General features: G+C 71.8%; 47 protein-coding genes and 1 pseudogene (2 of these 48 running past the window's edge). 23 read left to right on the forward strand and 25 right to left on the reverse strand.

The features are described 5' to 3' along the window. The 3 genes in view from NYF13_RS29450 to NYF13_RS29460 are tightly spaced (each overlapping or abutting the next) and all read left to right on the forward strand, a layout consistent with a single transcriptional unit that may run on beyond the window. Positions 1–528, forward strand: partial view of a branched-chain amino acid ABC transporter permease gene (locus NYF13_RS29450; RefSeq protein WP_315661154.1) — the end only. The gene continues 612 nt to the left of window position 1, outside the view; the window shows 528 of its 1,140 coding nt (coding positions 613–1,140); its start codon lies off the left edge, out of view; the stop codon is at positions 526–528. Next, positions 525–1,454 carry an ABC transporter ATP-binding protein gene (locus NYF13_RS29455; RefSeq protein WP_315661155.1) on the forward strand — a complete coding sequence of 310 codons (930 nt, stop codon included), beginning with the start codon at positions 525–527 and terminating at the stop codon, positions 1,452–1,454. Before NYF13_RS29450 ends, NYF13_RS29455 begins: the two co-directional genes overlap by 4 nt. Then, complete coding sequence (locus tag NYF13_RS29460) at positions 1,441–2,154, forward strand: ABC transporter ATP-binding protein (RefSeq protein ID WP_315661156.1); 714 nt, start codon at positions 1,441–1,443, stop codon at positions 2,152–2,154. The genes NYF13_RS29455 and NYF13_RS29460 overlap by 14 nt, the downstream gene beginning before the upstream one ends. Positions 2,155–2,245: 91 nt before the next feature. On the opposite strand, the gene NYF13_RS29465 is transcribed toward NYF13_RS29460, so the two are convergent. Continuing rightward, positions 2,246–2,686, reverse strand: a complete 441-nt coding sequence (locus tag NYF13_RS29465) for a hotdog fold thioesterase (RefSeq protein WP_315661157.1) — start codon at positions 2,684–2,686, stop codon at positions 2,246–2,248. Between the two features lie 62 nt (positions 2,687–2,748). Here NYF13_RS29465 and polA point away from each other — a divergent pair, with 62 nt between their 5' ends. Continuing rightward, a complete protein-coding gene (gene polA, locus NYF13_RS29470; protein WP_315661158.1) occupies positions 2,749–5,499 on the forward strand; it encodes a DNA polymerase I in 2,751 nt (916 codons plus the stop codon). A gap of 158 nt (positions 5,500–5,657) precedes the next feature. Here the strand turns inward: polA and NYF13_RS29475 are convergent, their stop codons facing one another. Together NYF13_RS29475 and NYF13_RS29480 are read right to left on the reverse strand one after the other, a co-directional pair. Beyond that, positions 5,658–6,116: an SRPBCC domain-containing protein gene (locus NYF13_RS29475; RefSeq protein WP_315661159.1), complete on the reverse strand. Its 459-nt coding sequence runs from the start codon at positions 6,114–6,116 to the stop codon at positions 5,658–5,660. After that, positions 6,113–6,472 (reverse strand): metalloregulator ArsR/SmtB family transcription factor, encoded by a 360-nt coding sequence (locus tag NYF13_RS29480; protein ID WP_315661161.1) that lies wholly within the window; start codon positions 6,470–6,472, stop codon positions 6,113–6,115. The genes NYF13_RS29475 and NYF13_RS29480 overlap by 4 nt, the downstream gene beginning before the upstream one ends. Positions 6,473–7,005: 533 nt before the next feature. On the opposite strand from NYF13_RS29480, the gene NYF13_RS29485 reads away from it, so the two are divergent. Beyond that, on the forward strand, positions 7,006–8,571 hold the full coding sequence (locus tag NYF13_RS29485) for an LCP family protein (RefSeq protein WP_315661162.1): 1,566 nt from the start codon (positions 7,006–7,008) through the stop codon (positions 8,569–8,571). Between the two features lie 321 nt (positions 8,572–8,892). On the opposite strand, the gene NYF13_RS29490 is transcribed toward NYF13_RS29485, so the two are convergent. The 5 genes from NYF13_RS29490 to NYF13_RS29510 form a co-directional block, all read right to left on the reverse strand. Continuing rightward, on the reverse strand, positions 8,893–9,465 hold the full coding sequence (locus tag NYF13_RS29490; protein WP_315661163.1) for a TetR/AcrR family transcriptional regulator: 573 nt from the start codon (positions 9,463–9,465) through the stop codon (positions 8,893–8,895). A gap of 11 nt (positions 9,466–9,476) precedes the next feature. Beyond that, the gene (locus tag NYF13_RS29495) at positions 9,477–11,372 is read right to left on the reverse strand and encodes a YhgE/Pip domain-containing protein (protein WP_315661272.1); all 1,896 of its coding nucleotides are present in this window, start codon (positions 11,370–11,372) and stop codon (positions 9,477–9,479) included. Between the two features lie 29 nt (positions 11,373–11,401). Further along, positions 11,402–12,121: an ABC transporter ATP-binding protein gene (locus tag NYF13_RS29500; RefSeq protein WP_315661164.1), complete on the reverse strand. Its 720-nt coding sequence runs from the start codon at positions 12,119–12,121 to the stop codon at positions 11,402–11,404. Between the two features lie 107 nt (positions 12,122–12,228). Beyond that, positions 12,229–13,134: a GNAT family N-acetyltransferase gene (locus NYF13_RS29505; RefSeq protein WP_315661165.1), complete on the reverse strand. Its 906-nt coding sequence runs from the start codon at positions 13,132–13,134 to the stop codon at positions 12,229–12,231. 22 nt (positions 13,135–13,156) lie between these two features. Continuing rightward, on the reverse strand, positions 13,157–14,029 hold the full coding sequence (locus tag NYF13_RS29510) for a class I SAM-dependent methyltransferase (RefSeq protein WP_315661167.1): 873 nt from the start codon (positions 14,027–14,029) through the stop codon (positions 13,157–13,159). 311 nt (positions 14,030–14,340) lie between these two features. On the opposite strand from NYF13_RS29510, the gene rpsA reads away from it, so the two are divergent. Further along, entirely contained in the window at positions 14,341–15,855 is a 1,515-nt protein-coding gene (gene rpsA / locus NYF13_RS29515) for a 30S ribosomal protein S1 (RefSeq protein WP_315661168.1), read from the forward strand. A 176-nt stretch (positions 15,856–16,031) separates the two neighbouring features. Here the strand turns inward: rpsA and NYF13_RS29520 are convergent, their stop codons facing one another. Next, positions 16,032–16,667 carry a TetR/AcrR family transcriptional regulator gene (locus NYF13_RS29520; protein ID WP_315661169.1) on the reverse strand — a complete coding sequence of 212 codons (636 nt, stop codon included), beginning with the start codon at positions 16,665–16,667 and terminating at the stop codon, positions 16,032–16,034. Between the two features lie 408 nt (positions 16,668–17,075). Next, positions 17,076–17,291 carry a hypothetical protein gene (locus NYF13_RS29525; protein ID WP_315661171.1) on the reverse strand — a complete coding sequence of 72 codons (216 nt, stop codon included), beginning with the start codon at positions 17,289–17,291 and terminating at the stop codon, positions 17,076–17,078. A gap of 216 nt (positions 17,292–17,507) precedes the next feature. Between NYF13_RS29525 and coaE the strand changes: the two genes are divergently transcribed. Next, on the forward strand, positions 17,508–18,695 hold the full coding sequence (gene coaE, locus NYF13_RS29530; RefSeq protein ID WP_315661172.1) for a dephospho-CoA kinase: 1,188 nt from the start codon (positions 17,508–17,510) through the stop codon (positions 18,693–18,695). A 172-nt stretch (positions 18,696–18,867) separates the two neighbouring features. Then, positions 18,868–20,073, forward strand: a pseudogene (gene thrS, locus NYF13_RS29535) (threonine--tRNA ligase); the annotation flags it as partial. Between the two features lie 94 nt (positions 20,074–20,167). On the opposite strand, the gene NYF13_RS29540 reads toward thrS, so the two are convergent. Next, positions 20,168–20,686: a DUF402 domain-containing protein gene (locus tag NYF13_RS29540; protein ID WP_315661173.1), complete on the reverse strand. Its 519-nt coding sequence runs from the start codon at positions 20,684–20,686 to the stop codon at positions 20,168–20,170. 242 nt (positions 20,687–20,928) lie between these two features. Here NYF13_RS29540 and uvrB point away from each other — a divergent pair, with 242 nt between their 5' ends. After that, complete coding sequence (gene uvrB / locus NYF13_RS29545; protein WP_315661175.1) at positions 20,929–23,088, forward strand: excinuclease ABC subunit UvrB; 2,160 nt, start codon at positions 20,929–20,931, stop codon at positions 23,086–23,088. A gap of 1,058 nt (positions 23,089–24,146) precedes the next feature. Here the strand turns inward: uvrB and NYF13_RS29550 are convergent. The 4 genes from NYF13_RS29550 to NYF13_RS29565 form a co-directional block, all read right to left on the reverse strand. Beyond that, positions 24,147–25,550, reverse strand: coding sequence for a S28 family serine protease (locus NYF13_RS29550; protein ID WP_315661176.1), 1,404 nt, complete (start codon positions 25,548–25,550; stop codon positions 24,147–24,149). Between the two features lie 96 nt (positions 25,551–25,646). Then, positions 25,647–26,402 carry an enoyl-CoA hydratase/isomerase family protein gene (locus tag NYF13_RS29555; protein ID WP_315661177.1) on the reverse strand — a complete coding sequence of 252 codons (756 nt, stop codon included), beginning with the start codon at positions 26,400–26,402 and terminating at the stop codon, positions 25,647–25,649. Between the two features lie 61 nt (positions 26,403–26,463). After that, positions 26,464–27,402, reverse strand: a complete 939-nt coding sequence (locus NYF13_RS29560; RefSeq protein ID WP_315661178.1) for an ABC transporter permease subunit — start codon at positions 27,400–27,402, stop codon at positions 26,464–26,466. Then, positions 27,399–30,260: an alpha/beta fold hydrolase gene (locus NYF13_RS29565; RefSeq protein ID WP_315661179.1), complete on the reverse strand. Its 2,862-nt coding sequence runs from the start codon at positions 30,258–30,260 to the stop codon at positions 27,399–27,401. Before NYF13_RS29565 ends, NYF13_RS29560 begins: the two co-directional genes overlap by 4 nt. Before the next feature lie 310 nt (positions 30,261–30,570). Here NYF13_RS29565 and NYF13_RS29570 point away from each other — a divergent pair, with 310 nt between their 5' ends. Next, on the forward strand, positions 30,571–31,536 hold the full coding sequence (locus NYF13_RS29570; protein WP_315661180.1) for a TerC family protein: 966 nt from the start codon (positions 30,571–30,573) through the stop codon (positions 31,534–31,536). Between the two features lie 38 nt (positions 31,537–31,574). Continuing rightward, positions 31,575–33,512 (forward strand): S9 family peptidase, encoded by a 1,938-nt coding sequence (locus NYF13_RS29575; protein ID WP_315661181.1) that lies wholly within the window; start codon positions 31,575–31,577, stop codon positions 33,510–33,512. Positions 33,513–33,594: 82 nt separating this feature from the next. On the opposite strand, the gene NYF13_RS29580 is transcribed toward NYF13_RS29575, so the two are convergent. From NYF13_RS29580 to NYF13_RS29590, 3 genes are all read right to left on the reverse strand, one after another. Next, entirely contained in the window at positions 33,595–34,251 is a 657-nt protein-coding gene (locus NYF13_RS29580) for an RES family NAD+ phosphorylase (protein WP_315661182.1), read from the reverse strand. Between the two features lie 50 nt (positions 34,252–34,301). Then, positions 34,302–34,883 carry a DNA-binding protein gene (locus NYF13_RS29585; protein ID WP_315661183.1) on the reverse strand — a complete coding sequence of 194 codons (582 nt, stop codon included), beginning with the start codon at positions 34,881–34,883 and terminating at the stop codon, positions 34,302–34,304. Positions 34,884–35,180: 297 nt separating this feature from the next. Beyond that, the gene (locus NYF13_RS29590; protein WP_315661184.1) at positions 35,181–36,200 is read right to left on the reverse strand and encodes a LacI family DNA-binding transcriptional regulator; all 1,020 of its coding nucleotides are present in this window, start codon (positions 36,198–36,200) and stop codon (positions 35,181–35,183) included. Positions 36,201–36,294: 94 nt separating this feature from the next. Here NYF13_RS29590 and NYF13_RS29595 point away from each other — a divergent pair, with 94 nt between their 5' ends. Continuing rightward, positions 36,295–37,788, forward strand: coding sequence for an FGGY family carbohydrate kinase (locus tag NYF13_RS29595; RefSeq protein WP_315661185.1), 1,494 nt, complete (start codon positions 36,295–36,297; stop codon positions 37,786–37,788). Here NYF13_RS29595 and NYF13_RS29600 read toward each other — a convergent pair. Continuing rightward, positions 37,776–38,573 carry a helix-turn-helix domain-containing protein gene (locus tag NYF13_RS29600; protein ID WP_315661186.1) on the reverse strand — a complete coding sequence of 266 codons (798 nt, stop codon included), beginning with the start codon at positions 38,571–38,573 and terminating at the stop codon, positions 37,776–37,778. The genes NYF13_RS29595 and NYF13_RS29600 overlap by 13 nt on opposite strands. Positions 38,574–38,601: 28 nt before the next feature. Here NYF13_RS29600 and NYF13_RS29605 point away from each other — a divergent pair, with 28 nt between their 5' ends. The 3 genes from NYF13_RS29605 (at position 38,602) to NYF13_RS29615 (ending at position 40,530) form a co-directional block, all read left to right on the forward strand. Further along, the gene (locus NYF13_RS29605; RefSeq protein WP_315661187.1) at positions 38,602–39,000 is read left to right on the forward strand and encodes an NUDIX domain-containing protein; all 399 of its coding nucleotides are present in this window, start codon (positions 38,602–38,604) and stop codon (positions 38,998–39,000) included. Positions 39,001–39,229: 229 nt separating this feature from the next. Then, complete coding sequence (locus tag NYF13_RS29610) at positions 39,230–39,721, forward strand: MmpS family transport accessory protein (RefSeq protein WP_315661188.1); 492 nt, start codon at positions 39,230–39,232, stop codon at positions 39,719–39,721. Positions 39,722–39,771: 50 nt separating this feature from the next. Beyond that, complete coding sequence (locus tag NYF13_RS29615; RefSeq protein WP_315661189.1) at positions 39,772–40,530, forward strand: ABC transporter permease; 759 nt, start codon at positions 39,772–39,774, stop codon at positions 40,528–40,530. Here NYF13_RS29615 and NYF13_RS29620 read toward each other — a convergent pair. After that, positions 40,527–41,213 (reverse strand): histidine phosphatase family protein, encoded by a 687-nt coding sequence (locus NYF13_RS29620; protein WP_315661190.1) that lies wholly within the window; start codon positions 41,211–41,213, stop codon positions 40,527–40,529. The genes NYF13_RS29615 and NYF13_RS29620 overlap by 4 nt on opposite strands. Before the next feature lie 136 nt (positions 41,214–41,349). Here NYF13_RS29620 and NYF13_RS29625 point away from each other — a divergent pair, with 136 nt between their 5' ends. Then, positions 41,350–41,565 carry a hypothetical protein gene (locus NYF13_RS29625; protein WP_315661191.1) on the forward strand — a complete coding sequence of 72 codons (216 nt, stop codon included), beginning with the start codon at positions 41,350–41,352 and terminating at the stop codon, positions 41,563–41,565. Positions 41,566–41,592: 27 nt separating this feature from the next. On the opposite strand, the gene NYF13_RS29630 is transcribed toward NYF13_RS29625, so the two are convergent. Continuing rightward, a complete protein-coding gene (locus NYF13_RS29630; RefSeq protein ID WP_315661192.1) occupies positions 41,593–43,470 on the reverse strand; it encodes a Na+/H+ antiporter in 1,878 nt (625 codons plus the stop codon). Between the two features lie 81 nt (positions 43,471–43,551). Here NYF13_RS29630 and NYF13_RS29635 point away from each other — a divergent pair, with 81 nt between their 5' ends. Beyond that, positions 43,552–44,967, forward strand: coding sequence for a carboxylesterase family protein (locus NYF13_RS29635; protein WP_315661193.1), 1,416 nt, complete (start codon positions 43,552–43,554; stop codon positions 44,965–44,967). A gap of 81 nt (positions 44,968–45,048) precedes the next feature. Here the strand turns inward: NYF13_RS29635 and NYF13_RS29640 are convergent, their stop codons facing one another. Beyond that, positions 45,049–45,429, reverse strand: a complete 381-nt coding sequence (locus tag NYF13_RS29640) for a YchJ family protein (RefSeq protein ID WP_315661194.1) — start codon at positions 45,427–45,429, stop codon at positions 45,049–45,051. 731 nt (positions 45,430–46,160) lie between these two features. Beyond that, positions 46,161–46,640: a ribonuclease HI gene (rnhA, locus tag NYF13_RS29645; RefSeq protein WP_315661196.1), complete on the reverse strand. Its 480-nt coding sequence runs from the start codon at positions 46,638–46,640 to the stop codon at positions 46,161–46,163. A gap of 177 nt (positions 46,641–46,817) precedes the next feature. On the opposite strand from rnhA, the gene NYF13_RS29650 reads away from it, so the two are divergent. From NYF13_RS29650 to NYF13_RS29670, 5 genes are all read left to right on the forward strand, one after another. Further along, on the forward strand, positions 46,818–47,615 hold the full coding sequence (locus NYF13_RS29650) for a DUF1684 domain-containing protein (RefSeq protein WP_315661197.1): 798 nt from the start codon (positions 46,818–46,820) through the stop codon (positions 47,613–47,615). 316 nt (positions 47,616–47,931) lie between these two features. After that, on the forward strand, positions 47,932–48,462 hold the full coding sequence (locus NYF13_RS29655) for a DUF4365 domain-containing protein (protein ID WP_315661198.1): 531 nt from the start codon (positions 47,932–47,934) through the stop codon (positions 48,460–48,462). Continuing rightward, positions 48,452–49,528: a hypothetical protein gene (locus tag NYF13_RS29660; RefSeq protein WP_315661199.1), complete on the forward strand. Its 1,077-nt coding sequence runs from the start codon at positions 48,452–48,454 to the stop codon at positions 49,526–49,528. The genes NYF13_RS29655 and NYF13_RS29660 overlap by 11 nt, the downstream gene beginning before the upstream one ends. Beyond that, positions 49,528–50,223: a hypothetical protein gene (locus NYF13_RS29665; RefSeq protein WP_315661200.1), complete on the forward strand. Its 696-nt coding sequence runs from the start codon at positions 49,528–49,530 to the stop codon at positions 50,221–50,223. Before NYF13_RS29660 ends, NYF13_RS29665 begins: the two co-directional genes overlap by 1 nt. Continuing rightward, complete coding sequence (locus tag NYF13_RS29670) at positions 50,223–53,360, forward strand: ATP-binding protein (RefSeq protein ID WP_315661202.1); 3,138 nt, start codon at positions 50,223–50,225, stop codon at positions 53,358–53,360. The genes NYF13_RS29665 and NYF13_RS29670 overlap by 1 nt, the downstream gene beginning before the upstream one ends. Before the next feature lie 42 nt (positions 53,361–53,402). Here NYF13_RS29670 and NYF13_RS29675 read toward each other — a convergent pair whose 3' ends face one another. Both NYF13_RS29675 and NYF13_RS29680 read right to left on the reverse strand, forming a co-directional pair. Next, entirely contained in the window at positions 53,403–54,476 is a 1,074-nt protein-coding gene (locus NYF13_RS29675; protein WP_315661203.1) for a beta family protein, read from the reverse strand. Positions 54,477–54,685: 209 nt separating this feature from the next. Next, positions 54,686–55,363 carry an MBL fold metallo-hydrolase gene (locus NYF13_RS29680; protein WP_315661204.1) on the reverse strand — a complete coding sequence of 226 codons (678 nt, stop codon included), beginning with the start codon at positions 55,361–55,363 and terminating at the stop codon, positions 54,686–54,688. Between the two features lie 447 nt (positions 55,364–55,810). Here NYF13_RS29680 and uvrA point away from each other — a divergent pair, with 447 nt between their 5' ends. Continuing rightward, positions 55,811–57,671, forward strand: the 5' portion of a protein-coding gene (uvrA, locus tag NYF13_RS29685; protein WP_315661206.1) for an excinuclease ABC subunit UvrA. 1,001 nt of this gene lie beyond the right edge of the window; only the first 1,861 of its 2,862 coding nucleotides appear in the window; its start codon is at positions 55,811–55,813; its stop codon lies beyond the right edge, outside the window.

Raw genomic sequence — 57,671 nt, forward strand, 5'->3', positions numbered from 1 at the left:
ATCATCATCATCATCCTGTTCGTGGTCGGGAACCTGGAGCGCAGCCGCGTCGGCCGCGCCTGGGTGGCGATCCGGGACGACGAGGACGCGGCCGAGATCATGGGCGTGCCGACGTTCAAGTTCAAGATCTGGGCGTTCGTCAGCGGCGCGGGGATCGGCGGCCTCTCCGGGGCGCTCTACGCCGGGCAGCTCGGTTTCGTGAACAACCAGAAGTTCGACGTCGTCACCTCGATGCTGTTCCTGGCCGCGGTGATCCTCGGCGGCGCGGGCAACAAGGTCGGCGTCCTGCTGGGGGCCGTGGTGGTGGCGTACGTGCCGCTGCGGTTCCAGGCGATCGCCGAGTACAAGTACCTGATCTTCGGCGTCGCGCTCATCGTGCTGATGATCTTTCGCCCCCAGGGCCTGCTGGGCGCGCGGCAGCGCCTGCTCGCCTACGGCCGGTACGCCTACCAACGGCTGCTCGGCAAGGGGGAGCAGATCAGCAGCGACGGCTCACTGGTCGCGGAGAACCCGGGAGAGAAAGCATGACCGCCCCTGGCAACGGCACCGGTCCGGAGGTCCCGGCCGAGGGTGGCCTCGTGGCCGAGGTCGCCCGGATGGACGCCGCGGAGCTGGCCGAGCACGAGGCCGAAGTGGCCGAGGTCGTCGCACCGGACCGTGACATCGACGTCGCGGTGGGGGAGACCCTGCTGCGCGTCGACGACGTGACGGTGCGCTTCGGCGGGCTCGTGGCGCTGGACTCGGTCTCCTTCGCCATCCGGCGCGGGGAGATCCTCGGCCTGATCGGGCCGAACGGCGCGGGCAAGACCACCTGCTTCAACGCGATGACCGGCGTCTACCGGCCCAGCTCGGGCCAGGTGCTGCTGGAGGACAAGCCGCTGGGCAAGGCCTCCCGGCACGGCATCACCCAGCTCGGCATCAGCCGGACCTTCCAGAACATCCGGCTCTTCAGCGAGATGACGGCGCTGGAGAACGTGGTCGTCGGCACCGACGCGCGGCACCGGACGAGCCTGATGGGCGCGCTGTTCCGCTCCCCGCGCCACCACCGCGAGGAGAAGCAGGCGATCGACAAGGCCATGGCGCTGCTGGAGTTCGTCGGCATCGCCGACCGGGCCGCGGACAAGGCGAAGAACCTGCCCTACGGCTACCAGCGGCGCCTGGAGATCGCGCGGGCGCTGGCCACCGAGCCGAAGCTGCTCTGCCTCGACGAGCCGGCCGCCGGGTTCAACCCGGCGGAGAAGGAAGAGCTCATGGGGCTGATCCGGACCATCCGCGACGACGGCTACACCGTGCTGCTGATCGAGCACGACATGAAGCTCGTGATGGGCGTGACCGACCGGATCGTGGTGCTGGAGTTCGGCAAGAAGATCGCCGAAGGGGTGCCGTCCGAGATCCGGGAGAACCCCGCCGTGATCGCCGCCTACCTGGGAGTGCCCGACGATGACGTTGCTTGAGCTGTCCGATGTGTCCGTCCACTATGGCCGGATCCAGGCCGTGTCCGGGCTGTCCATCACGGTCGACGAGGGCGAGATCGTCACGCTGATCGGGGCGAACGGGGCCGGCAAGTCCACCACCATGCGGGCGATCTCCGGCGTCCGGCCGATCTCCCACGGCGCGATCCGCTTCGACGGCGAGGACATCTCCCGGCTGCGCGGCGACCTGCGGGTGGTCCGCGGGATCTCGCAGTCGCCCGAGGGCCGGGGGATCTTCCCCGGCATGACGGTGCTGGAGAACCTCGACATGGGCGCCTACGCCCGCAAGGACCGGAAGAACCTGCAGCCGGACTTCGACCGCGTCTTCGAGCTGTTCCCGCGGCTGGCCGAGCGCAAGAGCCAGGTCGGCGGCACGATGTCCGGCGGGGAGCAGCAGATGCTGGCCATCGGCCGCGCCCTGATGGCGAAGCCGCGGCTGCTGCTGCTGGACGAGCCGTCGATGGGGCTCGCGCCGCAGTTCATCCAGCAGATCTTCCGGATCATCACGGAGATCAACCGGCAGGGCACCACGGTGCTGCTGGTGGAGCAGAACGCGCAGCAGGCGCTTTCGCGGGCCCACCGGGCGTACGTGCTCGAGACCGGCCGGATCACCAAGACCGGCACCGGCCAGGAACTGCTGGCCGACACGAGCATCAAGGAGGCCTACCTCGGCGTCGGCTGAGCCCGGCCACCGCACCACCACCCACCACCACCGAGGCCCCCTCGCCCCGCGTCTGACGCGGGGCGAGGGGGCCTCGGTGGTGTCCGGTCGCTCAGGCGCCCGGCGGCTGGTCCCGCACGACGCAGGTGAGCCGGGCGGTGCAGGTGCGCCGGCCCTGGTCGTCGGTCAGCACGATGTCGGCGGTGATCGTGCCGCGGCCGACGTGCAGCGGGGTGGCGACCCCGGTGACCCGGCCCGAGCGGACCGCCCGGTGGTGGGTGCAGGACAGCTCCAGGCCCATCGCGGCCCGGCCCGGGCCCGCGTTCAGGGCGGCGAGGATCGAGCCGAGCGCCTCGGCCATCGTCGCGTTCGCACCGCCGTGCAGCAGCCCGTACGGCTGCAGGTTGCCTTCGACCGGCATGGTCGCGACCACCCGTTCCGGGGCCACCTCGATCAGCTTCAGCCCGATCTTGTCGTTCAGTTGCTGATCGGCGACCGCGGGGTCGATTCCCGCGAAGTCTTCCAGCCTGACGCCGCCGTCCTGCTCGGTCACGCGCTGCTCCTCAACCTATGCGACCCGTAAGAGTGTCGGACCCTCACCTTAGACTCGCTCCCGTGAGCCCGAGTGAGAACCGAACCGTAGCCAACGCCACACCGCCGAAGGGCGCCGCCGGCCCGGCCGAGCGGCCCCGACTGCTGCTCATCGACGGCCATTCCATGGCCTACCGCGCCTTCTTCGCGCTGCCCGCGGAGAACTTCAAGACCAAGACCGGCCAGGTCACGAACGCGGTGTTCGGGTTCACCTCGATGCTGATCAACCTGCTGCGCGACGAGACGCCGAGCCACCTCGCGGTGGCCTTCGACCTTTCGCGCCAGACCTTCCGGTCGGAGACGTTCGCCGACTACAAGGCCAACCGCAGCAGCACGCCGGACGAGTTCCGCGGCCAGGTGGACCTGGTCAAGGAGGTGCTCGGGGTACTGGGCATCCCGTCGCTGACGAAGGAGAACTTCGAGGCCGACGACATCATCGCCACCCTCACCACCCAGGCCGTCGCCGGCGACTTCGACGTGCTGGTCTGCACCGGCGACCGCGACGCGCTCCAGCTGGTGAACGAGCACGTCACCGTGCTGTACCCGAAGCGCGGGGTGTCGGACCTGGTCCGCTTCACCCCCGAGGCGGTGGAGGAGAAGTACGGCCTCACCCCGCGGCAGTACCCGGACTTCGCGGCGCTGCGGGGCGACCCGTCGGACAACCTGCCGGGCATCCCCGGGGTGGGGGAGAAGACCGCGGCCAAGTGGATCCGCCAGTTCGGCTCGCTCGACGAGCTGATCGACCGGATCGACGAGGTCAAGGGCAAGGTCGGCGACGCGCTGCGCGAGCACCTGTCCTCGGTCACGCTGAACCGGCAGCTCACCGAGCTGGTCCGCGACGTCGAGCTGGACCGCGCGCCGGAATCGCTGGAGCTGCAGCCGTGGGACCGCGACGCGGTGCACCGGCTGTTCGACGAGCTGGAGTTCCGCGTGCTGCGCGACCGGCTCTTCGCCACGCTGAGCAGCGCCGAGCCCGAGGCCGAGGAGGGCTTCGAGGTCTCCGGCTCGGCCCTCGCGCCCGGCGGCCTCGGCGAGTGGCTCACCGCCCACGCCGGCGCGGGCGAGCCGGTGGCCCTGTCCTTCCGCTCGACCGGCACCTCGGTCCGCGCCGACCTGCGTGCGGTCGCCTTCGCGGCACCGGACGGCGAGGGCGCGTACGTCGACGTCACCACCATGGACGAGGCGGACGACCGCGCGCTGTCGGTCTGGCTCGCCGACGCCGGCGTGCGCAAGATCGGCCACGACCTGAAGGTCCCGCTGCACGCCGTGCGGGCCCGCGGCTGGACGCTGGCCGGGCTGGTGCTCGACACCGCGCTGGCCGCGTACCTGGTGCGGCCCGGCCAGCGCACCTTCGAGCTGGACGACCTGGCGCTGCGCTACCTGCACCGTGAGCTGCGGTCCGAGTCGGGCGAGGGCGACGGCCAGCTCTCGCTGCTCGACGGCGGGGCCGACGAGCTGGAGCAGAAGGAGATCGCCGAGGAGCTGGTCAAGGCCCGCGCGATCTTCGAGCTGGCCGCCGCGCTCGGCCGGGAGCTCGAGGAGCTGGGCGGCTCGAAGCTGCTGGCCGAGCTGGAGCTGCCGCTGCTCGAGGTGATCACCCAGCTCGAAGCCGCGGGCATCGCGGTGGACATCGAGCAGCTCACCGAGCTGGAGGCGCACTACCTGAGCCGGGTCACGCAGGCCGCCGACGAGGCGTACCAGGTGATCGGCAAGCAGATCAACCTCGGCTCGCCCAAGCAGTTGCAGGTGGTGCTGTTCGACGAGCTGGGCATGCCGAAGACCAAGCGCACCAAGACCGGGTACACCACCGACGCCGAGGCGCTGCAGAGCCTGTTCGAGAAGACCGAGCACCCGTTCCTGCAGCACATGCTGGAGCACCGCGACGCCACCCGGCTGCGCACCACGGTCGAGGGCCTGATCAAGTCGGTCGCCGACGACGGGCGCATCCACACCACGCTGCAGCAGACCATCGCGGCCACCGGCCGGCTGTCCTCGGTGGAGCCGAACCTGCAGAACATCCCGGTCCGCACCGAGGAGGGCCGCCGCATCCGCGACGCGTTCGTGGTCGGCGAGGGCTACGCGGAGCTGATGACCGCGGACTACAGCCAGATCGAGATGCGCATCATGGCGCACCTGTCGAAGGACGAGGGCCTGATCGAGGCCTTCAACAGTGGTGAGGACCTGCACACGTTCGTCGCTTCGCGGGCGTTCTCGGTGCCGGCCGAGGAGATCACGGCGGAGCAGCGCTACCGGGTGAAGGCCATGTCGTACGGCCTCGCGTACGGGCTCTCGGCGTACGGGCTTTCGCAGCAGCTGCGGATTTCCACCGAAGACGCCAAATCCCAGATGGAGGCGTACTTCTCCCGCTTCGGCGGGGTGCGCGACTACCTGCAGTCGGTGGTCGGCGAGGCGGCGAAGAGCGGGTACACCGAGACGATCTTCGGCCGCCGCCGTTACCTGCCGGACCTCAACAGCGACAACCGCCAGCGCCGCGAGATGGCCGAGCGGATGGCGCTGAACGCGCCGATCCAGGGCAGTGCCGCCGACATCATCAAGGTCGCGATGCTGAACGTGCACCGGGCACTGGAAAGCGCGGAGCTGCGCAGCCGCGTTCTCCTGCAGGTGCACGACGAGCTGGTGCTGGAGATCGCCGAGGGCGAGCGCACGGAGGTCGAGAAGCTGGTCCGCGAGGGCATGGGCTCGGCCTACGAGCTGGCCGTGCCGCTGGAGATTTCGATCGGCTACGGCCGCTCGTGGAACGAGGCCGCCCACTGACCGCCGTTTCGCGCGGCCCGGGCCACCCGCCGACCCGGCGGCCAGGAACAGGACGGCCGGCCTCCGCGGGCTGTACGCCGCGGCGAGCCCGGTCGTCCTGGCGCAGCCACCTCGGTGAAACATCCTGACCCTTCCGGGGGAGGTCGTGATCCCGAGCGCTACGCCGCCTCTTCCAGACGGTCGAAGCCGGCGTCCATCCCCGTTCCCATTCCGGAGGCGTAGGCGGCGTCCCGGGCTTCGGGCGATGAGTAGGTGATGGTGCCGGTCATGACGGTGCGGTCGCCCCTCGCTTCGAAGGTGATCTCGTGACGGGTGGGCGGAAGGTCGAGGTCGCTCATCTGCTCGGTCGTGACCAAGCGGTGCGGCTCCTCGGCCACCTGCACGTCGCCGCGGATTTCCAGGCGCCCCTGCGGGTACTGCCAGACCCATCGGTACGTGCCGCCCGGGCGGATGTCCATTTCGCACACCTCGAAGAGGGTGCCGGGGTGCGGGCCGGTCATCCACGTCCGGACGACGTCCGGCGTCGTGTAGGCCGCCCAAATCCTCTTCGGCGAGGCGTCGAACGCCCGGGTGTAGCGGATGCGCGTCTCGTCGGGAAGGCTGAACTCGGTTTTCACGGTGCTTCTCCTGGTTCTTCGTGGAGTTCTTCGCGGGGTCGTTCGACGATGGCGGCGAGACGATCGAGGCGGGCGTCGACCTGTTCCTCGAACTGGGACACGTAGACCGCCGCCCGCACGAGCGAGTCGATCGCGAGGACGCCGTAGAGGCGGGTTCCGTCCCGGTGCCGGCTGATCAGCCCCGCCGCCTCCAGCACCTTGAGGTGCTTGGACACGGTCGGCTGGCTCAGGGAAACGCCGGCGGCGAGGTCCCCGGCGGTGAGGGGGCCGTCGCGCAGTCTCCTGAGCACGGCCCGGCGCGTGCGGTCCGACAGCGCCATGAAGATCCGGTCGAGCCGGTCCTCGTCGGGTTCCATCGTCCCGTCTCCTATATCGCCGTTCGGCTATTTAGCCTCATGGCTAAATATACGGATCGGACGGGCGGTGTCAACCACCTCGGATCGAGGTCCGAGCGTGAAGTCTCTTGTGGACAGTGACCGGAGGTCGTCCCGCGTGGGGTGATTTCACCCGTTCACCCGCCCACCCGGCGGTACCGGGCCCGTCGACGCACCACCTAGCGTCGTATGCGCAGGTGTCGATCGAACGGAGGGTCTGAAGATGATCACACGGCTGTTCAAGGTCGTCATGCGGCACGGCTGCTGCTCCGCGTGCACCGGCAAGGGCTGCGGCTGCTGCGCCAACTGCCACTGACCCGGCCCGTGGGGCGTTGGCCGGGGTGGTGACACGCCGGCCGGCGTCCGGGTGGCCCGCTCCGGTCCGGGTGTCCGTTTTTCCGCTGTGGTCCCGATTCTGCGGGCCCGCCGAGCCGAGGTCGCGGCTGGGGGCAACCTCGCCGGGGCCGAGACGTCCGAACCTGCGTAGGTGGTGTCACCAAGGTGAGGGGTCTCTTGTGGAGCGTCGTGGTGGGGACCGGGCCGCCCCCGCGCAGCGGCGGGGGAAGCGGGGGGCCCGCCGCACGGCCGCCGCGGTGGCCGGGGTGGCCTCGCTGCTGGTGCTGGGCCTGACCGGCTACGGCTGGACGCAGTACCACAGCCTGCTGGCCGGGTTGCACACCTCCGGCGCGCTCGGCGGCGACACCAGATCGGCCAACGGGGACACCAACATCCTCATCATGGGCCTGGACACCCGGCTCGACGAAAACGGCAACGCGCTGCCGAAGGAGATCTACGACGCGCTGCACGCCGGGGACGAGCAGAACGGCGGCAACAACGCCAACGTCCTGATGCTGCTGCACGTGCCGGGCGACGGCAGCAAGGCCACCTCGCTGTCCATCCCCCGCGACGACTACGTCGACCTCCCCGGCTGCCCGGACGGGCAGTGCCGGGGCAAGATCAAGCAGGCCTACGGACTGGCGTTCGACCAGAAGGCCAAGCAACTGGTCAACCAGGGCGGCGACCGGAGCCAGCGCGAGCAGCAGGAGCGCGAGGCCGGCCGCAAGGCCGAGATCGACACCGTGCGGCAGTTCCTCGGCGGGGTGCCGGTCGACCACTTCGCCGAGGTCACCCTGGTCGCGTTCTTCCAGATCGCGCAGGTGGTGCAGCCGATCACGGTCTGCGTCGACGAAAACACCGAGGACTCCTACTCGGGCGCCGACTTCCACCAGGGCCGCCAGCAGATCGACGCCGAGCAGGCGGTGGCCTTCGTGCGGCAGCGCCGCGACAACGTGCACCCGCAGCTGAACTTCACCGACCTGGACCGCGAGGCCCGGCAGCAGGCCTTCATCTCCTCCCTGGCCTACCAGCTCAAACAGGGCGGCGCGTTCACCGACCCGGGCCAGTTGCAGGGCATCCTGGACGTCGCGAAGCAGAACACGGCCGTGGACAGCGGGCTGGACCTGATCGCCTTCGCCGGGCAGGCGGCGAACCTGACCGGCGGCAACATCACCTTCGTCACGCTCCCGATCGTCAAGTTCGGCAAGGACCCCTCGGGCGAGGACGTCAACCTCGTCGACGTCGGCCAGGTGCAGGCGGTGGTCCGGCAGCTGATCGGCGGGACCGCGCCCGCTCCCGGACCGTCCCCGTCCCCGAGTGCCGGGGGCACCACCCCGCCGACCGTGGATGTGGTCAACAGCACCAGCCGCGCCGGGCTCGCGGCGACCGTCTCGCACGCGCTGGCCGCGAAGGGCTACACCGCGGGCACCCTCGGCACGGAGACCCACCGCTCGGCCAAGACGGTGGTCTACTACGGCAGCGGGGGTTCCGCGCCGGCCTCGGCGGTGGCGAAGCTGCTCGGCGGCGTCACCACCGAACACGACTCCACGGTGCCGGCCGGGCACGTCCGGGTGGTCATCGGCACCGCGTTCACCCTGCCGACGACGCTGACCGCGGCCGGCGGGGCTTCCCCCGGCGGTTCGCCGGCCCCGTCCGCCTCCGGTGCTCCCGAGGCTCCCGGCCCCACCGGCTCCTCCGCCCCGCCCAGCGGCCTGTCCGGCGGCGGGATCCCCTGCGTCAAGTAGCACGCCGCGGCTCGCGTCCGCGCCGGCGGAGCAGCCGTCCCGCAGCCCGGTCGCGGGAGCCACCCCCGTACCCAGCCGGCGGGGCCGCGGCTCGATCACCACCCTGCTCCGGCAACGGCACCAGCTGCGGCTGATCACCCGCCTGACGAAACGCATGGGCAGACGATGCCCGTCGACAGCGAGATGGATCTTGGTACTCAGCCCGTTGTCGCGGCGGTAGCAACGGCTCGACCACTGCCCACGCCTTGTCCGTCAACTCACCGCGATCAACCACCCGGTCCGACTGCCGTAGGCCCAGCTCAACCACTCACAGGACAGGTCCTAGGCGCGGCCGAGCCCGCGGACCAGCACCATCACCGCTTCGCGGACCTCGTCGCGGGTGCGGGCGGGCTGGAAGACCTGCCAGTCCAGCGCCACCACCAGCATGGTGCCGAACAGCCCGGCCGCGGCGGTCGGGATGGCGACCCCCGCGGGCAGCCGCCCGGCCTCGTCCAGGCGCTGGAGCTGGCCCTTGACGATCGAGATGAGCTCTTCGCGCAGCAGCGCCAGCGTGTCGTGCCACTGGCCCGGCATCCGCCACAGCTCGCTGACCAGGATCTGCGAAAACCCCGGGTACTCGGCGATGAAGGCCAGGGTCACGTCGATCTGGGCTTCGAGCACCGTCAGCGGGTCGGCGTCGGAGACCGCCGCCCGCAGCCGCCCGGCCGCCAGGTCGACGCCGTAGCGCAGCAGGCCGTCGATCAGCCCGTCCTTGGACCCGAAGTTGTAGTACACGGTGCCCTTGGCCACCCCGGCCTCGGTGGCGATGTCGTCCACGGTCAGCCCCACCAGGCCCCGGCTGGCCGAGAGCCGCAGGGTGGCCTCGAAGAGCTTCTGCTTGGTCGTCTCCCTCACGGCGGCGGGCGCTACAGGCTCAGCTCGGGCTTGAGCGCCGAGACCGACCACACGCGGTGCTTGCGCGCGGCCAGGGTGGACAGCAGGATCCCGCCGACCAGGTAGGCGGCCAGCACCCCGACGTCGCCGAGGATCTGCACGGACGCGCCGGTGTAGAGCAGGTGCCGGAAGCCGTCGATGGCGTAGCCCATGGGCAGCACGATGTGCAGCGGGTAGAGCGCGTCCGGGATGGTCTGCCAGGGGAACGTGCCGCCCGCGCTGACCAGTTGCAGCACCAGCAGCACCAGCCCGAGGAACTTGCCCACGGCGCCGAAGAACGCGTTGAGCGCGTGCACCACCGAGGTGAAGGCCAGCGAGACCAGGATGGCGAAACCGATGGCGCCCAGTGGATGCGCGATGTGGATGCCGACCAGCCAGGTCACCGCGGCGAACAGCACGACCACCTGCGCGATGCCCAGCACGGCCGAGGACAGCCAGCCGCCCAGCGCCACCCGCAGCGGCGACGCGCCCGCGGTCAGCGCCCGGGTGGACAGCGGCCGGATCAGCAGGAACAGCACGAACGCGCCGATCCAGGTGGCCAGCGAGATGAAGAACGGGGCCAGTCCGGCGCCGTAGGTGCCCGCGGAGGCGACGCCGTTGGAGGTCACCGCCACCGGGTCGGCGATGGTGTTCGCGGTGGCCGTGCGGGTCGGGTCGTCCGGGTTCGGGATCTGCTGGAGCCCGGCCGCGAGCCCGTCGCGCAGCTGGGTGGCCCCGGTGGCGAGCTGGTCGGTGCCGGTGACGGCGGTCTTCTCCCCGTCGTTCAGCTTGGCCGCGCCGTCGCGCAGCTGGTTCGCGCCGTCGGAAGCCTTCGCGATGCCGCTGGTCAGCTGCGGGGAGGCCGAGGCCAGCTGCTGCGCCCCGTCGGACACCTGGCGCGCGCCGCTCGCCAGCTTGGCCAGATCACCGTTCGCGGCCTGGATCTTGGTGTTGGCCTGGTCGACGGGGGAGCGCAGCTCGTCCGCCCGGTCCAGGATCTCGTTCACCTGCGCGTCGCTCAGCCCGGCGTCGTGCAGGTCGGTGCTCAGCTGGGTGCGGTAGCTGTCGAGCTTGCCCTGGATGTCGGAGGACGCGGTGGCGGCCAGCGAGGCGGCATCGGCCACCTTCTGGTTGCCGTCGGCGACCTGCCCGGCGCCGGAAGCGAGCTTGCGGGTCTGGGCCGGTAGCTGCTCGGTGCTCGACTTCAGCGTGTCCAGCCCGGTGGCCAGGGTGGCGGACCCGGTGGCGAGCTGGCCGGCGCCTTCGGCGAGCTGGTGCTGCCCGGTCTGCAGTTTCGCGGCGCCGTCGGCGAGCTGCCGCGCCCCGTTCGCCGCCTCGGAGACCTTGCCGTAGATGGTGGAGAACCCGACCAGGAACCGGTCGGCGGCCTCGCTGCCCACCTTCTCCGCGATGGTCTTGCGCACCTGGTCGGCCACCTGCTTGGCGATGGTGCCGGCCAGGTAGTTGTTGGAGTCGTTGGTGGCGAGCGTGATCGTGGCCTGCTGCGGGGTGAAGTTGCCCGAAGACAGCAGCGCGGTGGAGAAGTCGCGCGGGATGCCGATGGCGAACGAGTACTTGTCGTCGCGCACGCCGTCTCGAGCGTCCTTTTCGGACACCTCGTGCCACTGGAAGGTGCCGGACTTCGTCAGCTCGTCGGTGACCTCACGGCCGATGTTGCGCTCCGCGCCGGTGGAGTCCTTGGCCCCGGCGTCGCTGGTGTAGACGGCGGCGGGCAGCTTGTCGAGGCGGCCGTAGGGATCGTAGTTGGCGTAGAGGTAGAACGACGCGTACAGCAGCGGCACGAGCACGAGCGCGGCCATGGCCAGCTTCGGCAGGGTGCCCGCGGACAGCCGGCGCAGCTCGTTGAGCGCGATGCGGAAGGCGTTCAGCCCGCCGGCGCGCTTGTCGTCGGGGGAGGTCATGCTTCGCTGTCTCCTTCGGAGCCGGCCGCTTCGGTGCTGCTTGCCGGAACGCCGTCGGCTCGGGGGCCGTCCGTTTCGGCGGGCACGAGCAGCCGTACCGGTTCGGGCTGGTCGGCCGACCCGATGCGGGCCGCCGGGTAGGGGAGGGTCGACGACGGGGTGGTCGCGGCCAGCACGACCACGGCCAGTCCGCGCCGGGCGTGCTCTTCGGCGACCGCGGTCCACGAGGCGACCTCGCTGGTGTGGCGGTCGGGTGCGTCGAGCACGAGCATGCGCACGCCCCGGCGCTCGGCGGCCAGCGCGGCCAGCAGCCTGGTGCGCAACGCGGGTTCGAGGTTCTCGAAGCGGCTGCCGGCGAACGGTGCGGCGTCGTGCGCGGAGAGCCAGCGCGCGACGTCCTCCTTGCCGGCCGGGCGGTGGGCCAGCGCCAGCTCTTCCCCGGCGACCACCTTCAGCGGGAGCGCTTCGTCGGGCTCGCTCACACCCGGGGCGTCGACGACCGCCACCAGCTCGCGCAGGTCACCACCGGCGTCGGTGGTCACGGTCCCGGTGGTCGGCTTGATCCGCCCGGCGAGGGCGAGGCCGAGCGCGGTGACCCCGACGCCTGGCTCGCCGTGGACCAGGGTCAGGCAGCCGTCCTCGGCGGTCAGCGAGGTGGGCGGCAGCAGCAGCCCGTGGGCGCCCGTCAGGGACACCCGATCGGCTCGTACCAGCACGGGGAAGCTCCTGCCTTTTTTGAACTGACCGGTCAGTTCAAAATTTAGCCCTCCGGGTGGCCGGACGGCAAGCCGGGCGGGCCCACGTCACACCAGCGGGTGACCGGTCACCGCAGCGCGGACGCCGGGTGCGCCTCCCATGATGTCCACAGTGGACGATAGCCCTGCCGGGCCCAGAACACCGAGGAGAGCGGGTTGGTCGGGTTGTAGTAGAGGTAGGTGGCGGTGGCGCCCGCGCCGAGCAGTTCCCGGTGCGCCCGCGCCATCAGCGCCCGGCCGAGACCGCGCCCGCGGTGCCCGGCCGCGGTCACCACGGTGTTCACGTAGCCCCAGCGTCCGGCCGGCAGCAGTTCCGCCGCCTCGGTGCCCTCGGCCGAGTCCACCCAGTCGCACTGCGCGAGGGCCACCGGCTCGCCGCCGCACTCGGCCAGCCAGGTCAGCGGCCCCTCGAGCGCGCGGCGCAGCGCCGGGGCGAGCAGTTCGGCGGTCTGCTCCCGCTGCCGGTGCGCGACCAGCCCGGTGTAGTCGAACGTCGCGGCGCAGAGCGCGAGCACGGCGTCGAAGTCGCCCGGCCCGGCCGCCCGGACGGCCGCCTCACCCGGTTCCGGCCCGGGCGGCGGCCCCTCGGTCCGCACCGCGAGCGCGGACAGCGGGGCCAGGCCGTGGTCGAGGAAGGCGCGGATCGCCTCGGCGTCGCGGCTCGGCCAGTTCACCACGCAGGCCGAGTCGGCGCCCGGCGCCTCGGTGTCCAGCCGGCCCCGCAACGCGCCCAGCAGCAGGTCGAAGGCCTCGGTCCCGGCGGTGCCGGCGTCCGGGAAGAGCTGCCAGACCTCGGCGGCCGACCACAGCAGCGGGGCGTCGCCGGGCCCGTGCCGGTGGTGCTGGAGGCCGGCCGACACCCGCGTCCCGGCCGAGGTCGTCGCCTCGAGCCGTTCCCCGGCGGCGGGCGGCGCGGGCGGGGGCAGCAGCGGGTCGAGCGCGGTGAAGCGGGTCAGGTCCTCGGCGGTGGCCACGGGGCGGAGCGTAACCGCGGGCTCACCCGAGGCGGGTGCGGAAGATCGCCGTGCCGGGGAAGAGCTTGCCGCGCAGCGGGCTCCACTGGCCCCAGGTGCGGGTGTGCCCGGCCGGCCACTCCGGCTCCAGCAGGTCCTCCAGGGCGAACCCGGTCGCGGCCAGCGCGCGCACGTAGTCGCCGAGGGTCCGGTGGTACTCGACGTAGGTGGCCTCGCCGGTCTCGTCCACTTCCAGGTAGGGCGTGCGGTCGAAGTAGGGCTGGGTGACGGTGAGGCCCTGCGGGCCCGGGTCGTCCGGGAAGATCCACCGCATCGGGTGAGTCACCGAGAACACCCACGGCGAGCCCGGCCGCAGCACCCGCCGGACCTCCGCGAACACCGTCTCGGCCGAGGGGACGAACGGCAGCGCGCCGAAGGCCGAGCAGGCGGCGTCGAAGCTGGCGGGGGCGAACGGCAGCACCTCGGCGTTGGCCTGCACGAGCGGCACGGGCAGGCCGGTGCGGTCGTTGCCCGCGCGGGCGTGGCGCAGCATGCCGGCGGACAGGTCGGTGGCCACCGCGTGCGCGCCCGCCGAGGCCAGCCAGCGCGAGCACGCGGCCTGGCCGCAGCCGACCTCCAGCACCCGCTTGCCGCGGACCTCGCCGAGCAGGTGGGCCTCGGCCTCGCGCACCCCCTCGGGGCACCAGACGAAGTCGGCGTCGCCGAGGAAGCCGCCGTGGGTGGCCTGGTAGTCGTCGGCGTCGGCGTCCCACCAGGCCAGGTTGGCGGCCGCGGCCCCCGCCCCGCCGCCGGCGCGGTAGGCGACCCCGGCCGTGCCGAGCTGCTGCTCGGCGTGCTCGTGGCGATCCGCTCCCGGCTCCGGTGGCCCGGCCGGTGCCGGGGCGGGCTGGGGCATGGACGGGTCCTTCCGGGGAATGCCGGGGCCGGGGCGGGTGTTGCGGTGAGGGTACCGGGCGGGGAAGTGACCCTGATTGTGTCCCCTACCGCAGTCCGCGTACGATGAGTGTCAGCGCAGTGGGTTCGCGCTGCCCGGGTTCACCACCTGCCGGGGCCGCGCACCGCTTGCGGGTCATGCCGCGGTCGATTCGCTGGTGGACGTTTGCTCGCCGGACGTTGAAGCAGGGGTCGCCGCATGCCTCGTTCGCACCATCCGCCGCGCCGCCAGCTGCCCACCCTACGATTCCATCCACCGGAGCAACCCGCCTAATGACCACCGACATCGCCACCGCCCCGACCACGCCGTCCGGCGCCCCCCAGGTCGCCATCAACGACATCGGGTCGGAGGAAGACTTCCTCGCCGCGATCGACAAGACGATCAAGTACTTCAACGATGGGGACATCGTCGAAGGCACCATCGTCAAGGTCGACCGCGACGAGGTTCTGCTCGACATCGGCTACAAGACCGAGGGCGTCATCCCCTCGCGCGAGCTCTCCATCAAGCACGATGTCGACCCGGCTGAGGTTGTCACCGTCGGCGATGAGGTCGAAGCCCTGGTCCTCCAGAAGGAGGACAAGGAAGGCCGCCTGATCCTGTCCAAGAAGCGCGCGCAGTACGAGCGCGCCTGGGGCACGATCGAGGAGCTCAAGGAGAAGGACGAGCCCGTCAAGGGCACCGTCATCGAGGTCGTCAAGGGCGGCCTGATCCTGGACATCGGCCTGCGCGGCTTCCTGCCCGCGTCGCTGGTCGAGATGCGCCGGGTGCGCGACCTGCAGCCCTACGTCGGCCGCGAGCTCGAGGCGAAGATCATCGAGCTGGACAAGAACCGCAACAACGTGGTCCTGTCCCGCCGCGCCTACCTCGAGCAGACCCAGTCCGAGGTGCGCAGCGAGTTCCTCAACGCGCTGGCCAAGGGCCAGGTCCGCAAGGGCGTCGTGTCGTCCATCGTCAACTTCGGTGCCTTCGTGGACCTGGGCGGCGTCGACGGGCTGGTGCACGTCTCCGAGCTGTCCTGGAAGCACATCGACCACCCGTCCGAGGTGGTCGAGGTCGGCCAGGAGGTCACGGTCGAGGTCCTCGACGTGGACATGGACCGCGAGCGCGTGTCCCTGTCGCTGAAGGCGACTCAGGAAGACCCGTGGCGCCAGTTCGCCCGCACCCACGCCATCGGCCAGATCGTGCCGGGCAAGGTCACCAAGCTCGTCCCGTTCGGCGCCTTCGTGCGCGTCGAGGAGGGCATCGAGGGCCTGGTGCACATCTCCGAGCTGGCCGAGCGCCACGTGGAGATCCCGGAGCAGGTCGTCCAGGTCAACGGTGACGTGATGGTCAAGGTCATCGACATCGACCTCGAGCGCCGCCGCATCTCGCTGTCGCTGAAGCAGGCGAACGAGGGCGTCAGCCCCGAGACCGAGTTCGACCCGACCCAGTACGGCATGGCGGCCGAGTACGACGCCGAGGGCAACTACATCTACCCCGAAGGCTTCGACCCGGACACCCAGGAGTGGCAGGACGGCTTCGACAAGCAGCGTGAGGAGTGGGAGCGCCAGTACGCCGAGGCGCACACCCGTTACGAGGCCCACATGAAGCAGGTCGTCAAGGCCGCGGAGGCCGACGCGGAAGCGGCGGCCGACGCCGCGACCGGGGTCACCAGCAGCAGCTCCAGCTCGAGCGACGGCGGCGAGCAGAGCTACACCTCCGCTCCGGCCGAGGCCAAGAGCGGCGGCACGCTGGCCAGCGACGAGCAGCTCGCGGCCCTGCGCGAGAAGCTCTCCGGTGGCGCGTGATCTAGCCCGATAACACCCACTGCGGCCCCGGTCCGATTCGGACCGGGGCCGCAGTGTTTTCTATATCGCGGTGTTTTCCAGAGCGCAGTGCTTTCCGGGACGCAGTGGTTTTCGGGAGCGCGGTGTTTCGGGTGCGCGGTGCTTCCGGTCGCGGTCTTCGCTCACCGCGCCGAGGGTCAGTTGCGCAGGCCGAGACCGGCGCAGGTGGCCCGCACCCCGGCCCGGAAGACGTCCTCGTTGGCCTCTTCGTCGGTGCTGTCGATGAACCAGCCGTTGAGCCGGCTCTGCGAGCGCATGGTCAGCTCGACGCTGACCAGCCCGTGCATCGAGGTCCACAGCAGGTAGCCGAACTGCTGCAGGTTCGCGCCGGGCTCGGCGACCCGGCGGATCTTGTCCACGAACATCACGAACGACGTGCTGACCACGGCCCTGCGCAGCTCCGGGTCCGGATCGAAGTCGTGCACCGACCGCTCGTACATCAGCGCGTAGCGCGCCGGGTTCTGCAACGCGAAACCGCGGTAGGCCAGCGCCACCTCGAGCAGGTCGGCGAGGCCGTCCTCGGTCTCGGGCGGCACGTCGAGCAGGTGCTCGCGCATCTGGTCGAAAGCCCGCTCGTACAAGGCGTCCAGCAGCCCGGTGCGCCCGCCGAAGCGGGTGTACACCGTGATGGTCGAAGCACCGGCCGCCTCGGCGACCCCGCGCACGGTGAGCCCGGCGACGCCCCGGTGGACCAGCACCGCCAGCGCCGCGTCGAGGAACCGCGTGCGGGTGCTCTGCTCGGCGGGCGGCACGGACAGATGCCGGGTGGCCATACCCTCACCCCCTTCGCAGGTGCCGCGCGGGACGACGGTCAAGTCCGCATACGCCTGCCGAAGATACGATATCCGCGCCGTCTTGGGAACTTGGTCCGGCGGCCGGATCGGTGGGATCTTCGTCCCAGTGAGGCCGGACCCGGTGGCCGCGCCCACCCGGGTTCAAGCGGTACTTCCCCCGGTGTTCACCGGAACCGTCCACAAACGACATTCGGCCGACGAGCCGCGCCGACCGGAGAGGCCGCGAGGGCTCGATCCGTGCGAGCTCCGGACGGTGAAACTCAAGCGCTTGCGTCGAGCCGTCGGGTGGACACCCGTCACGGCCGATCCGCGGTCGAGCACAGCCTGAATTCGCCGGCTCAAGACGCCGGTGTTCGCGAGCAGGATGCCGGATCAGGTGGTACCGGCTCAGGTGGTGCTGACGACCGGGACCCAGACGTGTTCCAGCGCCGCGGCGCGGGCGCGCCGGCGCAGTCCGGCGAAACTGTGCTGGGCGGGGACCAGCAGGGCGCTGAGCCAGGTCCGCCGGTACTCGGCCAGGGCCACCGCCACCGGCTGGTACCCGACGCAGTGCACCAGCCCCGGTGTGCCGAGCCGGTGCCTCCCGACGTGCTTTTCCGCCATCGTTCCTCCGTGTGGGCGACCCGTCCGCCGCGCACGCTACGCACCCGGGGCGACAAATCCGGGTAATGGCTCGGCGTGTCACCCAAATCAGGTGAGCCGGCGGCCACTATGGCCTTGCTTTTCCACCTGAGGTGTGCGTTCACCCGTGCGGGTGCACGTGCACCGGGGCTGACCTCCCCGGATCGAGTGAGGCGTGGTTCTGGTTAGGGTGACTCCATGCTGCGAGTGGGGTTGACGGGCGGAATCGGCGCGGGGAAATCGACGGTGGCCAACCGGCTCGCCGAGCACGGCGCGGTGCTCGTGGACTCGGATCGGATCGCGCGTGAGGTGGTCGAGCCCGGCACCCCCGGGCTGGCCGCGATCGTCGAGGCCTTCGGCCAGGACGTGCTCGCCGAGGACGGCTCCCTGAACCGGCCGGCGCTCGCCGCCAAGGCGTTCGCCGACGAGGAGTCGCGCCGGCGGCTGAACGGCATCGTGCACCCGCTGGTCGGCGCGCGCACGGCCGAGCTGATGGCGGAGGCCGCCCCGGACGCGGTGGTGGTGCACGACATCCCGCTGCTCGTGGAGGGCAACCTGGCCCCGGCCTACCACCTGGTGGTGATCGTGGACGCGCCGGTGGAGGTCCGCGTCCGGCGCCTGGTCGAGGTCCGGGGCATGGCCGAGGAGGACGCGCGTGCCCGCATCCGCGCCCAGGCCGGCGACGCCGCACGCCGCGCGGTCGCCGACGTCTGGCTCGACAACGGCGGCGCCCAGGACATCGTGCTGGCCGAGGTCGATGCGCTGTGGGCGGACCGGCTGGTGCCGTTCGAGGCCAACGTTCGCCTGCGCCGGCCCCGCGCCCCGATGTCGCCGGTGATCGCGCCCTGCGACCCGACCTGGCCGATGCAGGCGGAGCGCCAGCTGGCCCGGTTGCGACAGGCCGGGGGCGACCGGCTGCTGCGGGCCGACCACATCGGCTCCACCTCGGTGCCGGGCCTGCCCGCGAAGGACGTGCTCGACCTCCAGATCCTGGTCCCGACCCTGGTCGATGCCGATGCGCTGGCCGGCCCCCTCGGCGACGCCGGTTTCCCCCTCCTGGAGGGTGAGTGGGCCGACACCCCGAAGGACGACGGCACGGCCCCGTGGCCGAAGCGCCTGCACGTCGGCGCCGACCCCGAGCGCGCGGTGAACGTGCACGTCCGCTCACCGGAAACCCCCGCGTGGCGCCTGGCCCTGCTGTTCCGCGACTGGCTCCGCGCACATCCCCAGGAGCAGGATGCGTACGCGGAGCTGAAGCAGCAGCTCGCGAGCAAGCACGCGGCGGATGGCCGGGTCGAGGGGTACGCGGAGGAAAAGCAGGGATGGGTCCGGTCCGCGTTCGACCGGGCCGAGGTGTGGGCCGCGCAGAATTCCTGGACGCCGTGAAAAGTGAGTGCGCGCAGACCGCACCCACGGCTAGCGTGTCCGCCATGCAGCGCGCCGCGGAAACGACCACGCCGGAAGCCGACCCGGCGCGCTGACACCTGAGCAGTAGCGAAGCCCCGGGGCGGGTGCCCCGGGGCTTCGCCGTGCGGTCACCCGTCTCGCCGAGACCGAGGAGACCCCCGTGCCCGATCACCGCAGGCTCGGCCGGGAGCTCGACCTGTTCGCCACCGATCCGCTGGTCGGTGCCGGACTGCCGTTCCTCCTGCCCGACGGCGCCGTCGTCCGCCACACCCTGGAGGAGTACGTCCGCGATCTCGAGCGCCGCGCGGGCTACCAGCACGTGTACTCCCCGGTGCTCGGCAAACGCGCGCTGTACGAGCGGTCCGGGCACTGGGCGCACTACCGCGAGGACATGTTCCCGCCGATGACCCTCGGCGGTGAGGAACTGGTGCTGCGGCCCAGCTTGTGCCCGCACCACGCACTCGTCTACCGCTTCCGGGCGCGCAGCCACCACGAGCTGCCGCTGCGGATCGCGGAACTGGGCGGGATGTACCGGGCCGAGCGGTCCGGGGTGCTCGGCGGGCTGAACCGCGTCCGCGCGATCCAGTTCAACGACGCCCACTTGTTCTGCACCCCGGACCAGGTCGCCGCTGAGGCGCACGGTGCGCTGGAGCTGATCCGCCAGGTGCACCGGGACCTCGGCCTCCGCCCGGCGCGCTACCGGCTTTCGCTGCCCGAGGAAAATCGCCCAGGCTGGGACCGTGCGGTCGCGTGGCTCGTCGAAGCGCTCGACCGCAGCGGCATCGCGTACGAGCCGGAGGCCGGTGAAGCGGCGTTCTACGGCCCGAAGATCGACGTCCAGGTCGTCAACAACGCGGGCCGCGAGTGCACCTTGTCCACCGTGCAGGCCGACTTCCACCAGCCCGAGCGGTTCGACCTGCGCTACACCGGCCCGGACGGCGCCGCGCACCGGCCGGTGCTGGTCCACCGCAGTGTGCTCGGCAGCCTCGAGCGCGCGATGGCCCTGCTGGTCGAAGTGCACGGGGGCGCGTTCCCGCCGTGGCTCGCACCGGTTCAGGTCCTGGTCTTGCCGGTGTCCGAAGCCCAGCTCCCCGAAGCGGCCTCGGTGGTGCGGCGTTGCCTCGACGCGGGCCTGCGGGCCGAGCTGGCGGCGCCCGGCCGGGGCAGCCTCGGCGCCCGGATCCGCGCCGGCCGCCTCGTCCCGTACCAGGCGGTGCTGGGCGCCGCCGAAGCTGGGAACGCGCTGGTCGCCCTGCGCCTGCGGGACGGGAGACAGGTCCCCGCCCTGGCCGTCGGCGAGTTCCTCGACCGGGTCTCCGCGCGGATCGGAGACCGGGGGAGCGACCTGTGGGGCTAGGGGCCCTCCCGACGGTGACCTTTTGCACCCGCCTCACTGACCCGCACCCGGTCGGGCGCAGGCTCGTGGCTCCAAGCTCTCCTCGGGCGCGGGGTCAGGGGTGCCGCCGCCAGGTCAGCGTTATGTCCTTTGTGGACAACCAAGCGGCGAGGTCGTAACCGTGCGCGGCGAGGCCCTCGACAGCGGCGTAGGTGACTTCGAGCGCGTACTCGGCTTCGGACTGCGGCAGCAGGCCCTGTGCGACGGCCGCGACCAGCTCGTCGTTGTCGATCACGCGCACCGAGACCCGGTCCTTGAGCACCAGGTCGAGGTAGAGATCGGTGGCGATCCAGCGGTCCCCGTCGCGGCGCAGCCGGACCACGTCGAGGTAGAAGTCCTGGTCCCGCTCGTGCCCGGGGGTGAACCAGAAGTCGGTGACCCGCAGCCCCAGCCCCGGCAGCAGCCACGACTCCAGGTAGTGGAACTGGGCACGCCCGGGCGTGGGGCGGGCGAGGTAGAGGCCGAACGGCTCCTCGCGGAACTCCTCCACCTCCCTGGTGAAGCCCTTGGGATCGACGTTGACCCGAGTGGCCGGGTCGAAGGTCTCCACCTTCGGCGGGTGCAGGTCGGTCATCCGCCCATCTAACCCTGCCCCGGGCTGGAACCGGACGTTTCTCACCCGGGTCGCCCTGTGGCGGCTGGGACCGGTGTGACCGCTGCGGCTGCGGTTGCCGAACAGGCCCGCGCAACCTCCCTGCCATTCGTCCGGCCGTGGCCGAGCCACCGGCCCCCGAAACTCCCTTTCGGCGCAGGTCACACCCCCTTCACCGACTCCGCGACGGAAAACTGTCGGTGGGTCGGCCTACTCTTGTTCTCGTGGCTTTCGCAACCGAACACCCCGTCCTCGCCCAGTCCGAGTTCCGGCCGGTCTCCGACGTCCCCCGGTCCGGCGGCCGGTTCGAGGTCGTCAGCGACTACCAGCCCGCCGGTGACCAGCCGGCGGCCATCGACGAGCTGGAGCGCCGGGTCCGGGCGGGGGAGAAGGACGTGGTGCTGCTGGGCGCCACCGGTACCGGCAAGTCGGCCACCACCGCGTGGCTGATCGAGCGCGTGCAGCGCCCCACGCTGGTCATGGCGCCGAACAAGACGCTGGCCGCGCAGCTGGCGAACGAGCTGCGCGAGCTGTTCCCGCACAACGCGGTCGAGTACTTCGTCAGCTACTACGACTACTACCAGCCCGAGGCGTACATCGCGCAGACCGACACCTACATCGAGAAGGACTCGTCGATCAACGACGACGTCGAGCGGCTGCGCCACTCCGCGACGATGAACCTGCTCTCGCGGCGCGACGTGATCGTGGTGGCCAGTGTGTCCTGCATCTACGGCCTGGGCACGCCGCAGTCCTACCTCGACCGGTCCTCGCTGCTGAAGGTCGGGGAGCGGCTGGACCGCGACGTGTTCCTGCGCGCGCTGGTCGACGTGCAGTACACGCGCAACGACATCGCGTTCGCCCGCGGCACCTTCCGCGCGCGCGGCGACACGGTGGAGATCATCCCGGCCTACGAGGAGCTGGCCATCCGGGTCGAGTTCTTCGGTGACGAGATCGAGAAGCTGTACTACCTGCACCCGCTCACCGGCGACATCGTGAGCGAGCTCGACGAGGTCCGGATCTTCCCGGCCACGCACTACGTGGCCGGTCCGGAGCGCATGGAGAAGGCGATCAAAGGCATCGAGGGGGAGCTCGAGTCGCGGCTGGCCGAGCTGGAGCGCCAGGGCAAGCTGCTGGAGGCCCAGCGGCTGCGGATGCGCACGGCCTACGACATCGAGATGATGCGCCAGGTCGGCTTCTGCTCCGGCATCGAGAACTACTCGCGGCACATCGACGGGCGCCCGGCCGGCTCCGCGCCGGCCACGCTGATCGACTACTTCCCGGACGACTTCCTGCTGGTCATCGACGAGTCGCACCAGACGGTCCCGCAGATCGGCGGCATGTACGAGGGCGACATGTCGCGCAAGCGCAACCTGGTGGAGTTCGGCTTCCGGCTGCCCAGCGCGACCGACAACCGCCCGCTGACCTGGGAGGAGTTCGCCGACCGGATCGGCCAGACGGTGTACCTGTCGGCCACGCCGGGCCCGTTCGAGATGGGCCAGGCGGCCGGCGAGTTCGTGGAGCAGGTGATCCGCCCGACCGGTCTGGTCGACCCGAAGGTGGTGGTGAAGCCGACCGAGGGCCAGATCGACGACCTGGTGCACGAGATCCGCGAGCGCGCGGAACGGGACGAGCGGGTGCTGGTCACCACGCTCACCAAGAAGATGTCCGAGGACCTCACCGACTACCTGCTGGAGCTCGGCATCCGGGTGCGCTACCTGCACTCGGAGGTCGACACCCTGCGCCGCGTCGAGCTGCTGCGCCAGCTGCGCGCCGGCGACTACGACGTGCTCGTCGGCATCAACCTGCTGCGCGAGGGCCTGGACCTGCCGGAGGTGTCCCTGGTCGCGATCCTCGACGCGGACAAGGAGGGCTTCCTGCGCAGCGGCACCTCGCTGATCCAGACCATCGGCCGCGCGGCCCGCAACGTCTCCGGCGAAGTCCACATGTACGCCGACAAGATCACCGACTCGATGCGCCACGCCATCGACGAGACCGACCGTCGTCGCGCCAAGCAGGTCGCCTACAACGAGGAGCGAGGCGTAGACCCCCAGCCGCTGCGCAAGAAGATTGCCGACATCCTCGACCGCGTCTACAGCGAGGCCGAGGACTCCGAGGAGACGGTCCCGGTCGGCGGCTCGGGCCGCAACTCCTCCCGCGGCAAGAAGCCCGAACAGGGCGACCGCGTCCGCAGCTCCGGCATGCTGGTCGACAAGGACGTCTCGGCCATGCCCCGGGCCCAGCTGGCCGACCTGATCCAGCAGATGACCGAGCAGATGATGCAGGCCGCCCGCGACCTCCAGTTCGAGCTGGCCGCCCGCCTCCGCGACGAGGTCTCGGACCTGAAGAAGGAGCTACGCGGAATGGACGCCGCCGGCATCAAGTGAACGGGTGACCTCCACCGGCCCGGTCCCACCGGACAACCGCCTCGGCCCTGCGGGCACCAGCACCCACCCATCGCCGGTACCCGCAGCCGCCGCTCGCTGATGCCCGCAGCCGCCGCCCGGCGGTGGCCGCCGTCCGGCGGTCCGGCGGTGGCGGTGGTCCGGTCGCCCACCTCCCCGTTCGCCCCACCGTTCCTGGCCGCCGTAGCGCTTAGGGTGACTGCCTCGCCGTCCCCTGGCCGTCGCAGCGCCGCCGGCTGGCTGCCCCAACCTCCCCGGCCGCCCAGCGCCGTGACCGGCTACCCAATCTCCCTGGCCGCGCGGTGCCCTGGCTGGCTACCCCAACTGCCCTGGCCGCAGCCCTAGCGGCCCGGCTGGCTGCCCCACCGTCCCTGGCCGCCGCCGTAGCGCCCTTGGCTGGCTGCCCCACCGTCCCTGGCCGCCGCCGTAGCGCCCTTGGCTGGCTGCCCCACCGTCCCTGGCCGCCGCCGTAGCGCCCTTGGCTGGCTGCCCCACCGTCCCTGGCCGCCGCCGTAGCGCCCTTGGCTGGCTGCCCCACCGTCCCCCTGGCTGCCCCACCGTTCCCGGTCTCCTCGGTACCTCGGCTGGCTGCGGTTCGGTACGTCCGCTCGCATCGGCATCGACTTTCAGGCGGCTGGCCGCCGGTGCGCCTCCCTGAGCGCTCCGGCTGTCCACCGGGTGCTGGCTGTCCGCTCGATCTACCACCCCGCTGCTCGCCGGGGGTCGCAGCCGCCGGGTGTGAGGCCGACCTGGGTCGACCATCGTCGCGGCGGGCGCGTTTTCTCGCCGGCGGTGATCGGCGCTCGCCTGTGTCGCCGTGTTGTGGGGCTTCGGCTGGCGTCCGTCCACATCGCCGTCGACGGTGCGGATGGCCTGCACGCCGCGCTGCGGAACGTGGCGATGGCCGCTGGCGGAGTTGCCAGCGGCCATCGCCCGGCGTTCTCGGGGCGCTTACTCCCCACGAACCGTGCCGGTGCTGCTGGCCCGGTCCTCGCTGTGGTAGCCCGAACCCGGGGCCGCGGCTTCCCACGGGCCCGAGTCTAGAGCGGCGGTCGCGAGACCGACAGCGGGTCGGCGTCGAAACCGGGGAAGCCGGCCGAACGCGTGGCCGCCGGGGCCTGGTCGGGCAAGCCGGCCCAGCGGCGGACCGTCGCGGTGGCCTCGGCGGACTGCTTCGCGGGTAGTTGCGCGATGTTCGACCCGTGGTTGCCGTCCGGCACGAAGTAGCGGTACGAATCTCGGCTGCCGAAGCCGAGTTCGAACGGCTCGGCGCTCCACGGGTCGTTGGAGCCGTACACGAACAGCAGCCGCTGTCCCTGCGACTTCACCCAGAAGTCGATGTCCGGCATGGCGAGGTAGTCGAACCGCGGCAGCTTCACCGAAGCCGGTACGAAGGTCGACGGCCGATCGGCGCCCGGATAACGCAGCAGGTCCCGCAGGTAGCTGTCATACGCCTCGGGCGAACCGAGTTGCACCGCCGCCTGGTAGTAGTACGGCACGAAGGGTGTTAGCTCCTGGTCGGAATAGGTGTTCAGGCTCTCGATTCGCTCGAACCAGGCCCACACGTCCGCGGCGGGTGCGCCCGCCTTCGGCACCGAGGCGCACGCGGACGCCGGCTGGTACTGCCAGAAGGCGAAGTACGAATCGATCACCGCGAGCTCGAGCGATTCGTCCGCCGAGCCGACGGTGGTGAACGTGAAGCCCTTCTTCGCCGCATCAGCCTTCGCCAGCTCGCCCAGCTCATCGCGGCGCTTCAGCGCGTCACGCTGGATCGCTTTGAGCGACGCGCGGCAGGCGGGGTCGCCGACGTTGGCCAGGAACCGGTTGTAGCGGTCGATCGGGTCGATCACGTCGTTCGGCGCGACGTAGGGGATCGTGCCGTCGACGTCACCGGGGAAGAACCGGCGGAAGTAGGTGGCCGTCATGCCGCCCTTGCTCCCGCCGGTGGCCAGCCACTTGCCCGGGTAGATCCGCTTGAACGCCTGCACGGCGGCGTGCTCGTCGGCCGCGGCCTGCCAGATGGTGAGCTGCTGCGCCCAGCGGGCCGGCTCCGGCCGCGACGGGGTGAAGTAGCGGTACTCCATCGAGAGCTGGTTGCCGTCGACGATCCTCGTGGGCTCCGAGCGGTTGGGTGCGGTGGAGACGTTGTACCCGCTGGTGAAGGCGACCGTCGGTGCGCCGAAGTCCCGGTGCAGCAGGGTGAACCGCTGCTGGAACGTCGGCCCGTGCGGGTTCCGGTGGTCCGCCGGCTGGGTGAAGGTCAGCTCGAAGAAGCGGAACCCGGCCGGCGCCGGATCTTCGGACACGACCGTCAGCCCCGGCACGGTGGCGAGGGCTTCCTCGATGTCGCCGCCGGGGGAGTCGGCGCCCGCCGCGGGCGCGCCTCCCACCACCGCCGCGGCCGAGAGAAGAACAGTGGAAAAAACGGTGAGCAACCTGCGCAAGTTCCCTCCGAACACCCGGACGACCCCCCAGTCGTCGGATCTTCACAGACTCTCCGGGACCGGACAAGCCACCAACGGCGGGTCTTCCCGGGTGGCTCAGGAGCGCAGCACCCGGTCCACATAGGACTTGACCGCGGCCAGCGCGGCCTCGGAGCGCCACATCCGCTCGACCTGCTCGTCGTCGGAGGGCTGGTTCTCCGCGATCCGCTCGTGGTAGGGCCGGTGCAGCTGGGCCTTGGTGTGCGCGAACGCCTCGGCGGGCAGCTCGGCCAGCCGCGCGGCCAGCTCACGGGCGCGGCCCAGCACCTCCCCGGCCGGCGCGATCTCGTCCACCAGGCCCCGGGCCAGCGCGTCCTCGCCCGGCACGGCCGCACCGCTGTAGATCAGCCCGGGCAGCGGCGTCGTGCCGTAGGCGCAGCGCAGGATCTCCAGCGCCGCGATCGGGAACGGCGCGCCGACCAGCAGTTCCGTGACGCCGAGGCGGGCCGGGCCGTCGGTGAGCACCCGGTGGTCGCACGCGGCGGCCAGCACCAGCCCGCCCGCGATGGCGTGCCCGTTGAGGGCGGCCACCACCGGCCGTGGGAAGCCGAAGACCGCCAGGAATGCGTCGGACAGCGCGGGCAGGAATTCGCTGACGTACCCGGCCCCGCCTTCGTCGATGCCGACCAGGTCGACGCCCGCGGAGAACATCGAGCCGGCCCCGGTGAGCACGACCGCCCGGGCGCCGGCGGCTTCGGCCGCCGCGAGCTGCAGGACGAGTTCGCGGCAGGTGGCTGTGTCGAGGGTGTTGCCGCGGCCGTGGTCGAGGGTGACGACGGCGATGCCGGCGTCGAGTTCGAGTTCGATCGTCACGCGAGCGACCGTACCGTCCCCCGGCCGCCCGCGTCGGACGGAAACCGGGGGACGGCCCCGGTCAGCTGGTGATGTCCTTGCGCGCGAACCGGCGGCCGGCCAGCAGCAGGAACACCGTGCTGTAGATCAGCGAGGACAGCACCCCGCCGGCCATGTCCGACCAGTCGACGTCGGTGGAGATCAGGTCGATCCAGGCGAACGAGTAGTGCGTGGGCAGGTAGTTGCGCAGCCCTTCCAGCGCGGTGATCTGGTCCAGGATCTGCGACAGGATCGCCACCAGCACCGCTCCGCCGACCGCGCCGAGCGGGGCCTCGACCGACACGCTCAGCAGCAGCGCCAGCCCGGCCACCCAGGCCAGCTGCACCACGATGTACACAGTGGACAGCGCCAGGGCGACCAGGCTCGGCCCGAAGCTCACCGAGTCGCCGGTCGGGCTGATCGCGTCGCCGGTGCCGTACCAGAGCACGCCGACCAGCAGGGAGACCAGGGGCAGCAGCACCAGCGCGGCGGCGGAGAGCAGGCCGGACACGATCGCCTTCTGCCGCAGCACCCGGTGCCGCGGCACCGGGATCGCGAGCAGGTACTTCAGGCTCGACCACGAAGATTCGCTGGCCACCGTGTCGCCGAAGAACAGCGCGACGATCATCGGCAGCAGGAAGGTCCCGGACACGAACAGCGCGAGCACCACGAAGTTCGGCGCGCTCGCCGTGGCCAGGTCCACGAACCCGCCCGAGCGGGCGTTCGGGCTGGACTGCCCGACCTCGAACGCCACCACCAGGATGAACGGCAGGAGCACGACGAACCCGAGCACGAGCTGGGTCCGCCGCCGCTTGAGCTGGCGCTTCAGCTCCACGCCGAGCCGTAGCGTGCGCTCGGCCCGGTAGCCGGCCACGGCGCCGTCCGGGCCGGTCTCCGTCCGCTCGTGCGACGCGAGGTCGCTCAGTTCCCGCAGCGCGGCGGGGTCGGTGTGCACCCCGCCCGAACCGGTGGTGTCGTTCATGAGTTCTCCCCGACCAGCTGCAGGAACGTGTCTTCCAGCCGGCGCCGCGGCCCGGCCTGCTCCACCGCGACCCCGGCGCGCACCAGAGTGGCCACGGCTTCGGCGCGTGGCACCCCGTTGAGGTTGGCGTGCACCAGTCCGCCCTCGGCGATGAGGTCGGTGACGCCCTCGACGGCCTTCAGCGCCACGATGGCCGCGTCCGGTTCGTCGACCCGGAACGTGGCCTCGCCGCCGGCCGCGGCCAGCTCGCCGACCTCGCCCGAGGCGACCAGCGTGCCGCGGTGCATGACCACGACGTGCGAACAGGTCTGCTCGACCTCGGCCAGCAGGTGGCTCGAGACGACCACGGTGCGCCCGGTGGCGGCGTAGCGCTGCAGGACCTCGCGCATCTGGTGGATCTGGGGCGGGTCGAGCCCGTTGGTCGGCTCGTCGAGCACCATCAGCTCCGGCAGCCCGAGCATGGCCTGGGCGATGGCCAGCCGCTGCCGCATGCCCTGGCTGTAGTTCTTCACCCGCCGCTCGACCGCGTCGCCGAGACCGGCGATTTCCAGCGCCTCGGCGAAGTGCGCCTTCTCCGCGGGCCGCCCGGTGGCCGCCCAGTACAGCTCCAGGTTCGTCCGGCCGGACAGGTGCGGCAGGAAGCCGGAACCCTCCACGAAGGACCCGATCCGGGACAGCACCGGCGCGCCCGGGGTGATCCGGTGACCGAACACCCTGATCTCGCCCTCGGTCGGCGTGATCAGGCCCATCAGCATGCGCAGCGTGGTCGTCTTGCCCGCGCCGTTGGGCCCGAGCAGGCCGAGCACCTGGCCCGGCTCGACGCGGAAGGACAGGTCCTTCACCGCGACGAACCCGCCCGCGTACTGCTTGCGCAGCCCCCGGATGACCAGCGGGGTGCCGGCCAGCTCCGGGTCGAGGTCGTGCGCGCGCCGCCGGCGCAGGGCGGCGAAGGCCAGGGCCACGACGGCCACCAGCAGGGTCACGCCGATGCCGATCAGCGGCCCGGCCGGCGCCGGCGTGCCCACGGAGACCCCGGGCACGACCGGCACGGCCAGCGAGGAGCCGGGCGCGAGCCCGATCCGGAACACCCCGGGCTCGGCCGGCACCGAGTAGGCCTGGTCGGTGGTGCCGACCACGAGCCGCAGCGAGTGGCCCGCTTCGATCGGCCGCACGATGCCGGGCAGCGTGACCGTGACCTCGACCGGGGTCCCGTCGGCGGGCAGCGGGCCGATCCGCAGCGGTGCGACGGCGTTGGCCGGCAGCACCCGGGAGCCGTCCGTGCCCACGTCGTAGAGCTTCGCGAACAGCACCGCCTCGGGCAGCGGGTGCGCCGGGTCGGCCGCCACCCGAAGGTGCACTGTGGACGATCCCGCCACCAGCACCTGGCGGTCGAACGGCGCGGTGCGGAACTGCGCCGCCTGGCCCGCGGGGTCGGTGCTGAACAGCGGGGCCAGCCGAGACGAGACCGACGCCAGCCCGTTCAGCCCCGGAAGACCGCTGACCGCGGCCGGGTTGGCGCCCGCGGGGCGCACCGCCGGCTGCACCGGGCCGGTGAGCGCGACCGGGCGGCGCTCGGTGCCCGGACCGGTGAGGCCGGGATAGGCGTCGGCGTTGACCGTGCGCACGGACGGCGTGCCGTTGGCCCGCAGGGTGCCCTGCACGTCGTAGCTGAAGCCGGTGCCGGGGTCGGCCCCCTCGCCGGTCAGCGAATGCCACAGGAAGTCGCCGATCTTGGCCCGCAACTGCGGTCCGGGCACGCCGCCGTCGTGGCCGCCGGTGTACCAGACGGTCTTCACCCTGCCCCCCGCCGCGCTGATCTGGCGTGCGGTGGCGTCGGACTGGTCGAGGCCGAACAGCGTGTCGCTCTCGCCCTGCACCAGCAGCGTCGGCGCGGTGATCCGGCCGGTCACCGAAGCGGGGGAGACCCGGCGGAGCAGCGCGATGGTCTGAGGGCTCGCCTTCCCGGTCGTCGCCAGCTCGGTGTAGGCCTGGCAGACCGCGGAGGTGAACCGGCCGCACGGGTCGGCCGCGGGAGGCTGCGCCCCCTGGGCGCCGGGGGCCGTGGCCTGCGCAACGGCACCCGAAGCGCCGTTCGAACCGCTTTCGCTGGTCTTCTGACCCGCCTCGGGGGCCTCGGCCGACGGGGCGCCGGAGGCGGCCGAGCCGGAGCCGGCGGAGAAGAAGATGCCGGCCCAGCTCTTCTTGAACACCCCGCCGGGGGCGAATTCACCGGCCGCCGGGGTGCCCGCCGCGGGCGGCTGGGCCGCGGCGGCGTTCGGGACCAGGCCCTGGGCCAGGTCGTTGTAGGTGATCACCGGTGCGACGGCGTCGATCCGCTTGTCCGTGCCCGCGAGCAGCAGGGAAAGCGCGCCGCCGTAGGACGCACCGGTCACGGCGACCTTGGGGTCGCCGGGCGCGTCGGTGAGCACGTCCGGGTCCGTGGCCAGCCGGTCGACCAGCCGGCGGGCGTCGGCCACCTCGGCGTCCGGGTCGTTCAGGCCGATCTTGCCGGTGCTGCGGCCGAAGCCGCGGGCCGACCAGGCCAGCACGACGAAGCCGCGGCCGGCCAGCTCGCGCGCCTGCGCATCGACGCTGGACTTGTCCCCGCCGAAGCCGTGGGCCAGCAGGACTGCGGGCGCGGGGGTCTTCGCGGGCCGGTAGGTGGTGGTGTCGATGCGGACCTTCGCGGCCGAGCCCGGCGCGGCCGGCAGCTCGAGCAGGGCGTCCTGGGTCCGGATCGCGGACGGGGGCGAGCCGCTGGTGGTCCAGACGGCCACGGCCGCGGCGACGACCACCACGACCGCGGCCAGCGCGGTCAACCGGGAGCCGCGCGTGCGCGGGAGCGGGATTCGGGGCACGCGCCGACGCTAGGGGAGCCCGGCTGAGAACGCCGCCCCGGGTTCACACGGATCCGACATCCGGGCCAGGGGCCTCACCCGTCCGGGAGCGGTTGTGATCTGGACAACACCACCGGTCCGGTGACGCGGGCAACCTTTCCTGGTGTTTGCGGGCGGTAACCGGCACACTGAACTCGCTGTGAGGGGAGTATTCCTTCGCGGCGGTGCCGTCAGCACGGTGGCTCAGGCCCCCGGCACCGTCGGTCGCCGGCAGGCGGCGGAAGAGACCTCCGGTTAGTCGCTGCTGTGCACTATCCGGAGGTTGAGTTCCATGAATGTCCCCCTGTGGCTGTGGTTGGCAACGGTCGGCGGCATCCTCGCCCTGATCGCCGTGGACCTGTTCATCGTCGACCACAACCCGCACGAGGTGACCAGCGGTGAGGCCGCCCGCTGGGTGGTCTTCTACGTCGCCTGCGCGGTCCTGTTCGGCATCGGCGTCTGGGTGTTCGCCGGGCACGCCTCCGGGGTCGAGTTCTTCACCGGGTACATCACCGAGTACTCGCTCAGCGTCGACAACCTGTTCATCTTCATGATCATCATGGCCTCGTTCAAGGTGCCGGCCATCCACCAGCACCGGGTGCTGCTGGTCGGCATCCTGCTCGCCCTGGCCATGCGCAGCGTGTTCATCGCCGTCGGCGCCGCGCTCATCGCGCAGTTCGTCTGGGTCTTCTTCCTGTTCGGCGCGGTGCTCATCTGGACCGCGATCAGCATGCTGCGCAAGAAGGACGAGGACGAGGAGTACCAGGAGAACGCCGTCACCCGGGCGGTGCGGAAGTTCTTCCCGGTCACCGACGACTTCCACGGGCACAAGTACACGGTCAAGGTCGGCGGCAAGCGGATGATCACGCCGATGCTCGTGGTGATCGTCGCCATCGGCTCGGCCGACCTGCTGTTCGCGGTGGACTCGATCCCGGCCATCTTCGGCATCACCCAGGAGGCCTTCCTGGTGTTCACGGCCAACGCGTTCGCGCTGATGGGCCTGCGCCAGCTGTACTTCCTGCTCGGCGGGCTGGTCGAGAAGCTGGTGTACCTGACTTACGGGCTGGCCGTGATCCTCGCCTTCATCGGCGCGAAGCTGGTCGTGCACGCGCTGCACGAGTACCACGTGGCGCCGGACTGGCTGGACATCAACAACTGGATCTCCCTCGGCGTGATCGTGGTCGTGCTGACCGTGACCACGGTGGCCAGCCTGCTCAAGGCCAAGCGGGACGAGCGGGCCGGGCTGTCCGCCCGATAGATCGTTCGCGTTGCTAATGATCAGGTACGGTCGTGGTCATGCGTCCAGCCGACATCGAAGCCCTCGTCGTCCCCGGCCGTCCCGCCCTGCGGGGTGAGCTGCTGCTCACCGCGGTCGGCCGCCCGGACCTGGAGTCCGACTCCGGGCACAGCGCGATCCGCCGGGTGGACCTCGGCGGCGGGGAGTCCCCGTGGACCCACGGCCCGCGCGACGAGGCACCGGCGATCTCCCCGGACGGGCGCTGGGTGGCCTTCCTCCGCGCGGGCTCGGGTACCGGCGACCGCCCGCAGGTGCACGTGATGCCGGCCGCCGGCGGCGAGGCGCGGTGCCTGACCTCGATGCCGCTGGGGGCCGACGCTCCGGTGTGGGCGCCGGACTCGCGCCGGCTCGCGTTCACCGCCCGCGTGCCGGAGCCGGGACGTTACGGCACCGAGGACGCCGACGGCCGGACCCCGGAGCCGTCCGCCGAGGCCCCGCGCCGGATCACGCGTCTGGACTACCGCATCGACGACGTCGGCTTCCGGCGTGACCGGGTGCGGCGGCTCTTCGTGCTGGACCGGGAAGCCGATCCGGCCGCCGGGCCGGAACCGGTCTCCCCGGCGGACTACGAGGTGGAGCATCCCGTGTGGACCCCCGACGGCGAGCGGGTGGTCGTCGTGGTCCCGCAGGACTGGGACCGGGTGGAGACCGAATACCGGGACCTGGTCGCGTTCCCGGCCGGGGGCGGCGAGCCCGCGGTGCTCGTGCGCGGCCACGGCGCGCTCGACCTGCCCGTGTTCGGCCCGGACGGCACGCTGTTCTTCCACGGGGTGTCCTTCGAGGACGGGCATTTCGAGGCCGTCAACGTCGGCCTGTACGCCGCCGTCGCCGGGGAAACCGGACCGGGCCGCCGGCTGACCGACATCGAGACGGTCGATCTCGAACTCGGCGCCGGACCGGTCGTCCCGCACGGCGACGAGGTGCTGGTCGCCGTGCGCAACCGTGGTGCGGTCGAGCTGCGGGCCGTGCCGATGACCGCCGACGCGGCGGTGCTGGCCGATCTGCGGGTGCTGCACGGCGGCCACGTCGTGGTCCGCGGGTTCGCCGCGGACGGGGACACGGTCGTCGCCGTGGCCGCGACGCCCGAGACCGCCGGCGATGTGGTGGTGCTGACCGCCGGGGACGGCCCCAGCGTGCTCACGGACTACTCGAAGACGCTGCGGGACAAGGGTCTGTGCGCGGTCGAGGAGCTGGAGACCACGGCGCCCGACGGCTACCCGGTGCACGGCTGGCTGGTGCTGCCCGAGGGCCGGGGCCCGCACCCGGTGCTGCGCGTGGTGCACGGCGGCCCGTTCGCCGCGCAGGACTGGTCGGTGTTCGACGAGGCCCAGGTGTACGCCTCCGCCGGTTACGCCGTGGTGCTCGGCAACCCGCGCGGTTCGGCGGGCTACGGCCAGAGCCACGGCCGCGCCATCACCCGCGGCTTCGGCACGGTGGACGTCGACGACGTGCTGGCGTTGCTGGACAAGGCGCTGGAACGGCCCGACCTGGACCCCGCGCGGACCGGCATCATGGGCGGCTCGTACGGCGGGTTCATGACCAGCTGGGTCGCCTCGCACCACCCGGAGCGGTTCAAGGCCGCCTGGAGCGAGCGCGCGGTCAACGCGTGGGACTCGATGGTCGGCAGCTCCGACATCGGCTACACCTTCGTGGAGAACTACATCGGCCCCGACCCCGAGGTCCAGCGCGACCGCAGCCCGCTGACCTACGCCGCGGACATCTCCATCCCGTTCGCCGTGGTGCACTCCGAACAGGACTGGCGGTGCCCGCTGGAGCAGGCGCAGCGCATGTTCGTAGCCCTGCGCGAGTCCGGTGCCGACGTGGAGTTCCTGCTGTTCCCGGGCGAGGGCCACGAGCTGACCCGCTCGGGCCGCCCCCGGCACCGGGTACAGCGGTTCGAAGCCGTGCTGCAGTGGTGGGCGCGGCACCTGGGCTAGGAGCCCGGTCCAGGGAGGCCGCGTTTGGTTCACGTACCCGCCGCGGCCCCCTTCGGATCGCTGCCCCGGCTGGGCCGCGCGGTCAGTTCAGCAGTGTGTAGTTCAGCTCCTCGCAGACCCGGCCCAGCGGCACGTCGAGGCCGGGGTGGTCCAGGGGCAGCAGCACGTCGGGCGCGATCGGCAGGGCGGCACCGGCCGGGGGGTCCCACAGGCACAGCGACGGGTCGCCGGCGTCCATCGAGGAGCGGTACCAGAGGCCGTCGAGGTCGGGCAGGGCCGTGCGGATGGCGCGGGCCCAGGCCTGGGTGAGCTTCTTCGGGCCGCTGGAGATTTCCTGCGAGGCGCCCACCCGCGTCGGCCACAGGCCGGTCAGGTCGAGCAGCCGCAGGGTGCGGGTCGGCCGGACCACGACCAGCCGCGGGCCGCGGGTCTTGCGGTCGACCGTGGAGCTGGTCTGGAACACCTCGGCGACACTGGTGCGCACGGTCAGGCCGAAGTACAGCACGCCGTTGGCCGGATCGGTGACGGGCTGGCCGCCGCGGCCGGGCGGCTGCTGGTCGAACCGGCCGTGCGGGAGCGGGCCGGTGTAGCGGAACGTGTTCCACTGCTGCGGGTGGCTGCCGTGCGCGGTGAAGATCCGGACCAGCCTGGTCTCGGGCGGCACCGAGACCACGTCGTGGGTCCGGTCCAGTTCCTTGACCAGGGCGGATCGTGCGGGCGGCAGGGGGAGCCGGGCCATGCGTCGGGGGTCGTCCGTCCTGTGTGGGTGATCTCGCTGGGGGGCTCAGCCTAGAACGGCGAGCCCAGGGTGGCGACGAGAGCGGCCACCAGCTCCGGGTCGCCGCCGGAGAGCAGCCACTGCCGGGGCGTCGCCGGCCGGTCGCTGATCACCAGGTCGGACTGGGGGGTGTTCATGAACGCGGCCACGACCAGCGCGGGCTGGTCCTCGGGTACCGCGCGCAGCACGACCTCCAGTCCGGGCAGCACCCCCGAGCCGTTGAACTGCCAGGACGGCAGCCGCCAGCCCTGGTCCTTCCAGCCGGTGAGCCGCCCCTCCTTGAGCCGGTGCCGGATGCGGCTGTCGTCGACGCCGAGCGCCTGGGCCGCTTCCGGCACGCTCAGCGCGGAGTCGGCGAGCACGGCATGCGCGGCGACGGTGCGGGCGCGGAAGTCCGGTTCGTCCTCGTGCCGGGGCGAGAGGTCGAGGCCGACTTCGGTGAGCGCGGCCCGCTGGTCGGGGGAGAAGTAGTGGGACGGGTCCGGGTTGGGTGGCGAAAGCCTGCGGGCCGCGTCCTCCACGAGCGTCAAGAACTCGTTCGCGTCGGCCTTGAGGCCGGCTTTGGCGAGGACGGTCTCCAGCGCGGGTGACATGCGCTCAGATTAGCTTGTGTGTGCGGGTTCGTGCGGTTGTTCACCGGATCTGTGGGTGAATTCACCAGAGATCGACACGGAGTGCACAGCATCAAACACGATGCGTAGGCGATTGGGAGTCAGTCTGCCCGGGGCGAGCCCCGGTTGTCCAGGCTTTCGCGCGCTTGACACCCTGGCGTGGCGCCTTTACCTTCTGTTGGTAATCGATTTCCCGCCTCGGGCTGCGGCGGCTCCGGTGTCCTCCAGGACCACCGGCGCTGGGGGGACAGGGGGTGGGGCGTGCCTGGGCGGCCGGCGTCACACCGGCCCCCCGGGCACGTCGTCGGACCGGCCCGCGCCCGGGCGGCGCGAGCTCTGCCGTTCGATCAACCGGGCCTCCAGGGTGGTCGTGGTGGGTTCGCGCGCGCCGTCGGCGATGCGGGCCAGCAGCAGTTGCGCGGCCACCCGGCCGATGTCGTACGCGGGCTGCGCGACGACGGTCAGCGGCGGGTCGATGAGCGTCGCCCACGGGGCGTCGTCGAAGGAGACGATGCCGACGTCGCGGCCGGGGCGCAGGCCGCGGCCGGTGAGGGCCTGCAGCGCCCCGATGGTCATGGTGCTGTTGGCGACCAGCAGCGCGTCCGGCGGCTCGGGCAGGTCCAGCAGCTCCAGCGCGGCCACCCGGGCGCCCTCCGCGCGGTACTCGGTGCGGCGGAACAGCGCGCGGTCCTCGCCGACGGCGTCGCGGTAGCCGGCCAGCCGGTCGTCGGCGGTGCGCACGCCCGCGGGGCCGCTCAGGCAGCCGATCCGCCGGTAGCCGCCGTCGGCCAGGTGCCGGGTGGCCTCGTGGGCGGCGAGCCGGGTGTCGACCAGGACCTGGTCGCCGTCCGGGCCGGCGAGCGGACGGTCGACGGCCACCACCGGCGTGCCCTGGCGGCGCAGGTGGTCGACGTTGGTGGAGCGGCCGGTCGGGGAGAGCACCACGCCCGCGACCCGCTCCTGCAGCGCCACGTCGATGTAGCGGCGCTCCTTGTCTTCGTTCTCGTCGGAATTGCACAGCACCACCGAGTACCCCGAGACCTGCGCGAGGTCCTCCACCCCGCGCGCGATCGCCGTGAAGAACGGGTTCTCCACGTCGGAGATGATCAGCGCGAGCACCGCCGTCTCCTGGCGGCGCAGGTTGCGGGCCAGGCCGTTCGGGTGGTAGCCGAGCTCCTCGGCGGCCACCTGCACCCGCGCGGCCAGTTCGGGATCCACGGTGGACTTCCCGTTCAGCGCCCTCGACACGGTCGCCGTGGAGACCCCGGCCCGCGCCGCTACATCGCTGATGGTGGCCACCCGAACTCCTCGTCCCCGGTTTCCTTGACACCCCGACGCGTCGAGAATAGCGTCCCGGGTAATCGTTTACCGTAGCCTCACCCAGGGAGTCGCGGTGGATCCGGGCCTGCTGCTCGGTATCGACATCGGCACGTCCAGCTCCAAGGGCGTCCTGGTCGGTGCGGACGGGACGATACTGGCGCGCGCCGGCCGCGCGCACACCACCTCCCGCCCGCACCCGGGCTGGTTCGAGCACGACGCGGAGACGGTGTGGTGGGCCGACTTCCGCTCGCTCTGCCGGGAGCTGACCTCGGCCGCCGGCGACCGCCCGCTGGCCGGGCTCGCGGTCAGCGGTATCGGCCCGGTGCTGCTGCCCGCCGACGCCGAGGGCCGCCCGCTGCGCCCGGCGATCCTCTACGGCGTGGACACGCGGGCCGGGGCCGAGATCGCCGAGCTGACCGCCGAGCTGGGCGAGCAGTCCATCGTGGAGCGCTCCGGCAGTGCGCTGTCGAGCCAGGCCGTCGGGCCCAAGTGGCGCTGGCTGGCCCGGCACGAGCCGGAGGTGGCCGCGCGGGCCGAGCGGTTCCTCATGGCCGGCTCGTACCTGGTGCTGCGGCTGACCGGCGAGTACGTGCTGGACCACCATTCGGCCAGCCAGTGCGACCCGATGTACGACCTGCGGGCCGGCGGGTGGGCCGAGGACTGGGCGCGTCTGGTCGCCCCCGGTGTCGCGCTGCCGCGGCTGGCGTGGCCGACCGAGGTGGCCGGCACCGTGACCGCCGCGGCGGCGGCCGAGACCGGGCTCCCGGCCGGGTTGCCGGTCACCGCCGGCACGGTCGACGCCTGGGCCGAGGCGGCCAGCGCCGGCGTGCGCGCGCCGGGCGACACCATGGTCATGTACGGCACCACGATGTTCCTGGTGCAGACCGCGGCGCGGCCCCGCCCGGTGCCCGGGCTGTGGACGACCCGGGGCGCGTTCCCCGGCACGTATTCGCTGGCCGCGGGAATGGCCACCTCGGGCGCGATCACCGACTGGCTGCGCGAGCTGTTCGCCGGCGAGTTCACCGAGCTGGTCGCCGCGGCCGGCGCGGTGCCCGCCGGGAGCCGCGGGCTGCTGATGCTGCCGTACTTCGCGGGGGAGCGGACGCCGGTGCCGGACCCGGACGCGCGCGGGGTGGTGGCCGGTCTGACGATGTCGCACGGCCGCGCCGAGCTGTACCGCGCGGCGCTGGAGGGGACCGCGTACGGCGTGCGGCACAACCTGGAGGCAATGGGCGAGGCGGACGGCCGCCGGCTGGTCGCCGTCGGCGGCGGCACCCAGGGCCGGGTGTGGACGCAGATCGTCAGCGACGTGACCCGGGCCCGCCAGCACGTGCCGGCCGAGACGATCGGCGCGGCGTTCGGCGACGCGCTGCTGGCCGCCGTCGCGGTGGGACTGGAGCCCGACATCGACGCGTGGAACCCGGTCGCCACCGTGGTCGAGCCGGATCCGGCGCGCGCGGACGTCTACGACGAGTTCTACGCCCGCTACCGCGCCCTGCACCCGGCGACGGTGCAACTGCAGCACTTCCTCGCCGCACACCAGCGGGCGGCGGCTCAGGAGAAGTAGCTGCCGGGCGGTGAACCGCTGAAGGCACGGCAATCGCGGGCCAGGTGGGCCTGATCGGCGTACCCGGCCACGGCCGCCAGCTCCGCGAGACCGGTGGTGCGCGGGGCGGCCGCGATCGCCCGCTGGAACCGGGAGATTCGCAGGTAGGTGGCCGGGCCGTAGCCGACGGCGACGGTGAACCGCCGCCGAAGCTGCCGCTCACCCAGGGGTGATTGCCGCGCGTCGAGAGGGGATGGGCCTCGCCGGCCCGGTGGCAGTGGGATGGTGGCGAGGGGGGACGGGTCCCGTTCGTTCGGCGGCGCCGGGAGCGCGCCGACCCGGGACGGTCCCCGCTCCAGGTGTTCGATCATGGCCATGATCGCCGGATCGGGCTCCGAGGGGCGCCCTCGCACCAGCTCCGCCAGCGAGAGCCGGCCCTCCAGCACCCGCTCGGCCAGCACCGCGCCCTCGCGGCCCCACAGCTCGGCCAGCGGAACGCGGGTGTCGCGCAGCTCATCGGCCGCGACGCCCAGCACGCCGGGTGCCGTGCCGGGCCGGAAGCGCAGTCCGTGCAGCACCGCGCCGGGGGTGGTGGACGAGGACCAGGCCCCGGTGTCCGGGCCCGCGACGAACACCTGGCCGGCCCCGGCGACCAGGTCCAGGCAGCCGTCCGGGACGATCCGCCGCGGCCCGCTCGGGGCCGAGCGCCACAGGCAGCGCACCAGCGCCCGCAGCGGGGCCGGCGGCGGGGACTCGGCGTACTCGGTCTCGGGTGGCGCGGTTTCGGAGAACACAGCGGGGATCATCCCCGGTGGGTACGACAGAATGTGGGCCATGACCCCGATCGACGCGCTGGCCTGGGTGCACGTTCAGGACCGGCGGCTGCTCTCGGTCCGCACCAGCGGCAAGGCGAAGTTCTACCTCCCCGGCGGCAAGCGGGAGCCGGGCGAAGGCGACGTGGCCGGCCTGTGCCGCGAGATCCGCGAAGAGCTGGGCGTCGAGCTGGACCCGCTGAGCTTCCGTTTCTTCGCTCTGCTCGACGAGGAGGCCGACGGGTTCGCCGACGGCCGCCGCGTGCGCATGACCTGCTACACCGCCGGCCACGAAGGCGAGCCGGCTCCCGCGGCGGAGATCGCCGAGGCGGCGTGGCTGAGCTCGGTCGACGCGGCTGCGTGCCCGCCTGCGGGGCAGCGGGTCCTGCGGATGCTCGCCGAGGCCGGTCTGGTGGACTGACCGGCCTCCGGTGCCCCTGCCGGTCACGCTCCGCGACCGGTAGGGGCAAGACGGAACACTGCCGTTATCGTCATTCTTCGTGGTAGATCGCCGTTCGGTGATCAGCCAACGCACCCGAAAGGGTGAAGTACTGATAACTTCCCGATAATGGCTAACGCCGAGTGACGTCCGAACGAGAAGTAGACGTCGTACTCGATGGAAGTGCGCTCGAACGAGAGAAGACCTCTCCATGAGTGTTCCCACCGCGACCCCTTCGGAACCCACCCCCGGGCACCCCGGTCCCGTCCGGGCCCGGACGTCCGGCAGCGCCGTGGTCGTGATCGGCGTGATCGCGGTGGCGTTCGCCGTGGCCGCCTGCGTCATGCCGAAGACCTCGCCCCGGTCCGGCGGGAGCCCGGCCACCCCGGTCGTCGACGTCGCCAAGGCCGAGCCGGTGGTCCAGACGGCCTCGCACATCGTCGTCTACCAGCTGCTCGGCCAGAACGCCCGCAACCTCACCTACGTGGCCGGGGGCGCGGACCTCGAGCAGCTCGCCGCGGTCACCGTCCCGTGGTCGGTCACGATCACCCACACCGGCCCGGCCGGCGAAGCCGCATTCTCCAGCCTGGCCGCGCAGAACGCCGGCCCGGGCACGCTGACCTGCCGCATCCTCGTGGACGGCGGGCTGGTGGCCGAGAAGTCCGTCTCGGGGCCGGGGCGCCAGCTCAGCTGCACCGCGTAAGCCCCGCGCGGCGCCTCCGCCGACCGCCCGGTTCGGGCAGGATCACCGGGGTGAACGCCGTGATCGGATTCGGGCCCGCCCTGCTGGTGGTGCTGGCCGTGCTCGCGCTGGCCGGGGGCGCCGTCGTCCACTTCGGGCGGTTGGGGCCGGGGCGGGCGGTGCTGATCGCCGCGGTGCGGGCGGTCGCCCAGCTCTCGCTGGTCTCGCTGGTGATCGCGGTCATCCTGCGCTCGGGCGAGCTCACCGCGTTGTTCGTCCTGCTGATGTTCTCGATCGCGGTGTTCACCTCGGCCTCGCGGATCGGGGCGCGGCGGCGGCTGGCGTGGGTGGCGGCCTCGATCGCCTCCGGCGTGGGGCCGGTGCTCGCGCTGGTGATGGGCTCCGGGGTCGTCCCGGCCCGGCCGATCGCCGTCGTGCCGATCGCGGGGATCGTGATCGGCGGGACGATGACCGCGACCTCCCAGGCCGCCCGCCGTGCCCTCGACGAGCTCGAACAGCGGCACGGCGAGTACGAAGCCGCGCTGGCCCTGGGTTTCCTGCCCCGGGCGGCCGCGCTGGAGATCTGCCGCCCGTCCGCCGGGCAGGCCCTGATCCCCGCCCTGGACCAGACGCGCACCGTCGGGCTGGTCACCCTGCCCGGCGCGTACGTCGGCGTGCTGCTGGGCGGCGCGAGCCCGCTGCAGGCAGGTACGACGCAGGTGCTGGTGCTGCTCGGCCTGCTCGCCGCCGAAGCGGTGGCCGTGCTGACCACGGTCCAGCTCGTCGCGGCCGGCCGGATCCGGCGTGACGAACCGAAGGCCCGGGGCTAGCCGAGCGGGGCTTGCAGGTGCGAGGTGTCGTTGAACCGCCGCACGGTCCACCGGGCACCCTCGACCACCAGATGCGAAACCGACCCGTTGTCGGCGTTGAGGAAGGTGAAGCGGTCGACGGCGCGGCTCGCCTGCGCGAACACCTCGCCGATCACGCCGCCGTGGGTGAACACCGCGACGCGGCGGTCCGGGTTCGCCTCGGCGATCCGCAGCAGCCCCGCACGGACCCGCGCGCCGAACACCTCGTCGGACTCCGCGCCCGGGATGACGTCCCAGCGCTGTTCGGCCCACAGCCGTTCGACGATCGGATGGCCTTCGGTGGTGTAGCGGCGGAAGAGGCCGTTCTCCCAGTCGCCGAGGTGGATCTCGCGCAGGTCCGGCTCGATCGACGGAGTCAGGCCGAGCTTCTCGGCCAACGGCGCCGCGGTCTGCCCGGTGCGGCGCAGCGTGGTCACGTACAGCGCGTCGATGCGTTCACCGGCCAGGCGGGCGCCGACGCGGGCGGCGTGCTCGCGGCCCTCCGGCGCTAGGTCGGGATCGGCCTGGCCGTCCACGAGGTCGAACGGCGCGCCGGCGCGCGCGGGCATCGATTCTCCGTGGCGCACCAGGAAGATCTCGGTGGACCCGGGCGGCGGGGCGAACCGGAACTGGCGGTACTCGACTTCCTGCTCGGGCGTGCTCATGGCCCCGACCCTAGGGCGTGTCCTGTACGTGGTTGAGCTGGGCTGGCTGAGCACCAGGATCCCTCTCGCTGTCGACGGGCGTGGTCTACCGCTGCGTTTCCTGCTGACACCGGGTCAGGCGGGCGATAATCCGTTGTTGGACGGCATCAGCGTCGCCCGCCGAGCGGCTACAGGCTCCCACCGCGGGCGACCAACGGCCTTCGACAACAAGGTCTCCGGGCAGCCCAACGTGGTCGAGCGGTGCTTCGACCGGCTCAAACAGTTCCGTGACCCGGCCACCCGCTGCGCCAAGCACGCCGCCTGCGACCAGGCCGAGGTCACCATCGCCGTCATCGCGTTGCGGCTCCGGTGACCTACAGGACGGCGCCTCGCCGCTGCCTCAGCCGAGCTGGAGGTCCACGAAGCACCAGCGCCAGGTCTCGCCGGGCTCGTAGCTGCGCATCACCGGGTGCCGGCTGTCGTGGAAGTGCCGGGTCGCGTGCTTGCGGGGCGAGGAGTCGCAGCAGGCCACGTTGCCGCACTTGAGGCACATCCGCAGGTGCACCCAGGTCGTGCCCTCTTCGAGGCACGCCGCGCAGCTGTCGGCGGTGTTCGCGTCGACCTGCTTCCATTCGTGCGAAAGGTGCTTGCACGAGCCGGCGGTGGCGGCCGGGGTGCTGAGCTCGCGTGCTTCCACCTGGGGCTCCTCCTCGTCGACATCGAACATCGACTCCTCGATGTCGAGCCGGGCCAGCACCCGCCGCAACACGTCGTCGTCGGCGGTACCGTTGTCGCGGGCGGCCAGGAACTGCGCGCGTTCCACCTCCAGCAACTGCAGGCGCAGACGACGATAAGCGTCGCTGGGCGTCTCCGCGAGCGTGCTCTGCCGGCCGAGCTGCTCCCAGGCCGAGTCCGCGCGGTACTGCAGCCGGTCCTGCAGCCGCTGGATCACCTCGGGCGAGTCTTCGGGCGTGCGCAGCTCCTCCAGCCGGGCCAGGGCCGCGCTGGTCATGTCGTTGAGCACGGCCGCCTCCTGCAGCGCGTCCTCCGCCGGGTCCGGCCGGGGCAGCCGCAGCCGCCGGACCAGCAGGGGCAGCGACATGCCCTGGACCACGAGGGTGCCGGCCACCACCACGAACGCGGCCAGCACGAGCACCGCGCGCTGCGGGGTGTCGGCGGGCAGGACGAAGGCGGCGGCGAGCGTGACCACCCCGCGCATCCCGGCCCAGGCGATCACCGCGGAGTAGCGCCAGGGCCAGATCTTCGTCCGGCCGGAGTGCAGGCGGCGGCTGAGCCGCTTGGACAGGCCGATGCCGGTCATCCACAGCACCCGGGTCAGGATCGTCGCGCCCAGCACGGCCGCGCAAATGCCCACGAGCTGCGCGAACGACAGCCCGCTCTTGCCCACCTCGGCCAGGATCCGGCGCAACTGCAGGCCGATCAGCAGGAAGACCAGGTTCTCCAGCAGGAACTGCACGGTCTGCCAGTTGAGCCGGCTGGCCAGCCGGGAGGAGCCGGACAGGATCCGCGGCGAGCGGTGGCCCAGGATCAGCCCGGCCACGACCACCGCCAGCACCCCCGAACCGTGCGCGGCCTCGGCCGCCAGGTAGGCGGCGAACGGCACGGCGAACGACAGCGCGGTGTCGCTGACCGGATCGTCCATCCGCGCCCGCACCCAGGACGCCACCACCCCGATCACGCCGCCGACCACGGCCCCGCCCACGGCGGCGAGCAGGAAGTCGAGCCCGACCTGCCACAACGCGACCGAGCCGGCGATGGCCGCGATGGCGGTGCGCAGGGCGACCAGCGCGGCCGCGTCGTTGAACAGGCTCTCGCCCTCCAGCAGCCGCACCAGCTTGCGCGGCATGCCGACCCGGCGGGCCACGACGCTCGCGGCCACCGCGTCCGGGGGCGCCACCACCGCGCCCAGCGCGACGCCGGCCGCCAGCGGCAACCCGGGCACCACCATCCAGGTGACCAGGCCGACGCCGAAGGTGGTGAACACGACCAGGCCCACCGACAGCAGCGCGATCGGCCCGCGCAGCTTGCGGAAGGCGATCAGCGAGGTCTGGATGGAGGCCGAATAGAGCAGGGGCGGCAGCAGCCCGAGCAGCACGACCTCGGGGTCGAGCTGGAACTCCGGCACCCCCGGCACGTACGAAGCGCCGACCCCCACCGCCACCAGGCACAGGGGCGCCGACCAGTCCAGCCGCCGCGCCGCCGCCGTGACGAGGAGGACCGTCACGACCAGCCCGACCAACCCTGCCCCGATCTCCACGGGGTAATCATCACCCGCGGGTCTGGGGTTCGTGCTCGCGGGAGCCCGGAACTGTCGGTGGTGATCGTTAGGCTGCCCAGCGTGAGCACAGTCGAGGTGCGCGGCGGGGCCGTGCGAGGTGAGGTCCGGGAAGGCGTGGCGGTGTGGCTCGGGGTGCCCTACGCCGAGCCACCGGTGGGCCCGTTGCGCTTCCGTGCGCCGCGCCCGGCACCCGCCTGGGCGGGGGTCCGCGAGGCGGTGGCTTTCGCGGCGCGGGCCCCGCAGCCCGAGATCACCGGGCGTGGGTTCACCGGCGACGAGGACTGCCTGTACCTGAACGTGTACGCGCCGCGGGAGCCCGGTCCGCACCCGGTGCTGGTGTGGATCCACGGCGGGGGCGGGGTGATGGGCGCGCCGCACCAGTTCGACCCGTCGGCCTACGCGCGGCGCGGGGTGGTCGTGGTGACCGTGGCGTACCGCCTGGGCGTGCTCGGCCTGCTGCACCTGCCGGGGGTGTCCGACGGGAACCTTTCGCTGCGCGACCAGGTGCTGGCCCTGGAGTGGGTGCGGGACAACGCCGGGGCGTTCGGCGGTGACCCGGCGCGGGTCACCCTGGCCGGTCAGTCGAACGGGGGCCGGACGGTCGGCACGCTGCTCGCGGTGCCGGCCGCGCGCGGGCTGTTCCGGCAGGCGATCGTGCAGAGTGGCACCGGGGTCGGCTCGGTGGTGCACACCCCGGCCGAGGGCGCGGCGGTGGCCGCAGCCGTGCTGGCCGACCTGGACGTATCGGCCGGGGCGCTCGCCACTCTGCCGGTGGAGCGGATTCTCGAGGCTCAGCAACGGGTTTCGGCCGCGTCGGGCACGTTGGTGACTTACCGTGTGGTCGTGGACGGTGCGCTGCTGCCGCAGCGCCCGGGGGAGGCCGTCGCCTCGGGGGCAGCGCGCGAAGTCCGGCTGCTGACCGGCACCACGGCCGATGAGCAGGACCTGTTCTCCTGGCTGCAGCGTGGCGGCGCGAAGCTGCTCGGCTCGGGTTCCACGATGCTCGACGCGGCCACGATCGACCGGATGACCGCCGCCTACCGCGTCCTGCTGCCGGACTGGCCCGAAGACCAGGCCCGCAACCGCGCCCGGACCGCCGGCGACTGGTGGCTGCCCGCGATCCGCCTGGCCGAGACCCAGCACGCGGCGGGCGGCGCGGCCTGGATGTACCGCCTCGACTGGCGGCTCGCCCCGCGCGGCCACGGCCTGGGCGCCCCCCACGGCCTCGACCTGCTGCTGATGTTCGACGACGTGGCCAACCGGAACTGGCGCTTCCTGCTCGCCGGCTGCAAACCGGACCCCGCCCGCCTGCAGCGGGTGGCCACGGAGATGTTCGACGCCTGGCTGGCCTTCATCACCACCGGCACCCCGGGCTGGCCCCGCTACGAACCGTCCCACCGGTGGACCCGCCTGTTCGACGACGACACCCGGACGGTGCCGGACCCGAACCGGGAGCAGCGATTGTTGTGGAAGTGAGGTGGGCCGGCCGGGATCTAGGCGGCTGCGGCCGGGATGGAACAAGCAGCCCCCGGGCGGTGCGCTGTTTCACCGCTTGGTTCAGCCCGCTTGCGCGTCGAGGTAGAACCAGCTCCCGGCTTCGCGGAGGAAGCGACTGTTCTCGTGCTGCGCCTCGGACTGTCCCCGGAGCCGGTAGTGCGCGCGGAACTCGACCGTGCCCTCGTTCTGGAGCAGCCCGCCACCGGTCCGCCCGATGATCTCCAGTCCGGTCCACTTCTGCCGGCCGTCCAGCCGCAGGCGCGAGGGCCGCGTGCTCGGATGCCAGGTCCGCAGCAGGTACGCGGAATCCCCGACGGCGAACGCGCAGTACCGCGACCGCATCAGCAGCTCAGCGGTGGGCGCGGACTGGCTGCCGTCGTGGAACCGTCCGCAGCAGAGGTCGTACGGCTCACCGAGGCCGCAGGGACAGGAAGTACTCACGCGACCGATTGTGGCTGCACCGCCCGCGCCGGTTCGATCCAGGTGGCGAAGTGGGCCGCGCCCACGCTTGTCGATCCCGGGCTGCACGGCCGTCATCTCCCGGCGCACGGGCCCGCGGGTGTGGTGTCGTCGATCCGCTGCCCGCTGCCCGCTGCCCGCTGCCCGCTGCCCGCTGCCCACCGGGAGTCGGGGCGGGGGTCGAGGGCGGTCAGCCTCGCTGGCTCCGGGCCGATCCACCATCCGGGCCAGGCAACCTTGGCCCGGCAGTCCTGCCCGCTCCGGTTTGGTTCACCCCAACCTGGCCGGTCTACCAACCCGACCGCTTCGCCGGCCCAGCCGCTCCGCTAACCCGGCCACTTCGCCGACCCGGCCACTTCGCCGACCCGGCTACTTCGTCAACCCGACCGTTTCGCCAATCTGGCTGCTTCGCCGGCCCGGCCGTTTCGCGAACCCGACCGCTCCGCAAACCCGGCCGTTTCGCCAACTTGGCTGCTTCACGAACCCGGCTACACCAGCAACCCGACCGCTCCGCGAACCCGGTCGCCCAGGCCCAACCCGGTCACCCGAGCCGGCCCGGTCACCCCGGCCCGGTCGCCCGATGCGGCCCAGCGCCCCCGGCCCACCCGAATCCAGCTCGGCTACCCCATGCCCCGCTGCTCCGCCCGGTCCGCCCACCCAGCCCGGCCACCGCCGTTTGGGTCCAGCGAACGGTCTGACCAGGCCGGTCGGCGTCACCGTCGGGCGCGCTGCACTCCGGATTCCGCTGCTTCCTTCGCCCCGCGCACGGCGAGCTGGTCCGCCTTCTCGTTCTCCGGCAGACCCGCGTGCCCCTTCACCCACAGCCACTCGACCTGGTGCCGTTCGCCCGCGGATTCGAGGCGCTGCCAGAGGTCGGCGTTCTTGACCGGCTGCTTGGCCTGGGTCTGCCAGCCGTTCTTCTTCCAGCGGGCCACCCACTGCGTGATGCCGTTGCGCACGTAGGTGCTGTCGGTGTAGATCCGCACCACCGAGGGCCGTTTGAGGCTCTCCAACGCCTGGATCGGCGCCATCAGCTCCATGCGGTTGTTGGTGGTCACCGTGGGCTCGCCGCCGTAGAGCTCACGCTCGTGCCGGCCGTACCGCAGGTACGCGCCCCAGCCGCCCGGGCCGGGATTGCCGCTGCACGCGCCGTCGGTGTAGATCTCGACAGCCTGTTCGTTGTCCTCCGCCACGCGGCGACCCTATCGAGCCGGTCCGGGGAAGCCGCGGAGGCTCGGCCGGGCCTCGATCACCGCCGGGGTCTCGGGCCCGCGCTCCGGTACGGCCGGCTTGCCCGCATGGTGGGAGCCGGAATGCCGCACTTTCCCCGGCGTTGCCACCGGCAGCAGCGCCGACGGAAGGGGCACGTGATGACCGTGGACTTCGCCCGCGAGTGGCAGGACTGGAAGACCCAGCGCGAAACCGGCCTGGCCGATCCGCACGGGTGGCTGGCGCTCGTCTCGCTCGACTGGCTGGAGGACGCCCCGCGCGAGTACGCCGGGCTGCCCGGACGGTGGTGGCAGGACGAGAACGCCGCATACGTCGACCCAAGCGGAGGCGAACTGCTCCACGACGGCCGGCCGATCACCGCCGTGCACCGGTTCGAACTGGTCAACAGCGGGGCCGGCACGCGGGTGACGGCAGGGGACCGCGAGATCGAGATCGCCCGCCGGTCCGGCTACCTGATCCGCGTGCACGATCCGAAGGCGCCGGTGCTCCAGGCGTTTCGCGGAGTTCCGTCGTACGAGCCGGACCCCGGCTGGGTGGTGAGCACGCGGTTCGAACCGTTCGGCTCGCCGCGGCCCACCACCGTCGGCGCGGTCGTCGAAGGGCTCAGCCACGTCTACACCGCGCCTGGCCGGGTCCGCTTCACGCGCGACGGCACCGAGCACACGCTCACCGCTTTCAACGGCAGGAACGGCGGCCTCACCATCCTCTTCACCGACGCCACCAGCGGCGTCACCACCTATGCCGCGAACCGTTCGCTCCCGGTCGCCGCTCCGTCCGACAGCGGGACCGGCAGCGGGACGGTCACGCTCGACTTCAACCGCGCCGTCAACCTGCCCTGCGCCTTCACCGACTTCGCCACCTGCCCGCTCCCGCCGGAGGGCAACCGCCTGCCGTTCGCGGTGGAGGCGGGGGAGAAGGTCCCGTACGAGCGCGCGTGAATCGGCCGATTCTGCCATTCCCCGGCGAAGCGTGGTCAAGACAATTCTGCCGTCAATAGCGCGGGTGAGGTGAAGTCGATCATTCCGCCGGGTCGGGCGATCGGTCGTCCCGGTTCGGCGGACCTGCGCGTTTCCGGTTTCTGTCCGGTTTTTGTCCGGAAATAATTACCCGGCATCGGGTTCGGCCGGTCATCGGGTTTCGTTTCTCGATCGTTGTCGCCGGTGGTCCATCCGGGTTCTCTGCGCTGACAGCCGATAGACCTCCTGCGTAAGCTCTGCCCCGCCGCTCTGCATGATCACCGCCGGGGGAGGTTTTGTGCTGGAATCCTTGATTCGTCAAGGTGGTTTCTGTGCGGATTACGTCCGCACGCTCGCCTCCGCCGCCGGTCTGTCCGTGCGCCCCTACGACCTCGAGCGCGATGGGATCGACCTCGGAATTCGTTTCCCCGGCCGGGTGAACGGTGTCGCTTCGCCGGGTATCGAAGTGCAGATTCAGGCGTGGCCGGACTCCTTCGATGCGCCATCCGCAGCGGAATGGGACTACGCCGGAATCACAGAGGTGCAATTCAACCGGCTCGCGGGGGACGACTTCACCATCCCGCGGTATCTGGTCCTGGTCCGGGTGCCGCAGGAAAGCGGGGAGTACGCCGAATTCCGCACGGACGGAATGCTGTTCCGGCATCTGGCCTACTACTGGTCGGGCCGCGACGAGTCCCCGGTCGCCGGCCCCCGTCCCGATCGCCACCGGTCCGTGCGGGTGCCGGTCGCCAACGTGCTGACCGTCCACAGCCTGCGCGCGCTGGTCGGCTCGGTGCACCCGCTGGACGGAGCGCCCCATGACGGCTGAACTCGGCGTTTCGGACATCGAGGACTACCTGCGGGGCGCCGGCTGGCACCAGCGCTCGCTCCGCTGGCGCGGCGCGTCCATCTGGACCCACGGCGGCCACGACGTCCTCGTCCCGGCCCGCGACGGCATGGGCGACGGTGACCTGCGGGTACGGGAGATCCTCGACGTGCTCGCCGAGGTCGAGGACCGGGCCCCGGTGGAGATCGGCCAGGACATCGGCTCGGTCCCGGTCGACCGGCAGCAGTTCCGGTTCGGGTCGCGGATCTCCGGGATCACCACGCTGCGCCACGCGATCGCGGCCGTCCTGGGGGTCAACGACACGATCCGGGCCGCCGCGCACGCCGTGTTCGGCGACCGGCACGGGGGCGGGAATCCCACGGCGGTCGAGCGCTTCCTGTCCGGGGTCCAGGTCGGCGCCGGGCGGGCCGGCAGCTACATCGTCCCGGTCCGCGTGCCGCTCGGCGAGGCCGACGGTCCCGGGCCGCCGCCGGGCCGGCTCGTCACCCGGCAGCTGCACGGCGCGGTTTCCGCGCTCAGCGATCCGGACGCGCTGCCGACCGGGACGGCGCTCTCCCCGGACCTCTGCGACGCGCTGGGCTCGCTGTCCGACCGGTCGGAGGACCAGCCGTTCGAAATCGGCTTCGGCTGGTCGCGCCGCCTGCCGGTCGAGCTGCCGCCGGCCACCTACCGCTTCGAACCCGGGGCCGGCGACCGGTTGCGGGCCGCCGCCGAGCAACTCCGGTCATCCGAGCCGGCCGACGAGGTCGTGACCGTGGCCGGGGCGCCCGATTTCGTGAGCGTCACGGGTCTCGTCCCGCGCCTGGACCGCGACCACTGGGCGATCGACGTCAGCGCCGACCGCCCGTTGCCCGGCACGTTGCGCCGGAGGTTCCACGTGCGGCTGCCCGACCGCCGCACCTACGAGGCCGCCATCGTCGCGCACCAGCAGGAGCGCCGCGTCCGGGTCCAGGGCGCCGTCACCTTCCGCCGCCGGAGAACCGAACTGCACGTGCTCGACCCCACCGGCTTCACCGTGCTCGACCCCGATTCGCAAGGAGCGTCTTGATGCCGCAGGACAAGCCGAAGCTGAACAATCCTCAGCGCACGCTGATGTACGCGCTGATGGCCGAGGCCCGGAAGATCTCCAACCTGGAGCTGGACCAGTGCTGCGGGCTGCGGATCGTCGGTGAGGACCGGCGGGTGCTCAACGCCGAGAAGCTGGTCACCAGCGAGAAGTCGGGTCGCACCTTCGACCATGTGCTCACCGAGCGGGGCTGGACCTGGTGCCGAGCCGAGTTCTCCTCGACCCCGGGTGAGCGACCGGCTCCGCTGGACCGGGTCGTCTACCGGATGACCGCGGCGCTGGACCGGTACCTCAGCGCCCACCGGCTCGCCATCGACGCGCTCTTCACCGCCGAAGCCACCGAAGCGACCGAAGTCGCCGAGGTAACCGAAGTGATCGAGGTGCCCGAAGCCGCGGAGAATCTTCAGCCGGTCGAGGAACCCGCCACGGCGGACCGGGTACGCCAGGCTTACACCGAACTGGCCGCCGAGCCCGGTGCCTGGGTGCGCCTCACCGACCTGCGCCGTCAGCTCGCGGGTGTGCCCCGGGCCGAGCTCGACCGGGTGCTCAAGGACCTGGACGGCAACGGCGTCACGCTCATCCCGGAGGAGAACCAGAAGACGCTCCGGGCCGAGGACCGCGAAGCCGCGATCCGGATCGGCAGTGAGGACAACCACCTCCTTTCGATGGCCGAGTGATGAGCGCCGGGCCCCGGGAGGCGCTGGAAGCGCTGCGCGCCGACTCCGCGCTGACCCAGGAGCACGTCTGGACGGCGCAGCCGGTCCACGTCAGCTCGCTGAACACCGCGGCGCAGGTGATGCTGGGCAAGGGATTGCGGGCGGCGGCGGACAGCACCGGGCCGAGCCCGATCGGGGTCGTGCTCAACGGCCGCCACGGCGCGGGCAAGACCCACCTGCTCGGCTGGTTCCGCCAGCAGCTGCGGGCCGAGGGCTACTTCTTCCTCAGCAACCTCGGTGACGTGAGCGGGTTCTGGGCGGACATCGCCGACGCCGTCCTGCACGGGCTGATGGAGGACGGCCGGGCCGGGCAGAACCAGCTGGGAGTGTTCCTCGAACGGATCTGCGCGCTGGCGAAGGTGCCCCCGCCGGTCGCCGCGGCGGTGCGCGGCGAGATCGAGCTGACCCCGCGTGAGCTGGACCAGTTCATCGCCGCGCTGAAGCGGTACGACCGGCGGGTGGCGTTCGACTGCCAGGACGTCGCCCGCGCGCTGGTCCTGCTGGCGGCGGACGCCTCACGGCTGAACACCGTCGGCGAGGACCGGCTCCACTCGGCCGAGGAGATCGACCCCGAAGACCGGCGGACCTGGGGGTTCCGGGCGACCGCGCCCTCGCCGCGGGAGGTCGTCGGTGACGTGTCCAAGCTGCTGGCGCTGACCGGCCCGTGCGTGATCGCCGTGGACCAGATCGACACCTTCGTCGCGCAGTCCCGGAAGCAGACCGGCCAGCTCACCGCCGAACCGGACGACGACGAGTCCGAGAGCCGGATCGAGGACGTCGCCGACGGCCTGATGCTGCTGCACGAGGAGACCCGGCGAACCCTCACGGTGGTCGCCTGCCTGCCCAAGACCTGGGAGCTGATCAGGACGAAGGCGGTGGCGTCGGTGCGGGACCGGTTCACCGTTTCGCCCACGCTGTCGCGGATCCCGGACGACCGGGTCGGCCAGGAGCTCGTGGAGTCCTGGCTGCGGCGGACCTACGAGCGGATCTCGTTCAGCCCGCCGCACCCGGCCTGGCCGGTGGCGTCCTCGGCGTTCGCCGGGATCAGGACGCAGACCCCGCGCGAGGCGCTGAACCGCATCTCCCGCCACGCCGAGGCGTGCCTGCAGAGCGGGGAGATCCGCGAGCTGGTGACCTTCGACGAGGACGCCGAACCGGAGCCTCTGCTCGACGGCGCGGTCTCCGGTGACCTGCCGTTGCCGTCCACAGAGGACTTCGCCCCGTTCGACGCCCGGTTCGCCGAGCTGAAGGCCGCCGCCGACGTGCGCCGCCCGCTCGACCCCGACCACGAAGACGAGGCGATGCCCCCGTTGCTGCGGGCCGCGCTGGCGGCGTGGGCCCGGGAGCGCGGGGCGGAGGGCGAATGGGTGGTCGATCCGCCGGCCGCGGGGCGGCGGCCCCCGCTGCACGTCCGGCTCCGGCTGATCCTCGACGAGGACGAAGAGGACGAGGAGCGGTGGTCCTTCCGCGCGGTTTCGAGCAACGACGGGCGCACCGCGGTGAGCCGGTTGAAGAACGCCATCACCGCGTCCGGCATCCACGACGGCGCCGAGCGGCATCTCGTGCTGATCCGCAACACCCCGTGGGCGCAGCGCGCAGCCACCCAGGAACACCTGAAGAAGATGACCGTGGCCGGTGGTCTCTCGGTGCCGGTGACCGAACCGGACCTGCGGATCTTTTCGGCGTTGCTGGTGATGTCGCAGGAGCAGCGGCCGGGGTTCTTCGACTGGCTCGGCGCGCGTCGGCCCGCGTCCGGTAGTGAGCTGCTGTCCACGGTGCTTCCGGTGCTCCCCGCCGGGCTCCCCGTCACCCCGGCGGTCGAGACGCCGGACGAGCCCGTCCCGGCCCTCTCGTCCGTGGCGCCTCCCGGTGTTCCCACGGTGCCGGTGGGCCGGCTGGCCGCGGACGGCTCGACGGTCGGTGTGCCGCTGGAAACCCTGCGCAAGCACGTGATGATCTTCGCCGGTTCGGGCTCCGGGAAGACCGTGCTGATCCGGCGGCTGATCGAGGAGTGTGCGCTGCACGGCGTTTCCTCGATCGTGCTGGACCTCAACAACGACCTCGCCCGCTTGGGGGACCCGTGGCCGTCACCGCCGGCGGGTTGGCACGACGGGGACCGGGGGAAGGCCGAGGAGTACCTGCGCGGCACGGAGGTGGTGGTGTGGACGCCGGGGAAGCTGAACGGGCGGCCGTTGAGCTTCCCGCCGCTGCCGGACTTCGCGACCGTGCTGGACGATCCCGACGAGCTGGAATTCGCGATCAACGCCGCGGTGGCGTCGCTGTCGTCGAGTGCCCGGGCGTCCGGGAGGACCGCGAAGGCGGACCGGGGCCGGGCGGTGCTCCGGCAGGCGTTGCAGTACTACGCCAAGAGTGGCGGCCGGAGCCTGGACGGGCTGATCGCCGTGCTCACCGATCTTCCGGACAGCGTCAGCGGCCTGGCCAACGCCGGCACCATCGCGTCCGACCTCGCCGAGAACCTCCGCACCGCTCAGGTGAACGACCCAGCGCTGCGCCGCTCGGCGAACCCGGTCGAACCGGGCTCGCTGCTGAACCCGTCGGAGGGCCGGCGCGCGCGGGTGTCGGTGGTGAACTTCGACGGCATCCCGGACCGCGAGGAGCAGCAGAGCTTCGTCAACCGGCTGCAACTGGAGCTGTTCGCCTGGATCAAGAAGCACCCGGCGAAGGACCGCCCGCTCGGCGGCCTGCTCGTGATGGACGAGGCCCAGGACCTGGCTCCGTCGACCAGCCACGCGGCCAGCACCGACAGCAGCATCCGGCTGGCTTCGCAGGCCCGCAAGTACGGATTGGGCATGATCCTCGCGACGCAGGCGCCGAAGGCCGTGCACAGCCGCATCTCCGGCAACGCGACCACCCAGTTCTTCGGCCGCCAGAACACCTCCGCCCACATCGAAGCGGCTCGCGAACTGGCCCGGAACAAGGGCCGCGACCTGACCGATCTGGCCACCCTGGCCCCGGGCACGTTCTACGTCACCAGCGACGGCATCCGGTTCCAGAAGGTCCAGCCGCCGTTCTGCCTGAGCCACCACCCGGCCACGACGCTCACCGGGGACGAGGTGGTCGAACGCGCGCGACGGTGATCTTCTGGGCTCGGCCGGTCGAACGCGGTGCCGCGCGGTGGGTCAGAGGTCTTCTGCAGTCCGGTGCGACACGTGCTGAAGGTGGTGCGAGGTAGCCATGGCTATCCATCGGGACACCGCCCCGGCGGTCTTCCCACCGGTGCGCCGACACTGCGTCAATTCACGATCGCCCCAGGAATAGTCGGGGCCCGCGAAGTCGTCTCGCTCGACCAGTTCTTCCACCAAGTCGGCGAACGACTCGGCCGCCCCGTCGCCCTCCTCCAGCTTCCGCCGCAGTACTACGGTCTTTCGAGGCACCGTGTAGCAGAGATAGGGGGAGGGGCTCCGGGCGTTGCCGCCGTCTGCGGGGGGTACCGGGTGCGTCACGCCGTAATCGCCGTAGCCGACTTCGCCCGAGCTGCCCTCGCATACCTCTTCCCAGAGAGTTACCTCCGGACGGTCACGCAGGATCGTGGCGTAGGTATCTCGGGTGCGCGGGATCGATCCGGCCAGAAGCTGGGCCGCACCGGGACCGAGCAGATCCGACGCCGTCGTGACGGTGGCCGTGATCGCAGCCACCTGACGGGTGCTCACGGTTTCGACGAATTCTGCATCGATCACCGCGCGCACGCGCCCGGGGCGGGTGCCGGTCAAACGCATGACCGAGCGGATCCTTTCGCCGAGCTCGTGGGCGGACCGGTTCGGGCGGCGGATCCGGATCACGACCTCACGGTCCTGATGCTCGATCAACAGCCGGGTCCGGCGCAGTTCGTCGTCCGGAGCGTCGATCGGGACGACCGGGATCAAGCCGGGACGATCGAGGCCGAGAAGCCCGAGTTTCGCCGCTATCGCGGATTCGATGAGTTCGTCGAGGTACTCGAGCGCCCCGCCCTGCTGCTCGGCCAGCGGGCTGGTGGGGGTGAGCCAGGTCGTGTCCAGCCACAAGGTCCGGCCGAAATTCGCCAGGTTGACCGCCGCACTGATGAGTGCAGGCAGGATTCGGCCGGAGGGGCTGACGGAGTCGAGCAGTTCGACGATCACGTCTGCTCGGGCGTCATCCGGAGAGCTGAGATTGCGGAGCGCGCTGAGCTCCCCGCTCTTGCATTTGACCGTCACCAGCGAGCGGCCTGGGTGCATTCGCCCGCCTCCCAGTGGACGGCGATACGGCTCGAAGTTCCCAGTGTCGGGCACTTTCGAGCTGAGAGCTGTCCTCTGGGCGAGTGGCGGGAGCCGACCTGCGGGTGATCTAGGTATTGCTGGGAGTAACCGGAGGGGGCTGGGCAGAGATCAGGAAACGAGACTGGTCTGCCTGCACCTGTCACCAGGTGCAGGCAGCCCGATCGGGCTCACCAGCCGCGTTCGCGCCATTCGGCCAGTTTCGGGCGCTCCGCGCCCAGCGTCGAGTCGTCGCCGTGGCCCGGGTAGAACCAGGTGTCGTCCGGTAGTTCGTCGAACAGCCGGGAAGACACGTCGTCCAGCAGGGACTTGAAGTCCGAAGGCGAGCCAGTCTTCCCGATTCCACCTGGGAAGAGGGAGTCGCCCGTGAAGAGGTGGGGGTGGCCGGCGGGGTCGCGGTAGAGGAGGGCGATCGAGCCCGGGGTGTGGCCGCGCAGGTGGATCACCTCCAGGGTGACCTGGCCCACTTTCAGCGCGTCGCCCTGCTCCACCAGGAAGTCCGGGGGGATCGGCAGGGGATCGGCGTCCAGGGGGTGCGCCGCGGTGTTGGCGCCGTTCGCGCCCGCCACCGCGCCGAGGGCCTGCCAGTGGTCCTGGTGCTGGTGGGTCGTCACCACGGTGCGCAGCGCCGGGCGCTCGGGGCCGTGCCCGATCAGGTCCGAGATGCGCTCCGGGTCGGCCGCCGCGTCGATCAGCAGGGCCTCGTTCTCGGCGCGGCACACGAGCAGATACGCGTTGTTGTCCATCGGACCGACCGAGATCTTGGTGATGGTCAGCGCGTCCAGCGTGCGCCGGGCGGCGTCGCCGCCCGGTTCGACGTGCCCGGTGTAAGAGTCGACGATGTTCACAAGAGCACACGGTAGCCGGGGTGGCGTCTTCGCTTCCACCGGCACGCGTCGGGTCGCGATGACCACTTTGAGTGTCGTGGTTCCACTCGATCGTGCGGCATCCGAACCGGTCCGGGTGGTGCCGGGTCGTACCGACGGTCGCTCGTCGCGATCGGTATCCTGGGCAGCGGACTTGTCCGGTCTTCCTTTCGCTGCCGCCCCGGCGGTCACCAGGCCCGTCGGGGTCTCGTATCGTCTTCGACTGGTACTCCGGCCGCCGGGCCGGATGCTCGCCGCGACCCGCTCCCCAGGGGGTCGACGACCCGGCTGGAAGCCCTAAAACTACAGGTCAGGACCGTGGAGCCCGGTTTTTGTCGGTGGTCCGCCTTAGCATGGGCGCGGCCGCTCGGAAACGACCTCCACCGGGCCGGCCACCGCAGCTGAGAATGAAACTGAAGGGACGTGGGCGTGGCTGATCGCCTCGTTGTTCGCGGTGCCCGCGAGCACAACCTCCGCGGCGTGGATCTCGACCTGCCCCGCGACAGCCTGATCGTGTTCACGGGCCTGTCCGGGTCGGGCAAGTCGAGCCTCGCCTTCGACACCATCTTCGCCGAGGGTCAGCGGCGGTACGTCGAATCGCTGTCGGCCTACGCCCGGCAGTTCCTCGGGCAGATGGACAAGCCCGACGTCGACTTCATCGAGGGGCTTTCGCCCGCGGTGTCGATCGACCAGAAGTCCACCTCGCGCAACCCGCGCTCCACCGTGGGCACGATCACCGAGGTCTACGACTACCTGCGGCTGCTCTACGCGCGGGCGGGCAAGGCGCACTGCCCCAAGTGCGGCGAGCTGATCAGCAAGCAGACCCCGCAGCAGATCGTGGACCAGGTGCTCGAGATGGACGAGGGCACCCGCTTCCAGGTGCTCGCGCCGGTGGTGCGCGGGCGCAAGGGCGAGTACCTCGACCTGTTCCAGAACCTGCAGCAGCAGGGCTACGCGCGCGTGGTCGTCGACGGCACGGTGCACCCGCTCACCGACCCGCCGAAGCTGAAGAAGCAGGAGAAGCACCAGATCGGCGTGGTGATCGACCGGCTGAGCGTCAAGACCAGCTCGCGGCAGCGGCTCACCGACTCGGTGGAGACCGCGCTGCGGCTGGCCGACGGGCTGGTCGAGCTGGAGTTCGTCGACCTGCCGGAGAACGACACGCACCGCGTGCGCGGGTTCTCGGAGAACCTGGCCTGCCCCAACGGGCACCCGCTGGCCATCGAGGACCTCGAGCCGCGTTCGTTCTCGTTCAACTCACCCTACGGGGCGTGCCCGGAATGCACCGGTATCGGCATCCGCAAGGAGGTCGACCCCGAGCTGGTGGTGCCGGACGACGAGCTCTCACTGGGCGAGGGCGCGATCGCGCCGTGGGCCGGCGGCCAGAGCGCCGACTACTTCATCCGGCTGCTCGAATCGCTGTCCGAGGCGGTCGGCTTCCGCATGGACACGCCGTGGCGCCGGCTGCCCGCGCGGGTGCAGAAGGCGGTGCTGCACGGCGTCGACGAGCAGGTGCACGTCCGCTACCGCAACCGCTACGGCCGCCAGCGTTCGTACTACGCGGCGTTCGAGGGCGTCATCCCGTTCCTGGAGCGGCGCCAGGAGCAGACCGAGTCCGAGTACATGCGCGAGCGGTACGAGGGCTACATGCGCGAGGTGCCGTGCCCGACCTGCCAGGGCACGCGGCTCAAGCCGGAGATCCTGGCCGTCACGCTGGAGCACGGCACGCAGGGCGAGCGGTCGATCGCCGAGGTCTGCGCGCTGTCCATCGACGAGGCTTCGCGGTTCCTCGACGAGCTGGTGCTCGGCCAGCGCGAGGCGATGATCGCCGGCGCCGTGCTCAAGGAGATCCAGGCGCGGCTGCGCTTCCTGCTCGATGTCGGGCTCACCTACCTCTCGCTCGACCGCGCGTCGGGCACCCTGTCCGGCGGCGAGGCCCAGCGCATCCGGCTGGCCACGCAGATCGGCTCCGGGCTGGTGGGCGTGCTGTACGTGCTGGACGAGCCGTCGATCGGCCTGCACCAGCGCGACAACCACCGGCTGATCGAGACGCTGACCCGGCTGCGCAACCTCGGCAACACGCTGATCGTGGTCGAGCACGACGAGGACACCATCCGCTCCAGTGACTGGGTGGTCGACATCGGCCCGGGGGCGGGCGAGCACGGCGGCCACATCGTCCACAGTGGACCGTACAAGAAGATGCTGAAGAACAAGGAGTCGCTCACCGGGGCCTACCTGTCCGGGCGGTGCCGGATCGAGGTGCCCGCCCTGCGGCGGCCGGTCGACAAGA

It is taken from the genome of Amycolatopsis sp. PS_44_ISF1, from assembly GCF_032335455.1.
Classification (GTDB): domain Bacteria; phylum Actinomycetota; class Actinomycetes; order Mycobacteriales; family Pseudonocardiaceae; genus Amycolatopsis.

What these genes read in the sequence shown, in the direction of transcription:
- NYF13_RS29455 (WP_315661155.1), top strand. Translation starts at nt 525, where the DNA reads ATGACCGCCCCTGGCAACGGCACCGGTCCGGAGGTCCCGGCCGAGGGT.
- NYF13_RS29460 (WP_315661156.1), top strand. Translation starts at nt 1,441, where the DNA reads ATGACGTTGCTTGAGCTGTCCGATGTGTCCGTCCACTATGGCCGGATC.
- NYF13_RS29480 (WP_315661161.1), bottom strand. Translation starts at nt 6,472, where the DNA reads ATGGAACCCGACGAGGACCGGCTCGACCGGATCTTCATGGCGCTGTCG.
- NYF13_RS29510 (WP_315661167.1), bottom strand. Translation starts at nt 14,029, where the DNA reads ATGCCCCAGCCCGCCCCGGCACCGGCCGGGCCACCGGAGCCGGGAGCG.
- rpsA (WP_315661168.1), top strand. Translation starts at nt 14,341, where the DNA reads ATGACCACCGACATCGCCACCGCCCCGACCACGCCGTCCGGCGCCCCC.
- NYF13_RS29520 (WP_315661169.1), bottom strand. Translation starts at nt 16,667, where the DNA reads ATGGCCACCCGGCATCTGTCCGTGCCGCCCGCCGAGCAGAGCACCCGC.
- NYF13_RS29525 (WP_315661171.1), bottom strand. Translation starts at nt 17,291, where the DNA reads ATGGCGGAAAAGCACGTCGGGAGGCACCGGCTCGGCACACCGGGGCTG.
- coaE (WP_315661172.1), top strand. Translation starts at nt 17,508, where the DNA reads ATGCTGCGAGTGGGGTTGACGGGCGGAATCGGCGCGGGGAAATCGACG.
- NYF13_RS29540 (WP_315661173.1), bottom strand. Translation starts at nt 20,686, where the DNA reads ATGACCGACCTGCACCCGCCGAAGGTGGAGACCTTCGACCCGGCCACT.
- NYF13_RS29560 (WP_315661178.1), bottom strand. Translation starts at nt 27,402, where the DNA reads ATGAACGACACCACCGGTTCGGGCGGGGTGCACACCGACCCCGCCGCG.
- NYF13_RS29570 (WP_315661180.1), top strand. Translation starts at nt 30,571, where the DNA reads ATGAATGTCCCCCTGTGGCTGTGGTTGGCAACGGTCGGCGGCATCCTC.
- NYF13_RS29575 (WP_315661181.1), top strand. Translation starts at nt 31,575, where the DNA reads ATGCGTCCAGCCGACATCGAAGCCCTCGTCGTCCCCGGCCGTCCCGCC.
- NYF13_RS29580 (WP_315661182.1), bottom strand. Translation starts at nt 34,251, where the DNA reads ATGGCCCGGCTCCCCCTGCCGCCCGCACGATCCGCCCTGGTCAAGGAA.
- NYF13_RS29585 (WP_315661183.1), bottom strand. Translation starts at nt 34,883, where the DNA reads ATGTCACCCGCGCTGGAGACCGTCCTCGCCAAAGCCGGCCTCAAGGCC.
- NYF13_RS29600 (WP_315661186.1), bottom strand. Translation starts at nt 38,573, where the DNA reads ATGATCCCCGCTGTGTTCTCCGAAACCGCGCCACCCGAGACCGAGTAC.
- NYF13_RS29605 (WP_315661187.1), top strand. Translation starts at nt 38,602, where the DNA reads ATGACCCCGATCGACGCGCTGGCCTGGGTGCACGTTCAGGACCGGCGG.
- NYF13_RS29610 (WP_315661188.1), top strand. Translation starts at nt 39,230, where the DNA reads ATGAGTGTTCCCACCGCGACCCCTTCGGAACCCACCCCCGGGCACCCC.
- NYF13_RS29620 (WP_315661190.1), bottom strand. Translation starts at nt 41,213, where the DNA reads ATGAGCACGCCCGAGCAGGAAGTCGAGTACCGCCAGTTCCGGTTCGCC.
- NYF13_RS29650 (WP_315661197.1), top strand. Translation starts at nt 46,818, where the DNA reads ATGACCGTGGACTTCGCCCGCGAGTGGCAGGACTGGAAGACCCAGCGC.
- NYF13_RS29660 (WP_315661199.1), top strand. Translation starts at nt 48,452, where the DNA reads ATGACGGCTGAACTCGGCGTTTCGGACATCGAGGACTACCTGCGGGGC.
- NYF13_RS29665 (WP_315661200.1), top strand. Translation starts at nt 49,528, where the DNA reads ATGCCGCAGGACAAGCCGAAGCTGAACAATCCTCAGCGCACGCTGATG.
- NYF13_RS29670 (WP_315661202.1), top strand. Translation starts at nt 50,223, where the DNA reads ATGAGCGCCGGGCCCCGGGAGGCGCTGGAAGCGCTGCGCGCCGACTCC.
- NYF13_RS29675 (WP_315661203.1), bottom strand. Translation starts at nt 54,476, where the DNA reads ATGCACCCAGGCCGCTCGCTGGTGACGGTCAAATGCAAGAGCGGGGAG.